This window comes from Streptomyces sp. NPDC041784 (assembly GCF_055591025.1).
The window spans coordinates 121,399-178,906 of the sequence record NZ_JBVJAB010000016.1 but is presented as its reverse complement, the minus strand read 5'-3'; the positions used below and the strand labels follow the sequence as shown (position 1 = coordinate 178,906).

Sequence of the window (57,508 nt, the reverse complement as noted above, 5' to 3'; positions counted from 1 at the left end):
CAGGGAGAAGCATGGCCACAAGAAAAAGGCAAAGGCATAGGCTAGTGGCCGGCCAATCTTTATGGGGCCTTGGAACGCCGGTGGGGCGCGTCTCCCCCCCCCCCCCCCCCCCCCCCCCCACGGCCCTTGACTTCCCAAGACCCCCGCGCGACATTCCGGTCCCCGTCGGACGAAGGGGAACGGACATGGACACGAGCGCGGACCGGGCTGGACGACACCCCGCCCGCAGAACCGTCCTCGGAGCCGGCGCCGGCGCCGGTGCGGGGCTCGCGCTGGCCGCCGCCCCGCTGACCGGGGCGAGCGCCGCCGACCTCCCGCTCCTCGGCACCTACGACGTCGTCGTGATCGGCTCGGGTGCCGCCGGGATGACCGCCGCGCTGACGGCGGCGAAACGCGGCCTGAGCTGCGTGGTCGTGGAGAAGGCGGCCACCTTCGGGGGCTCCGCCGCCCGCTCCGGGGCCGGGATCTGGATCCCGAACAACTCGGTGATCCTCGCGGCCGGTGTGCCGGACACGCCCGCCAAGGCCGCCACGTATCTCGCGGCCGTCGTCGGCCCGGACGTGCCCGCCGACCGCCAGGCCGCGTTCCTCGCGCACGGGCCCGCCATGCTCTCCTTGGTCATGGCCCACAGCCCGCTGCGGTTCCGCTGGATGGAGGGGTACAGCGACTACTACCCCGAGCTGCCGGGCGGCCTGCCGAACGGACGGTCCGTCGAACCCGACCAGCTCGACGGGAACGTCCTCGGCGCCGAACTCGCCCGCCTCAACCCGCCGTACATGGCGGTCCCGGCGGGGATGGTCGTCTTCAGCGCGGACTACAAGTGGCTGGCGCTGGCCGCCGTCACCGTGAAGGGCGCTGCCGTCGCCGCCGAATGCCTGGCGCGCGGCACGAAGGCCGCCCTGCTCGGGCAGAAGCCGCTCACCATGGGGCAGTCGCTGGCCGCCGGGCTGCGTGCCGGGCTGCTGGCCGCCCAGGTGCCGGTGTGGCTGAACACCCCGCTCACCGACCTGCACGTCGAAGGGGGAGTGGTCACGGGGGCCGTCGTCACCCGGGACGGCGCCGCCGGTCTTCTGCGGGCCCGGCGCGGGGTCGTCGTCGGCTCCGGCGGGTTCGAGCACAACGCGGCGATGCGGGCGCAGTACCAGCGGCAGCCGATCGGGACGGAGTGGACGGTCGGGGCGCGGGAGAACACCGGGGACGGGATCCGGGCCGGGCAGCGGGCGGGCGGATCGGTCGCGCTGATGGACGACGCCTGGTGGGGCCCGGCGATCCCGCTGCCCGGCCAGCCGTACTTCTGCCTCGCCGAACGCACCCTGCCCGGCGGGCTGCTGGTCAACCAGGCCGGCGCGCGGTTCGTCAACGAGGCCGCCCCCTACAGCGACGTCGTGCACACGATGTACGACCGGAACCCCGCCGACCCGGACATCCCGGCCTGGCTGATCGTCGACCAGAACTACCGCAACCGGTACCTCTTCAAGGACGTCGCCCCGACCTTCGTCCTCCCGGCCGACTGGTACTCCTCGGGCGCCGCCCACAAGGCGTGGAACCTGGACGCCCTCGCCACCGCCGTAGGCGTCCCGGCGGCCGCCCTGCGTACCACCGTCGACCGCTTCAACTCCCTCGCCCTGCGCGGCAGGGACACCGATTTCCGGCGCGGCGACAGCGCGTACGACCACTACTACACGGACCCGACGGTCCTGCCGAACTCCTGCCTGGCCCCGCTGTGGCTGCCGCCCTACTACGCCTTCCGGATCGTCCCCGGCGACCTCGGCACCAAGGGCGGGCTGCGCACGGACGCGCGGGCGCGGGTGCTGCGGGCCGACGGCTCGGTGATCCCGGGGCTGTACGCCGCCGGCAACGCCAGCGCCGCCGTGATGGGGCACAGCTACGCCGGCGCGGGCTCGACGATCGGGCCCGCGATGACCTTCGGGTACATCGCGGCCCTCGACCTCGCCGGGGCTCTGTAGGGCTGTGGGCCCGTGGGCTCAGCTCACCCCGCCGATCATGCCCGTGCCCTCGGCGGCGGCCTTCGCGTAGTACGGGCCCAGCTCCAGGAAGCGGGCCCAGCCCTCCCGTTCCAGCCCGTCGGCGACCTGGCGGACCTCGTCGGGGGTGAGGAGGAACGCGGGGCCTTGACGCCCTCACCTGCGTGAACGCAGGTGATTCCGGTCAGCACCGCTACGCGGTGCTCCCTCGGGTTCCTGCTTCACGGGCCCCTGCCACCCGGGGGTGGTCTTACAAGGCCTCCACAGGCCTGACTTCCCGCCCGTCCGGCGGTAGGTCCGCCAACTACGTTGTCGGACAAGGCGACTTTAGCAGTGGTGCTGCGCCCCTATGGGCCGCCGGGGCGAGGATGCCCTACACCTCCACCCTGAAGGGTGGAGCACTGGGCAAGTGTCCGGTAGCCGCAGTCGTACTCAGGGCCTGCGGGCGATCAGGAAGGCGTGCGGGGTGGACTCCCCGTGCTCGGGTACGGCCTCCCGCACGGTGCACGACAGCGGCGCGAAGCCGGCCGCCGCGAGCAGCGCGGTCATCCGCTCCGGGCGGCGGCGCTGGAAGTCGAGGGTGACCGAGTGGCCCCAGGGCCGGTCGTGGCGGCGGGGCTCGTCCCCGGCCTGGAAGGCGAGCAGCAGCGTGCCGCCGGGCGCGAGCACCCGGTGGAACTCGGCGAACAGGGCGGGCAGTTCCTCCACAGGGGTGTGGATGGAGGAGTACCAGGAGACGGCCCCGGCGAGGGTGCCGTCCGGGTGCCCGTCGAGGCTGAGCATCGAGCCCCGCTCGAACCGTATCCCCGGGTTCTCCCGGCGCGCGATCGCCAGCATCGACTCCGACAGGTCCAGCCCGGACACGTCCAGCCCCAACGACCCCAGGAACCCCGTGACCCGCCCGGGCCCGCACCCGAGATCGGCCACCCGGCCGCCCGCCCCGACGAGTTCGGCGTAGGCGACGAGCAGGCCGCGGTCCAGCGGCGAGGCCACCAGCACGTCCCGGAAGTGCTCGGCGTAGTCCTCGGCGACGGCGTCGTAGAAGGTGCGGGTGGCGGTGAGGAAGTCGGATGCGGTCATGGGCCCGGAGCCTAGAGGCCCGCACCGACAACGCCGGGCCGCGGCGGGCCGGGAGGCCCCGCGCCGGGAGGCCCCGGGCGATACGCCTAGCCCACGCCCAGCGCCCGCAGGGCCGCCGTCACCCCGGCCGCGCCCAGGACCACCACCGGGAACGGGGCGCCGCGCCACGCCAGGAGCGCGGCCGCCAGCACCCCGGCCGGGCGGGCCCAGCCGGCGAAGCTGCCCGCCTCGGTGAGGGCGCCCGTCGCGAGGAGGGCGACCAGGAGGATCACCGCGCCCGCCGCCAGGAGGTCCCGGACCCGGTCCGGGAGGGTCACGCGGCCGTGCAGGGCGGGGCCGACCAGGCGGAAGGCGTACGTGCCCACCGCCAGCACCAGGATCGCGGCGACCGTCGCGCTCATCGGACGGCCCCGCCACGGCCGTACAGCAGGAGCCCGGCGAGGGCGAGCAGGACGGGGATGCCGGCCGGGACGAAGGGGGTGGCCGCCAACGCCGGCAGGGCGCCGAGGGCCGCCGGGCGGCGCAGGCGGGCGTCCTCGCGGAGGGAGGGCAGGACCAGGGCGACGAGGACGGCGGGGAAGGCCGCGTCGAGCCCGTACACGGCGGTGTCGCCGAGCGCGGTGCCGGCGAGCGCGCCGGCCAGGACGCCCGCGTTCCACACGGCGAACAGGCCGAGGCCCGAGATCCAGAAGGCGGCCCGGCGGCGCGCCGGGTCGGGCTGGGCCAGGGCGAAGGCGACCGTCTCGTCCGTCACCAGGTGCGCGCCGAGGAGCCGGGTCGCCCGCCCGGGGCCGAGCAGGTCGGCGACCGCGAGGCTGAAGGCGGCCGTACGGGTGTTGAGCAGCAGCCCGGTGGCCGCCGCGGCGAACGGCCCGCCCCCGGCCAGCAGCACCCCCACCGCGCTGAACTGGGCGGATCCCGCATACACCACCAGCGACATCACCACCGGCACCCATACCGGAAGCCCGCCCGCCACGGAGATCGCGCCGAAGGAGAGACCCACCACCCCACTGGCCACCCAGACGAGTGAACTGTCCCGGACGAGCGGCCTCAGGGAGGGAGGTTCGGAGGCCGCGGGTGTTCGTTGTGGCGAACGCATGTTTTCTACAATGGACAGACTGGCCACTGTTCGTCAAGGCGAACGACCGTACCGATGGAGCGAACGACATGCCCGAAACCCCCTCCCGTCTCCCGCTCGACTGGATCGCCGCCTCCCTGCGGCGCGAGCGCGCCAGGGCCGGTCTCTCCCTCTCCGAGCTGGCCAAACGCGCCGGTATCGCGAAGTCCACGCTCTCCCAGCTGGAGGCGGCGAGCGGGAACCCGAGCATGGAGACGATCTGGGCGCTGGGTGTCGCGCTCGGCGTGCCGTTCAGCGCGCTGGTCGAACCGCCGGCCGCCGCCGTCCGGGTGATTCGGGCGGGCCAGGGACCGACGGTGGCCTCGGAGCAGGCGCCGTACGCCGCGACCCTGCTGTCGGCCAGCCCGCCGGGCGCCCGCCGGGACATCTACCACCTGCGGGCCGAGCCGGGAGCCGTACGGACCTCGGAGCCGCATATTCCGGGCACGGTGGAGCATCTGATCGTGAGCACCGGGCGGGTCAAGGCGGGGCCGGCCGGGGAACTGGTCGAGCTGGAGCCCGGGGATTACCTGACCTATCGGGGGGACGTACCCCATTCGTACGAGGCGCTGCTGCCCGGGACGACGTTCGTGCTGGTGATGCAGCACGTGTGAGACGCGGGGGAATTCACGGAGAATTCACCGGACGGGTGACGGTCGGGGGGCGGGTCGGTCAAGGGACGGGGGAGGAGAGGGGGGCGGTCAGGTGACAGGTGACAGGTGACCGGAAAAGGCAGGAGCCCCGTGCCTTACGGCATGGGGCTCCTTGGGTACTGCACTCAGGCTGCGATCACACGAGGTGTGACGATCACACGGGGGTGACGTTCTCCGCCTGCGGACCCTTCGGGCCCTGCGTGACGTCGAAGGAGACCTGCTGGTTCTCCTCGAGGGAACGGAAACCCTGTGCGTTGATCGCGGAGTAGTGGACGAAGACGTCGGGGCCGCCGCCTTCCTGGGCGATGAAGCCAAAGCCCTTTTCGGCGTTGAACCACTTCACGGTTCCGGTAGCCATAAGCCCTCCTTGGGCCCAAAGGGTTGCCCTGCTCCAGAACCTGCAAGTGTGAAAAGCGAGTGCCGCACAACTGCATACGTCTGAAAACGTCAAGAGCCCGCGGTCACATGCTCCGCAGGCTCTGTACTGCAAGGGAAACCAAACTGCAACTTGCGGGCGAGCCTAGCACGCGGGCAGCCGAAAGCAATAGAGGTCAAGATCACGTCACCCGGACGTTTGAACATCCGGTGAAGGGGTTGACTCAGGGGGTCGGAGTCCGCAGGTTACCCGACGAGGTCTAGCCTCGCGATGTGGACAATTCTCGCACCCGGCCGCGCGTCGGCCACATCCAGTTCCTGAACTGCCTGCCCCTGTACTGGGGGCTCGCGAGAACGGGCACGCTCCTCGACTTCGAGCTGACGAAGGACACCCCGGAGAAGCTCAGCGAGCGGCTGCTGCGGGGGGACCTCGACATCGGGCCCATCACCCTGGTCGAGTTCCTCAGGAACGCCGACGACCTGATCGCCTTCCCCGACATCGCGGTCGGCTGCGACGGCCCGGTCATGTCCTGCGTGATCGTCTCGCAGGTCCCGCTGGAGGAGCTGGACGGTGCCCGCGTCGCCCTCGGCTCCACCTCCCGCACCTCCGTGCGCCTGGCCCAATTGCTGCTGGCGGATCGTTTCGGCGTCCGGCCCGACTACTACACCTGCCCGCCCGACCTCAGCCTGATGATGCAGGAGGCCGAGGCCGCCGTCCTCATCGGTGACGCGGCGCTGCGGGCCAACCTGCTCGACGGGCCGCGCTACGGGCTCCAGGTGCACGACCTCGGCGCGCTCTGGAAGGAGTGGACCGGGCTGCCGTTCGTCTTCGCCGTCTGGGCCGCCCGCCGCGACTACCTGGAGCGCGAGCCGGACCTCACCCGTGAGGTCCACCAGGCGTTCCTCGCCTCCCGCAACCTCTCCCTGGACGAGGTCGGCAAGGTCGCCGAACAGGCGGCCCGCTGGGAGGCGTTCGACGAGCGCGTCCTGGAGCGGTACTTCACCACCCTCGACTTCCGCTTCGGCGCACCCCAGCTGGCGGCGGTCGCCGAGTTCGCCCGCCGCGTCGGCCCGACGACCGGCTTCCCGGCCGACGTGAACGTGGAACTGCTCCGGCCCCGATCTGCGTAACCTGCATCAGAGCCCTACAACAGGGCCCAGGGGGAGGGGTGGACGTCCATGCAGCCGCTCGGAGCCGACGAACCCACGGCCGTCGGGCCCTACCGGCTGCTCGGCCGGCTGGGCTCCGGCGGGATGGGCCGGGTCTACCTGGGCCGCAGCGCCGGGGGCCGCACGGTCGCCGTGAAGATCGTGCACCCGCATCTCGCGCTCGACGAGGAGTTCCGCGCCCGCTTCCGGCGTGAGGTCGAGGCCGCGCGCCGGGTCGGCGGCGCCTGGACCGCGTCGGTGCTGGACGCCGACCCGGAGGCCGCCGTGCCCTGGGTCGCCACGGCCTACGCGGCCGGCCCCTCGCTCGCCGCCGCCGTCGCCTCCGGCGCGGAGCCACTGCCCGAGCACACCGTCCGGGTGCTCGGCGCCGGACTCGCGGAGGCGCTGGCGGCCGTGCACGGGCTCGGTCTGGTGCACCGGGACGTGAAGCCGTCCAACGTGCTCCTCACCGTCGACGGCCCGCTCCTCATCGACTTCGGCATCGCCCGCGCCACCGACGGCACCGCGTCCCTCACCTCGACCGGCGTCTCCGTCGGCTCTCCCGGCTACATGGCCCCCGAGCAGATCCTCGGCCAGGGCGTCACCGGCGCGGCCGACGTCTTCTCCCTCGGCGCGGTCCTGGCCTACGCGGCGACCGGCCGGCCGCCCTTCGCCGGGGACTCGTCGGCCGCGCTGCTCTACAAGGTCGTCCACGAGGAGCCGGTGCTCGGTGACGCGGTCGTCGGCGAACTGCGCGAGGTCGTCGAGGCGTGCCTCGCCAAGGACCCGGCGACCCGCCCGGCCCCCGGGGAGCTCGCCCGCCGGCTCGCTCCCGAGGGCGCGGCCCGGCTGGTCGCGGGCGGCTGGCTGCCGGGGGCGCTGGTCGCACAGGTGGGGCGCAGCGCCGTACAACTGCTCAACCTGGAGGCGGCGGGGACGGGGGCGGAGGCAGTCCCCTCGGGCCCGGTCGGCTTCAGCAGCCCTTCGGTGGGGGAGGCCCAGGGGGTGTTCGGGCCGCCGCCGGTGATGGTGGCCGGGACCGGCGGCTCCACGGACGCACCCGCCGCGTCCGGGCCGTCGGTGCCCACAGGGTCCGTTCCTGCCGGATCGTTTCCTGCCGGATCGCCGCCTGCGGGGGCCGGGCCTGTCGGGTCGGTATCCGCCGGGGCCGTGCCCAGGCCGCGGGACGCCGTGCCCGGGACGGTGACGCCGGCCGGCGGGGCGCGGCCGCCCGGGAAGGTGTCCGTGACCGTGGCGGCCGGGGCGACTCCCGGGGAGGGCGGGCGCGGGCGGCGGCTGAGTTGCAGCGTGGTGCTGGCGGTCGCCGGGGCGCTCGCCGTGGCCACGGTCGGATCGACGTTCCTGTTCCGGCTCCTGCCGGACGGCGCCGACGACTCCGGCGCCGCTTCCGGTTCCGACGCGTACTCGGCGGCTCCGTCGGCCAGTTCGAGCGAGGCCGGCGAAGGGGGCACCGCGCTGCCCGCCCGCTACGTCGGCACCTGGGAGGGCCAGGGCAGCGGCCTCGGTGGCACCCTCCCCATGGGCACCTTCCGGGTCACCCTCAAGAAGGCGGACGTCGGCGGGAAGCTGGGCCAGCTGCGCCAGACCGACGTGCTCGGCGGCGTCTGCGTCGACGTCCTGACGCTGAAGAAGGTGACGAAGAAGGAGGTCGTGGCCACCTCCGTCGGCGCCACGTCCAACCACGCGGGATGCAACCCCGAGCCCCACACCATCCGCTTCACCCCGACCGGCGACGACCTGACCTACCGTTCGGACAGCGCCAACGAGGGCAACCCGACGGCCCGTATGTCCAGGGTCGGGTCGTGACCACGCCCCCGAGCGACTCGCTGCTGATCGCCCTCGCCGCCCTGTGGGGCGCGCTGGCGGGCGCGTTGCTGCCGCGCGCCGCCTACCGCTTCGCCGTGCCGTCCGAGGAGGCCGACGGCGGCTGGCGCGAGGCCTGCCCGGTCGGGCATCCGGTGCGCGGCTGGCTCGGACGGGCCCGCTGCGCGCCGTGCGCCGAACCGGCGGCCACCGGACGCATCGCCCGCACGGCCGAACCGGCGGCCACCGAGCAGGTAGCCCGCACGGCCGAACCGGCGGCCACCGGACAGGTCGCGCTCACGACCGCGTCGTACGGCCCCGGCGCGCTCCGTCTCCCCACCGTCACCGCGCTGGTGTGCGCGGCGCTCGCCGCCGCCACCGGTATCCGGCCCGAACTCGCCGTCTGGCTGCTGCTCGCCCCGGCCGGCGTGCTGCTTGCCGTCGTCGACCTGCGGGTACGACGGCTGCCCGATCCGCTGACCCTGCCGCTGCCGGCCGCGGCCCTCGCCCTGCTGGCCCCGGCCGCGCTGCTCCCCGAACACGCCGGCCACTGGACGACGGCCCTGTCGGCCACCCTGGCCCTCGGCGTCGGCTACTACCTGCTGCACCGCCTCAACCCCGCCGGAATGGCCTTCGGAGACGTGAAACTCGCCCTCGGCACCGGTGCCGTCCTCGGCTGGTACGGCTGGCCCACCGTCATGCTGGGCACCCTCGCCGGCTTCGTGTACGGCGCGCTGTACGGAGGCGCGCTCGTCGTCGCCGGACGCGCGGGACGCCGTACGACGATCGCGTTCGGGCCGTTCATGCTCGCGGGCGCGTTCACCGGTTTGTTGATCGGCGCGTACACGGCCTGAGGTGGGGACGGCGAAAGCGCTGGCGTAGGCTGGCTTGGTCCGTCCACAACCCTTGACGAAAGGGACGCTCCCGGTGACCGAGAAGGCCGATCTCCAGTCCGTTCTCGACCGTGCCGCAGCAGGCGGGCGGATCACCCCGGAGGAGGCGCTCGACCTCTACCGCGACGCGCCCCTGCACGCGCTGGGCGCCGCCGCCGACGCCGTGCGCCGCCGCAGGTACGCCGGGACCGAGCACATCGCGACGTACATCATCGAGCGGAACATCAACTACACGAACGTGTGCGTCACGGCGTGCAAGTTCTGCGCCTTCTACGCGGCCCCCAAGGACAAGGCCAAGGGGTGGACCCGCGACCTCGACGACATCCTGCGCCGCTGCGCCGAGACCGTCGAACTCGGCGGCACCCAGATCATGTTCCAGGGCGGCCACCACCCTGACTTCGGCGTCGAGTACTACGAGAAGCACTTCGCCGCGATCAAGGAAGCCTTCCCGCAGCTGGTCATCCACTCCCTCGGCGCGTCCGAGGTCGAGCACATGGCCCGGATCTCCAAGGTGAGCGTGGAGGAGGCCATCCAGCGGATCCACACCGCGGGCCTCGACTCCTTCGCCGGCGCAGGCGCGGAACTGCTGCCCGCGCGCCCCCGCAAGGCGATCGCGCCTCTCAAGGAGTCCGGCGAGCGCTGGCTGGAGATCATGGAGGCCGCGCACCGGCTGGGCGTCGAGTCGACGTCCACCATGCTGATGGGCACCGGCGAGACCAACGCCGAGCGCATCGAGCACCTGCGGATGATCCGTGACGTGCAGGACCGCACCGGCGGCTTCCGCGCGTTCATCCCGTACACCTACCAGCCCGAGAACAACCACCTGAAGGGCCGCACCCAGGCGACGCTCTTCGAGTACCTGCGGATGATCGCCATCGCGCGGCTGTTCATGGACAACATCCAGCACATCCAGGGCTCCTGGCTCACCACCGGCAAGGAGGTCGGCCAGCTCTCCCTGCACTACGGCGCGGACGACCTCGGCTCGATCATGCTGGAGGAGAACGTCGTCTCGTCGGCCGGCGCCAAGCACCGCTCCAACCGCCTCGAGATCATCGACCTCATCCGCAAGGCGGGCCGCGTCCCCGCCCAGCGCTCGACGACCTACGAGCACCTCGTCGTCCACGACGACCCGGCGAACGACCCGGTCGACGAGCGGGTCATGTCCCACATCTCCTCGACCGCGATCGAGGGCGGCACGGCCCACCCGGAACTGAAGCTCCTCACCTCCAACTAGCCGACGCATGCTGACGATCCATACGGCGGACGAGGTCCGCCCGACCTGGGACGCCGAGCCGCTGAAGGGCGGCGCCGTCGCCGTCGAGGGCGACCGGGTGGCAGCCGTCGGCCCGCTGGAGGAGATCCGGGAGCGCTTCCCGGGCGCACGGGTACGGAGCTGGCCGGGCGTGCTCGGTCCGGCCCGGGTGCACGAGGGGCCGCTGCCGGACGCCCCGTCCCCGCGTGAACGCGTTCACGCGGTGCTGAAGTCGGGCGCGGTGGCCGTCCTCGCGCGGTACGCCGACTCGCCGGAACTGCGGGCGGCGGCCGAACGCAACCACGTCGTGGTCCTGCCCGAGGCCCGCCGCCCCGCCGTCGTCGGCCTCGGCCGCGCCGACCTCGCCGTGTTCGACGAGACCGGCGCGTGCATCGCGACGGTGTGCGCGGGGCGCCTGGTGCACAGGCGGCGCTGAGTCCACGCCCTGAAGGGGCCCTTCGCTAGCCGGTGAACGCCTTGGCGAACGCGCCCGAACTCTGCTTCACCCCGCTGCAATTGGTCAGCGCGTCGTCGGTCGAGGTGCCGTCCGCGCACTGCTGGTCGCGGAAGGTCGACCACATCGACACCCAGGCGATCCCCTTCCCCTCGGCGAACGTCCGTACCTCCGCCGCGTCGGCCAGCGTGAACGTCTCGTTGGCGACGTCGTTCGTGCCGATCATGGACGTGAGCGCGAGAGCCCGCCACGCCGTGGCGTCCGTCGTGCCGAAGACCTCCTTCAGCTGTGTGTGCGCCGCCGTCGCCGACGTGATCGCGTACTCGCCCATGTCCCCGTCGTACGACTCGCCGTAGTTCATCGTCATCAGGTTGACCGTGGAGACCTGCACGTCGTACTTGTTCGCGGACTCCAGCAGGGCGAGCCCGTCCTCGTCCAGCCCGGACGGCATCACCGGGAGCGTGAACGAGACCTCCAGGTCCGGCCGTTCCTCCTGGAGCAGGGCGATCGCCCGCGAGCGCAGGGCGACCGAGTCGGCGTCGGTCAGCTCGTCGCCCTCGATGTCGAAGTCGGCCTGTGTGGAACCCGCCGCGTCGAGCGCCTCGCCGTACGCCTTCGCCAGCGCGGACGCGCTGCCGCAGGTGGCCCCCAGCTCCTCGCCGGACGCCCCGCCGAAGGAAACCCGGACCGTGGCGCCCGACTTCGTCAGCGCGGAGATCCGGGAGGTCACCGCCGAGTCGTCGACCGCGTTCGTCCCGTTCCACTCCGGCGTACAGCCGCTGCCGTCGGAGATGACGAAGGCGAGGTTGTACGTCGTCGGCGAGCCGGCGGAGTCGTTGTCGGAGGCCTCGACGGCGCTGACGTACGGGGCGTACCCCGTTTCGGCGGTCGTGGACTCCGACGGTGATGGACTCGCCGCCTCCCGCGTCTGTTGCGCCTGTTCGGTGGCCGCGGGTGCCGCGTCCGACGTGCCGTCGGACCCCGCGGAGCATCCCACCGTGGCCAGGGCGAACAGGCAGGTGAGCCCGGCCATTGGCACCAGGAAACTCCTCATTTGCAAGCACCCGCTCTCGTGATCTGGTGATTTCTGTCTCAGGACCGAAACAAAGGGCCTTACCGGATTGGCTACCGGATTGGAAATGTCTCACATGGGGGCTGATCGCACGGGAACAGAGGACACATAGACACGTCATGGACACACTCGCGCAAAAAGGCGTAATCGCTCGCCCAATTGGGACAATCGACCCTCGCATGTCACGGGTATGTCTCGCAGCCAATTCATGAATCTCTCAGGAGGGAGACAGGTTCACCCGTTTCTCATGGGTCTCTCACATGCAGATCAGAGTTTCTGCCACATAAAGGCTCCCTAATATCCGGGGATATGCAATCCGAGCCTGCCTTCGACAGTCGTGAAGCCGTTCGCGGTCGCCGTCGCAAACGCGGCGGCGGCAACGCCGACGGACCCGTGTTCGTGGACAACTCCGGTCGCAGGTCCAAGCTGCTGCGCCGGATCGGCATCCTCCTCGGCGTCGGCTGCCTCGCCTACGCCGTGGTCCTCGGCGCCGCCTTCATGGGCTGGGGCACCACCCTCACCCCGTCGTCACTGCTGCCGTTCGGCGGGTACGGCCAGAACGGCCGGCGGCCCGGCGGCTTCGGCCCCAACGGCGGCGTCGGCGACGAGGTCGGCACACCCGGTGGCACCGCGCCGACCGGCACGCCGCCGACCGGCACGCCGCCCACCGGCACGCCGCCCACCGGCGCGGTCTCGCCGACCGCGACCGCGACCGCGACCACGTCCGCCTCCGCCTCCGCCTCCGCGTCCGCCGTCGCCGGCTGACGCCCACCGGACCACCGACCTCCTCCGACAGAACGCAGCCACACACCTATGACGACGACTTCCTCGCGCGGCCGCCGCCGCGCCCCCTCCCGCATCGGCCGGGCTGCGGGCAAGGCCGCCGCGTTGCAGAAACCGCGTGTCATCCTCGCCCTGCTGCTTCTGCTGGCCCTGACCAGCGTGATGCTCCTCGACGGCTATCTGCGTGCCGAGGTCGGAGGCGACCAGCGCGTCCGCACCGGCGCCAGCGCCGGCAAGGTGCCCGACAAGGTCCTCGACGGCGGCCCGATCCTCACTTTCCGGGGCGGCCAGGCCACGACGATCTCCGTCCCGGACAAGACGATCGCGCTCACCTTCGACGACGGCCCGAACCCCACCTGGACACCCCAGGTCCTGGAGATCCTCCAGGAGTACGACGTACCGGGCACGTTCTTCGTGGTGGGCTCGATGGTCTCGCGCTACCCGAGCATCGTGAAGGACATGGTCGACCAGGGCAACGAGGTGGGCATCCACACCTTCACCCACGTCGACCTCTCCTACCAGAGCGACGCCCGCGTCACGCGGGAGATGACGCAGACCCAGCTCGCGCTCGCCGGTGCGGCCGGCATCACCACCACGCTCTTCCGCGCGCCGTACTCCTCCGAGACGGACGCCATCGACAACTACAGCTGGCCCGTCTACCAGGAGCTGGGCGAGGACGGCTACACCAGCGTCTTCGTCGACACCGACAGTGACGACTGGAAGCGGCCCGGCGTCTCGAAGATCATCAAGTGGGCCACGCCGGAGGACGACAAGGGCGCGTCGGTGCTCTTCCACGACGCGGGCGGGGAGCGTTCGCAGAGCATCAAGGCGCTGCCGAAGTACATCGAGAAGATGAAGGCGGCGGGGTACACGTTCACCACGATCAGCGGGGTGATCGAGGAGCAGAACGGGGCCGGGAACGCGAGTGCGAGCGGGACCGGCAGCGGTGCCGTCGGCCAGCAGGGGGCTTCCGGGGAGGCGGCCGGTGCCCAGCCCGGTGGGACCGCGCCGACCGGTGAGGCTCCGGGCGGTGCCGGCGGGAACGGCGCCGGGACCGGTGCCGGGACCGGTGCCGTCGCGGGCGGGGCGGCCGGTACCGCCTCCCGGCTCCAGGCCGCCCACCGCGAGGCCACCGGCGTCACCCTCTACGAGGGCAAGGCCCTCATCGCGGCGGTCACCCTCGCCGAGTGGACCGTCCCGACGCTCTCCGTGGGGCTGATGGTCGTCGGCGTGGCGGTCATGGGCCGCTTCGGGATGATGCTGATCCTCGCCCGCCGCCACTACCGGCTGCGCAACAGGCGCCGCTTCAGCTGGGGACCGACCGTCATCGGCCCGGTGAGCGTGATCGTCCCGGCGTACAACGAGAAGGAGTGCATCGCCAACACGCTGGAGTCCCTGGCGAAGAGCACCCATCCGATCGAGATCCTCGTCGTCGACGACGGCTCGACGGACGGCACGTCGGAGATCGCGCGCGGCGCGGCCGAGAAGCTCGGCATGTCGAACGTCCGGGTCATCCGGCAGGAGAACGCCGGCAAGCCCGCCGCCCTCAACAACGGCGTCCGCAGCGCCAGTTACAACATCGTCGTGATGATGGACGGCGACACCGTCTTCGAGCCGGACGCCGTGCACCAGCTGGTGCAGCCCTTCGCCGACCCGAAGGTCGGCGCCGTCGCCGGCAACGCCAAGGTCGGCAACCGCGACACGATCATCGGCGCCTGGCAGCACATCGAGTACGTGATGGGCTTCAACCTCGACCGCCGCATGTACGACCTGCTGCGCTGCATGCCGACGATCCCCGGTGCGATCGGCGCGTTCCGCCGGGACGCCGTGCTGGAGGTCGGCGGCATGAGCGAGGACACCCTCGCCGAGGACACCGACATCACCATCGCCATGCACCGCGCGGGCTGGCAGGTCGTCTACCAGGAGCACGCCAAGGCCTGGACGGAGGCGCCGGGGTCGCTGAAGCAGCTGTGGTCCCAGCGCTACCGCTGGTCCTACGGCACCATGCAAGCGCTGTGGAAGCACCGCAAGTCCCTGACGGACAAGGGTCCTTCGGGGCGCTTCGGCCGCGTCGGCATGCCGCTGGTGGTGCTCTTCCAGATCATCACGCCGGTCTTCGCCCCGCTCATCGACGTCTTCACGATCTACTCGATGATCTTCATCGACTTCCAGGCGGCCCTGCTGGCCTGGCTGGCCGTCCTCGGCGTCCAACTGGGCTGTGCGGCCTACGCCTTCCGCCTCGACCGTGAGAAGTACCGCTACCTGCTGATGATGCCCCTCCAGCAGCTGGCCTACCGCCAGATGATGTACCTCGTCCTCATCCACTCCTGCATCACGGCCCTCACGGGCGGCCGCCTCCGCTGGCAGAAGCTGAAGCGGACCGGCGAGGTCGGCACCCCGGCCGGGGTGAGCTGAGATGAGCTGGGACCAGCAGCCGGGACAGCCGGTGCAGCAGCCCGGGTACGGGTACCAGGGGCCGCCGTACCCGCAGACGTACGGCTACGACCAGGGATACGGCCAGAGCTACGGCCAGGGATATGACCAGGGCTACGACCAGGGCTACGGGTACGGGCAGCCGCTGGGGCAGCGGCCGCACGGGCAGGAGTACACGGATTACGGCCGGCAGTACGCGGATTACGGCCAGGGCGTCGCCGTCGACGAGACGGCGCCGCTGCCGGCGGTGGAGCCGGAACCGGACCTGGAACCGGACCTGGAACCGGAACCGGCCCTGGAACCGGACCTGGAACCGGCCCTGGAGCCGGAGGCTTCTGCCGTCGCTGCGGAGGAGTCTGCCGAGAAGTCTGTGGAGAAGTCCGCCGAGGAGCCCGCGCCCCCGGCCGGACCCGCGGGCCCCCAGCGGGACCGCTACTTCGACACCCTGCGCGCCCTCGCCCTGATCAGGGTCGTCGCGTACCACACCTTCGGCTGGGCCTGGGCCGGCATGGTCTTCCCCTCCATGGGGATCATGTTCGGCCTGGCCGGCACCCTGATGGCCAAGTCCCTCGAACGCCCCGCGCTCAAGGTCGTCAAGAGCCGCCTGCGCCGCCTGCTGCCCCCCTTCTGGTTCTGGGGCGTCTTCGTCGTCCTCGCCATGCTCATCCACGACTGGATGCCGAACTGGGAGATCGTCTACTGGATCGTTCCGCTGGGCGACCCTCCGGGCAACGCCTGGGGCGAGCAGGCCTGGGTCATCCTCTGGTACCTGCGCACGTACCTCTGGTTCGTCCTGCTCTCCCCGCTCCTGCTTCGCCTCTTCCGTCTTGCCCCGCTCCCCGTCCCCGTCCTCGTCCTCTCCCTCGCCCCGATCCTGGTGCTGAACTTCGTCTGGGCGGGCCCGGACAACCGGGTCGGCAGCGCCCTGTGGGACCTGTCGACGTACCTCTTCTGCTGGATGCTCGGCTTCGCGCACCGCGACGGCGTGCTCGAACGGATGAAACCGGCGGCGGTCGGCGTCCTCTCCCTCGCGGCGATCGGCTTCGGCGGCTGGTACGCCTTCTCCCACCAGGCCGACTTCGGTACGTACGACCTGGACGAGAACCCCCTCGCCCAGGCCTTCTGGTCGGCCGGCTTCGTGCTGCTGCTGATGTGGGCGAAGTCGTACTTCGGGATCGACTTCGCCTGGCTGACCCACTTCCGCCGCACCAATCGGCTTGTCACCGTCTTCAACGCGCGCGCGGTCACGATCTACCTCTGGCACGAGATCGCCCTGATCCTCGCCGTCCCGCTGATCGACCGGTTCTGGGACATCCCGGCGTTCGAGACGTACCTGCCGCTGGAGAGCCAGTGGTTCATGTTCGGCATCGGCTGGCTGCTGATCGGGGTGTTCGTCCTGGTGTGCGGCTGGGTGGAGGACGTGGCGGCGAAGAAGAAGCCGAGGCTTCTGCCCTGAGGGCGTGCTGTAAGAATGGCGAGGTGACCCGTGCTTCCCTGAACAAGCAGCCCCACGAAGTCGCCTCGATGTTCGACCGCGTGGCGGAACGGTACGACCTGACGAACGACGTGCTGTCGCTCGGCCAGGACCGCAGGTGGCGCAAGGAGGTGGCGACGGCGGTCGACGCCCGGCCGGCGCAGAAGATCCTCGACCTCGCCGCGGGCACAGCCACCTCCTCCCTCCCGTTCGCGCGGACCGGCGCGTACGTCGTCCCCTGCGACTTCTCCCTCGGCATGCTCCAGGTCGGCAAGAAGAAGCACGGCTGGCTGCCGTTCACCGCCGGGGACGCCACCCGTCTGCCGTTCCGGGACGACACCTTCGACGCCGTCACGATCTCTTTCGGCCTGCGCAACGTGCAGGACTTCGACGCGGCCCTGCGCGAGATGTACCGCGTGACCCGGCCCGGCGGACGGGTCGTGATCTGCGAGTTCTCCCACCCGACCTGGGCACCCTTCCGGACCGTCTACACCGAGTACCTGATGCGCGCCCTGCCGCCGGTCGCCCGCGCGGTCTCCTCCAACCCGGACGCGTACGTCTACCTCGCCGAGTCCATCCGCGCCTGGCCCGACCAGCCCGCGCTGGCCGAGCGCCTGCGGAAGGCAGGCTGGTCCAAGGTCGCCTGGCGCAACCTCACCGGCGGCGTGGTGACCCTGCACCGAGGCTTCAAGGAGGCCTGAGTCCGCTCTGGTTGAGCGCCCATGGTTGAGGGCCCATGGTTGAGCGCCCATGGTTCAGCGTTCCCGGTTCAGCGGGTGATCGCCTCGAAGGGGTCCCCCGGCCGGTCCAGCTCGCGTTCCAGTCCGCCGCCGCCCGGTCTCGGGACACGCGGCTCCCGTACCCCGGCACCTCCTCCGCCCTCACCCTCGGCGAAGTCGAACCACACGGAGACGACGGCCCCGCGCGGCACCTCCACTCCGGGCGGTGGGTACTGGCGTACGACGTAGTCGACGACGGCGCGGTGGAAGTCGGGCCGGTCGGGCGCGGCCAGCAGCACGCCTCGCGCCGCGGCCGCCTCGCGCGCGTCCACGGCCATCAAGCCGACGAATCGCGGCACGCGCACGTCGGGTGTTTTGGGTGGTATGAGCACAGATGTCACCCCCAGCGGTACTGGAAGGGTAACCGCCCGGGGGTGCCGTCCGGAAGCGCTGAGTGGCCATCTGTAGCATTTTATTACTCAGCGTGACATTTTCTGGTGCGGGTGGGGCTGCCGGTGTCAGCCGGACTGGAGGTCGAGCCGGTAGCAGTGCCCCTCGCGCCGGGACTCGGGCGCCGTGAAGACCTCGGCGAGCCGCATGCCCAGCCGCTGGGTCACCGCGATCGACCGCGCGTTGCCGGCGTCGACCATCGCCACCACTTCCGCCACCCCGGCCGCCCGCACCCGCTCCACCGCCGTCCGTGCGGCCGCCGTGACATACCCCTGGCCCCAGTGGTCCCGCCCGAGCCGCCACCCGATCTCGATCTCGCCCCGCGGCCCCCACTCCGCCGGCCACGGCTGCGCCCCGGTGAACCCGATGACCCGGTCGTCCTCGTCCAGCAGCGTCCACAGGCAGAAGCCGCGCTCGGCGTCGTGCCGGCGCTGTCGGGCGGTCAGCTCCTCGTAGACGGACAGCTCCGCGGGTCGGCCGCCCTGGAACTCCATGACCTCCGGGTGAGCGAAGACCCGGTGCCAGGCGACCGCGTCCTCGTCCGTGGGGACACGCAGCCGTACGACGGGGAGAGCACGTTTCACAGGGCAGCCCTTCAGCCGGGTGATCAATTCTGCTGAATAGACTGCCCATGTCCAGTGCCGGTCGGCACGCAGATTCCGAACTTGGGGAGATCCCGCCGTGACCGTCGTGACCGAGCCCCACTCGAAGCCCCTCTCCGAGCATTCCGCCGATGTCATCGTCGTCGGCGCGGGGCCGGCCGGCTCCACGACCGCCTACTACCTCGCCAAGGCCGGACTCGACGTACTCCTGCTGGAGAAGACCGAGTTCCCGCGCGAGAAGGTCTGCGGCGACGGCCTCACCCCGCGCGCCACGAAACAGCTCGTGGCCATGGGCATCGACATCTCCGAGGAGGCCGGCTGGCTGCGCAACAAGGGGCTGCGCATCATCGGTGGCGGGGTCCGCCTCCAGCTGGACTGGCCGGATCTCGCCTCCTTCCCGGACTACGGCCTCGTCCGCAAGCGGGACGACTTCGACGAGCAGCTCGCCCGCCAGGCCCAGAAGGCCGGCGCCCGCCTCTACGAGCGCTGCAACGTCGGTGCCCCGATCGTCGACGACCGCACCGGGCGGATCACCGGCGTCCACGCCAAGCTGGGCGACGAGAAGCGCGAAGTCACCTTCCACGCCCCGCTGGTGGTCGCCGCCGACGGCAACTCCACCCGGCTCTCCCTGGCGATGGGCCTGCACCGCCGCGAGGACCGCCCGATGGGCGTCGCCGTCCGCACGTACTTCACCTCCCCGCGCCACGACGACGACTACCTGGAGTCCTGGCTGGAGCTGTGGGACCGCCGGGGGCCGGGCGAGGACCGGCTGCTGCCCGGCTACGGCTGGATCTTCGGCATGGGCGACGGCACGTCGAACGTCGGCCTGGGTGTGCTGAACACCTCCGACTCCTTCAAGGAACTCGACTGGCGCGAGGTCCTCAAGGCGTGGTGCGCGTCCATGCCGGAGGACTGGGGCTACACCCCCGAAAACATGACCGGCCCGATCCGGGGCGCCGCCCTCCCCATGGCCTTCAACCGCAAGCCCCACTACACCAAGGGCCTGCTGCTCGTCGGCGACGCCGGCGGCCTGGTGAACCCCTTCAACGGCGAGGGCATCGCCTACGCCATGGAGTCCGGCCAGATCGCCGCCGACGTCATCGTCCAGGCCCACGCCCGCGCCACCCCCGCCCAGCGCGAACTGGCCCTGCTCCGCTACCCGCAGATCCTCGCCGACACCTACGGCGGCTACTACACGCTCGGCCGCGCCTTCGTGAAGCTCATCGGCAACCCGAAGGTCATGAAGATCGCGACCCAGCGCGGCCTGACCCACCCCCTGCTCATGAAGTTCACCCTGAAAATGCTCGCGAACCTGACGGACCCGACGGGCGGCGACGCGATGGACCGCATCATCAACGGCCTGAGCAAGGTAGCCCCGAAGGCCTGAACCGGGGGAACGATCGCCAGGGGCCCCTTGAACGGGAGGGGCGCCCTGACGAGGGGTGCTCTGACGGGGCCCTGACGGGGCCCTGACGGGAGGGGCCCTGCCCGAGACCGACGCCCCGGTGGGACGTACGGCCCGGTGAGGCATGCGCCTCGGTGACGGGGCGCGCTCTGGTGGGGGGGCGTGCGCGTGCCGCGCCGCGCCGTCGAGCGGTGAGTGCCGGGCGGTGGGGGCGGGGGCGGGGCGAGCGCCGGGTGCCCCCGTGCGGTGAGGCGGTGCGTGCCGGGCGGTGAGGGGCGCCCAGCGGCAGGCGCTCGGTGCGCTCAGTGCCGGGTGGTGAGGGGGCGCGCTCTGCGTGCCGGCAGGGGGTTGCTGTGCCCAGTGCACAGACGGCCGTCGATCCATGACCAGCGCGCGGTCGGCCCCGGCGCGCGCCAAGCGGTGAGTGCCGGGCGGATGTGAGGCGGAGGCGGGCGGCGGGCGGCCAGTGCTCTGCGGCCGGCCTGGGGTGGCCAGGGGGCGTGCCCCACGTGTCGGCAGGGGGTTGCTGTGCCCGGTGCACAGACGGCCGTCGATCCATGACCAGCGCGCGGTCGGCCCCGGCGCGCGCCAAGCGGTGAGTGCCGGGCGGATGTGAGGCGGAGGCGGGCGGCGGGCGGCCAGTGCTCTGCGGCCGGCCTGGGGTGGCCAGGGGGCGTGCCCCACATCCGGGCAGGGGTTGCTGTGCCCGGTGCTGCGGACGGCCGCCGCCCTGAGCCTCTCGCGCGGTCAAGCCGTGAGTGCCGGGTAGCGAGAGACGCGGCGAGGCGCAGGCCCCCAGTGCGAGGTGGCTACGAGGCGTGTCCCACGTGCGGACGGCCGCGGCCCTGCCCGGGCCATGCGGTGAGGGGCAGGTGCTGAGCGCCGGGCGCCCGGCGGAGACGAGACGCATCCCGCGTTTCGGCGGCAGCCGTTGGCTCGCCCGTTGGGCGGACGGCCGTCGCCCCGTGCCTCTCTCGCGCGGTCGGCCGCGGGCGCTCGCCAGGCGGTGAGTGCCGGGTGACGACAGGCGGGGGGCGACGCCCGGCACCACGCCTTGCGCCGTCGGCCGCCGCGCCCCCGCCCTCAAGCCGTGAGTGCCGCCGCCTCGGCGGTGCGGTGCGGCGGGCGATGATCAAGTCCCGTCGCTCGGCGACCTGCCGCGGGATTGACGATGTGTCCGACATGTCGGTCATCTTCGTCGTGTCGGCAGTCATGGACGAACAGCCGCGGATCCACACCGACCCGGTTCGCCGCGACGCAGGCCCCGTCGGCGGCGTCCATCGCGAGGACATGTCGTCGATGAGCGCGGCGAGATCGGCACCGAACTCGGTGACGCCCCGGCAGCGCTTGTGAAGAAAAGGGCAGCCCGAAGGGCCGCTGCCCCCGAGCGGCTGCGGCCCTTCCGTATGTGGGGTGCCCGCACGGCACCCGTTGGGTCAGAGCACCCGCACCGCACCGCTCGCCGGGTAACCCGACAGGTCCTGGATGACGACGCCCTTGGAGGGGTTGGCCGCGTCCAGGTACTGGCCGTTACCGATGTAGACGCCCACGTGGTACGCCGAACCCTTGCCACCCCAGTACAGGATGTCGCCGACCTGGATCTGCGACAGTGGGATGTCGGTGCCGGACATCGACTGGTCCTGCGACACCCGCGGCAGGTCGACACCGACCTGCTTGAACGCCGCCTGCACCAGCGACGAGCAGTCCCACGCGTTGGGCCCGGTGGCGCCCATGACGTAGGCGTCGCCCACCTGTGCCTTGAGGAACGAGATGACGGTCGCCACGCTGCCGCTGGCGGGCGCGGAGGCGGTCGTCGAGGTGGTGGAGAGGGTGGTGCGTCCCGCGGAGCGGGTGGCGGCCTCCGCGGCGGCCTTGCGGGCCTCCTCCGCCTTCTTCTTGGCCTCGGCCTTCTTGGCGGCGGCGAGGTCCTTCTTGGCCTCGGCGGCCGCTGCGGCGGCTGCCGCGTCACGCTCGGCCTCGAGCTGGTAGTTCGCCGCGGCCTGCTGCGTGACTTCGGCGGACTGCGCGACCTGGGCCGCCAGGTCGCCGGTGAGCACGGGCAGTTCGAGCGTCTGCGTCACCGGCTCGGCGGCGTTGGCCGAACCGGCCGCCGTGGCGACGGCCAGCGTGCCGAGGACACCACTGGCGACTCCGGCCCGCATCGCGATCGTCGACGCGCTGCGGCGGGGCTTCCGGTGGCTGCGTATGTGAGCGGTGTGGGACATGAGTCCTACCGGTATCAGGGGCTCCTCCATACCTTCAAGAAACGTGTGCTGCGCCACAATTGTTCAATGGAGTCCCCGAATACCTCGCGCGTGGCTCTTTATTGACGCCGTAACGGACATTGCGGACTCCGCCCATCAAGCCTGTGATCATGGGCTTTCGTCGTTACGTCCTAATTGCCCAGCTCCTACCATCGGTTGGGATCGTTGGCCAAGCCCGGTTCTCAGCCGCCTCTACGGATGTGGCGGAGGTCACGGAACGATTACCGGAGGGGGCGCGCCTCGCGCCCGGATCGCGGCCGGCTCCGCTCGTGAACGCGTGCACGCGTCCACACCCCGCTCCGGCGCTCCCTCTGATGTGTGAACGCGGCCCTCTATCAGGACTCCGGGTCCATCTCCAATTTGCATGCAAGGGAAGTCTCTTGATATTGAGACGACCCTCGCCGCCCGGGGTGACGAGCGCAAATGTCACCTCTTGTGATCACTCTGACGCTTCGAGTGCGAAGATCACTGCTGATATGACTTCATGATCCTTCATCAGGTGGTGGAGATCACAAAGCTTGTGCAATACCCCGTGTCGCAGATCACAGAGCGGCGGGCATAAGATGCGAGGCAGTTGGGCTTGTGACCTGCTTCACATGTTCGCGATCTTCGCCGGGACGGGCGGGACTTGTGTGACGCGTGGGGCGGCTGTGAGTCCGATGCCATCGCCAGCAGTCAGTGCCGACTGAGAGGAGCGAGGAGCGGTGAACGCGTATGCGCCCATCCTCGTACTGGGAGCCCTCGGGGCAGGCTTTGCGATCTTCTCCGTGGTCATGGCCACGCTGATCGGGCCGAAGCGGTACAACCGCGCCAAGCTCGAGGCCTACGAGTGCGGTATCGAGCCGACCCCCACGCCGGCCGGCGGCGGGCGCTTCCCCATCAAGTACTACCTGACGGCGATGCTCTTCATCGTCTTCGACATCGAGATCGTCTTCCTCTACCCCTGGGCCGTCACCTTCGACGCCCTGGGTGTTTTCGGGCTCGTGGAGATGCTGCTCTTCGTGCTCACCGTCTTCGTCGCCTACGCGTACGTCTGGCGGCGCGGCGGCCTGGAATGGGACTGAGGGGCCTTTAGCCATGGGACTCGAAGAAAAGCTGCCGAGCGGTTTCCTGCTGACCACCGTCGAGCAGGCCGCGGGCTGGGTGCGCAAGGCGTCCGTCTTCCCCGCCACGTTCGGCCTCGCCTGCTGTGCCATCGAGATGATGACCACCGGCGCCGGCCGCTACGACCTGGCGCGCTTCGGCATGGAGGTCTTCCGCGGCTCACCGCGCCAGGCCGACCTCATGATCGTCGCCGGCCGGGTGAGCCAGAAGATGGCCCCGGTGCTGAGGCAGGTCTACGACCAGATGCCCAGCCCGAAGTGGGTGATCTCGATGGGCGTGTGCGCCTCCTCGGGCGGCATGTTCAACAACTACGCGATCGTCCAGGGCGTCGACCACATCGTCCCCGTCGACATCTACCTGCCCGGCTGCCCGCCGCGCCCCGAGATGCTGATGGACGCGATCCTCAAGCTCCACCACAAGATCCAGAACTCCAAGCTGGGCGTGAACGCCGAGGAAGCGGCCCGCGAGGCGGAGGAAGCGGCGCTGAAGGCCCTGCCCTTGATCGAGATGAAGGGGCTGCTGCGGTGAGCGACACGAACGGCACCCAGGGTGCGAACGGCTCCTCGAACGGGGTGAACGGTTCCGCGAACGGCGTGAACCCCGAGAAGGACCTCTCCGCCTCCAACCTCCCCGGCCAGCGCGGCCAGGGCGGCGAGGAGGTACGCGTCCAGCGCGGCATGTTCGGCGCCAACAACGGCGGCGACACCTCCGGCTACGGCGGCCTGGTCCGCTCCGTCCGGCTCCCCGGCCCCGCCGCCCGGCCCTACGGCGGCTGGTTCGACGAGGTCGCCGACGAGCTGGAGGGAGCGCTGGAGGAACAGGGACTGCTCCCCGAGAACGCGATCGAGAAGACGGTCGTCGACCGCGGTGAGCTGACCTTCCACATCGAGCGCGAGCACCTGCTGCGCGTCGCCCGCACCCTGCGCGACGACCCGGCCCTGCGCTTCGAGCTGTGCACCGGCGTCAGCGGCGTCCACTACCCGAACGACAAGGGCCGCGAGCTGCACGCCGTCTACCACCTGCGCTCGATCACCCACAACCGGCTGATCCGCCTGGAGGTCAGCGCCCCCGACGCCGAGCCGCACATCCCGTCCCTGGTCTCCGTCTATCCGACCAACGACTGGCACGAGCGTGAGACCTACGACTTCTTCGGAATCGTCTTCGACGGTCACCCGGCCCTGACGCGGATCATGATGCCGGACGACTGGCAGGGCCATCCGCAGCGCAAGGACTACCCCCTCGGCGGCATCCCCGTCGAGTACAAGGGCGCCCAGATCCCGGCTCCGGACCAGCGGAGGTCGTACTCGTGAGCACACAGTCAGCATCCGCCGCCTCGGCGCGCGAGACCACGGAAGGCACCGTATATACGGTCACCGGTGGCGACTGGGACGAGGTCGTCCAGTCCGCGGCCCGCGCCGACGACGAACGCATCGTCGTCAACATGGGCCCCCAGCACCCCTCCACCCACGGGGTGCTCCGCCTGATCCTGGAGATCGAGGGCGAGACGGTCACCGAGGCCCGCTGCGGCATCGGCTACCTCCACACCGGCATCGAGAAGAACCTCGAGTTCCGCACGTGGACGCAGGGCACCACGTTCGTGACGCGCATGGATTACCTGACGTCCTTCTTCAACGAGACGGCCTACTGTCTCGCCGTCGAGAAGCTCCTCGGCATCGAGGACCAGATCACCGAGCGGGCCCAGATCATCCGGGTGCTCCTGATGGAGCTGAACCGGATCTCCTCCCACCTGGTGTGCATCGCCACCGGTGGCATGGAACTGGGCGCCACCACGATCATGATCTACGGCTTCCGTGACCGGGAGATGATCCTCGACATCTACGAGTTGATCACGGGCCTGCGGATGAACCACGCTTACATCCGCCCCGGCGGACTCGCCCAGGATCTGCCGCCCGGCGCGGTGGACCACATCCGCGAGTTCGTGAAGAAGATGAAGAAGAACCTCCCCGAGTACGACAAGCTCGCCTCCGGGAACCCCATCTTCAAGGCCCGCCTCCAGGACATCGGCTACCTCGACCTGGCCGGCTGCATGGCCCTCGGCGTCACCGGCCCCACCCTGCGCTCCGCCGGCCTCCCGCACGACCTGCGCAAGACCCAGCCGTACAGCGGCTACGAGACGTACGACTTCGACGTCCCGACCACCGACAGCTGTGACGCCTACGGCCGCTTCCTCATCCGCGTCGCGGAGATGCACCAGTCCCTGCGGATCGTCGAGCAGTGCCTGGACCGGCTCCAGCCCGGCCCCGTCATGGTCGGCGACAAGAAGATCGCCTGGCCCGCCCAGCTCGCCCTGGGCCCGGACGGCCTCGGCAACTCCCTCGACCACATCAAGAAGATCATGGGCACCTCCATGGAGGCCCTGATCCACCACTTCAAGCTGGTCACCGAGGGCTTCCGGGTCCCGCCGGGACAGGCGTACGCGGCCGTCGAATCGTCCAAGGGCGAACTCGGGGTGCACGCCGTGTCCGACGGAGGCACCCGCCCCTACCGGGTCCACTTCCGCGACCCGTCCTTCACCAACCTTCAGGCGATGGCGGCGATGTGCGAGGGCGGCCAGGTCGCCGACGTCATCGTCGCCGTAGCGTCCCTCGACCCCGTGATGGGAGGCGTCGACCGGTGACCACCTCTTCTTCCGAGCGGGGCGTCAGCCTGGGCATGCCCGAACTGCCCGCGCCCGCCTACCCGGACGACGTCCGGGCCCGGCTGGAGGCGGACGCGCGCGAGATCATCGCCCGCTACCCCGACTCCCGGTCCGCGCTCCTGCCGTTGCTGCATCTCGTGCAGTCGGAGGAGGGACACGTCACGCGCACCGGGATGCGGTTCTGCGCGGACGTGCTGGACCTGACCACGGCCGAGGTCACCGCGGTCGCCACCTTCTACACCATGTACCGGCGCCGGCCGAGCGGTGACTACCAGGTGGGCGTCTGCACCAACACCCTCTGCGCGGTGATGGGCGGCGACGCGATCTTCGAGTCGCTCCAGGAGTACCTCGGCGTCGGCAACGGCGAGACCACCGACGACGGAAAGATCACCCTGGAGCACATCGAGTGCAACGCGGCCTGCGACTTCGCGCCGGTCGTGATGGTCAACTGGGAGTTCTTCGACAACCAGACCGTGCAGAGCGCGAAGCGCCTGGTGGACGACCTGCGGATCGGACGCACGGTCTCGCCCACGCGCGGGGCGCCGCTGTGCACCTTCAAGGAGACCGCCCGGATCCTGGCGGGCTTCCCCGACGAGCGGGACGGAGCCGTCGAGGCGAGCGGCAGCGCGGGACCGGCGTCGCTGGTGGGCCTTCGCCTGGCAAGGGGAGAGACCGCACCCGCGCGCGTGGTGCATCCGCGCGAGGAACCCGAGGACGCACGGCCCACCGGCCAGGCCACCGAGGAGGGGGAGTGATGACCTTGGCACCCGAGCTGAAAGGCAGCAGCCCCGAGAAGCTGCTCGCACCCGTGCTGTCGGCCTTCTGGGACGAGGACAGGTCCTGGTCGCTGGACGTCTACCGGAGGCACGAGGGGTACGAGGGACTTCGCAAGGCGCTCGCCATGTCCCCGGACGACCTGATCGCCTACGTCAAGGACTCCGGTCTGCGCGGGCGCGGTGGCGCCGGGTTCCCGACGGGAATGAAATGGCAGTTCATTCCCCAGGGTGATGGAAAACCGCACTATCTAGTTGTCAACGCCGACGAATCGGAGCCGGGAACCTGCAAGGACATCCCGCTCCTCTTCGCGAACCCGCACAGCCTCATCGAGGGCATTGTGATCGCGTGTTATGCCATCAGGTCTTCGCATGCCTTCATCTATCTGCGTGGTGAGGTCGTTCCCGTTCTGCGGCGGCTGCACGAGGCCGTGCGCGAGGCCTATGCGGCGGGCTACCTCGGCGAGAACATCCTGGGCAGCGGACTCGACCTCCAGCTCACCGTGCACGCGGGCGCGGGCGCGTACATCTGCGGTGAGGAGACCGCGCTCCTGGACTCGCTCGAAGGCCGCCGTGGTCAACCGCGGCTGCGTCCCCCTTTCCCTGCCGTCGCGGGCCTCTATGCGTGCCCGACTGTGGTGAATAACGTCGAGTCGATCGCGTCGGTTCCCGCGATCCTGAACAACGGCAAAGAATGGTTCAGGTCGATGGGAAGCGAGAAGTCCCCGGGCTTCACGCTCTACTCGCTCAGCGGCCATGTCGCCAGCCCCGGCCAGTACGAGGCCCCGCTCGGCATCACCCTCCGCCAGCTCCTGGAGATGAGCGGCGGAATGCGACCCGGGCACCGGCTCAAGTTCTGGACACCGGGCGGCTCCTCGACGCCGATGTTCACCGACGAGCACCTCGACGTCCCTCTTGACTACGAAGGAGTGGGTGCCGCGGGTTCCATGCTCGGCACGAAAGCACTCCAGTGCTTCGACGAGACGACGTGCGTGGTGCGCGCCGTCACCCGCTGGACCGAGTTCTACGCCCACGAGTCCTGCGGCAAGTGCACACCGTGCCGCGAAGGCACGTACTGGCTCGTGCAGTTGCTGCGCGACATCGAGGCCGGCAAGGGCGTGCTGTCCGACCTCGACAAGCTGAACGACATCGCCGACAACATCAACGGCAAGTCCTTCTGCGCCCTCGGCGACGGCGCCGCCTCGCCGATCTTCTCGTCGCTCAAGTACTTCCGCGCGGAGTACGAGGAGCACATCACGGGCCGCGGCTGCCCCTTCGACCCGGCCAGGTCGACGGCCTGGGCCGACCGCACGGAGGTGAACGCATGACCGTGACCACCAGCGCTCCCTCAGGAGGGGGAGAGGCGGCGGTCCCGCCGGAAGATCTCGTGACGCTGACCATCGACGGCGCCGAGATCAGCGTGCCCAAGGGCACCCTGGTCATCCGGGCCGCCGAACAGCTCGGCATCGAGATCCCCCGCTTCTGCGACCACCCCCTCCTCGACCCGGTCGGCGCCTGCCGCCAGTGCATCGTCGAGGTCGAGGGCCAGCGCAAGCCCATGGCGTCCTGCACGATCACGTGTACGGACGGCATGGTGGTGAAGACTCACCTCACCTCGCCCGTCGCCGAGAAGGCGCAGCACGGCGTGATGGAGCTGCTCCTCATCAACCACCCGCTGGACTGCCCCGTCTGCGACAAGGGCGGCGAGTGCCCGCTCCAGAACCAGGCCATGTCGCACGGCCAGGCCGAGTCCCGCTTCGAGGGCCGCAAGCGGACCTACGAGAAGCCCGTCCCGATCTCCACACAGGTGCTGCTCGACCGCGAGCGGTGCGTGCTGTGCGCCCGCTGCACCCGGTTCTCCAACCAGGTCGCGGGCGACCCGATGATCGAGCTGGTCGAGCGGGGCGCGCTCCAGCAGGTCGGCACCGGCGAGGGCGACCCGTTCGAGTCGTACTTCTCCGGCAACACCATCCAGATCTGCCCGGTCGGCGCGCTGACCTCGGCGGCGTACCGATTCCGCTCCCGCCCCTTCGACCTCGTCTCCTCGCACTCGGTGTGCGAGCACTGCTCCGGCGGCTGCGCCACCCGCACCGACCACCGGCGCGGCAAGGTCATGCGGCGCCTCGCGTCCCCGGACCCCGAGGTCAACGAGGAGTGGATCTGCGACAAGGGGCGGTTCGCGTTCCGGTACGCGCAGCAGCGCGACCGGCTCCAGACGCCCCTGGTGCGCAACGCCGAGGGCGATCTCGAACCGGCGTCCTGGCCGGAGGCGCTCCAGATCGCCGCACAGGGCCTGCTCGCCTCGCGCGGCCGGACCGGCGTGCTGACCGGCGGCCGGCTCACCATCGAGGACGCCTACGCGTACAGCAAGTTCGCGCGCGTGGCGCTCGACACCAACGACATCGACTTCCGCGCGCGCGTGCACAGCGGCGAGGAGGCCGACTTCCTGGCGGCGAGGGTCGCCGGACACGGCCGCGACCTAGACGGTACGGGCGTCACGTACACCACGCTGGAGCAGGCGCCCGCCGTCCTGCTGATCGGGTTCGAGTCCGAGGAGGAGGCGCCCGGCGTCTTCCTGCGGCTGCGCAAGGCCTGGCGCAAGCACGGGCAGAAGGTGTTCTCCCTCGCCACGCACGCCACGCGCGGACTGGAGAAGGCGGGCGGCACGCTGTTGCCGGCCGCTCCGGGCACCGAGACCGCCTGGCTGGACGCTCTGACCAGCGGTTTCGGTCTGGACGAGGACGGCACCAAGGCCGCGGAGGCGCTGCGCGCCGAGGGCGCGGTGATCATCGTGGGTGAACGGCTGGCCGCGGTGGCCGGTGGCCTGACCGCCGTCGCCCGGGCCGCCGACGCGACCGGGGCCCGGCTGGTGTGGATCCCGCGCCGGGCCGGGGAGCGCGGCGCCGTCGAGGCGGGCGCGCTGCCGTCGCTGCTGCCGGGCGGACGCCCGGCCACCGACCCGCGCGCGCGGGAGGAGGTCGCCGCCGCCTGGGGGCTCGCCGAACTCCCGCACCGCTACGGCCGTGACACCGGGCAGATCGTCGAGGCCGCCGCGGCCGGCGCACTCCAGGCGCTGCTCGTCGCCGGCGTCGAGGTCGCCGACCTGCCCGACCCGGCACGCGCGCGTGCCGCGCTCGCCGAAGCCGGGTTCGTGGTGTCGCTGGAGCTGCGGCCCGGCGAGGTCACCCGGCACGCCGACGTCGTCCTGCCGGTCGCGGCGGTCGCCGAGAAGCCGGGCGCCTTCCTCAACTGGGAGGGCCGGGTGCGCTTCTTCGACGCGGCCCTCAAGCCCGACCAGATGATCCGCCGCCTGGCGCCGTCCGACGCGCGTGTGCTCCAGATGCTGGCCGACGCCATGGACGTCCACCTGGGTCTGCCGGACCTGCGCACCACGCGCGCGGAACTGGACCGGCTCGGTGCCTGGGACGGGGCGCGGGCCGGTGAACCCACCGAGGCCGCCGCCCAGTTGCCGCGCCCCGCCGCCGGTGAGGCCGTCCTGGCCGGGCACCGGCTGCTGCTCGACCAGGGTGCCCTTCAGGAGGGTGACGAGGCGCTCGCCGGGACCCGGCACGCCGCCCACGCGCGCGTGTCCGCCGCCACGGCAGCCGAGGCCGGCGTCAAGGACGGCGATGTCCTCGCCGTGACCGGGGCCACGGGATCGGTCGAACTGCCCGTCGAGGTCACCGAGATGCCCGACCGGGTGGTGTGGCTTCCGCTGAACTCCGTGGGCGGGGGCGTCGCCTCCGACACCGGGGCCACCCCCGGCGCCCTCGTCCGCATCGGCCCGGCGACCGCCGCCGCCGAGGCCCCCAAGGAGGTGGAGGCATGAGCCCGTACCTCGCCGCTGAAGACCTCTCGATGTTCGGCAGCGACCCCTGGTGGCTGGTCGTCGTCAAGGCGGTGTTCTGCTTCGCCTTCCTGATGGTGACCGTGCTGTTCTCCATCGTCTGGGAGCGCAAGGTCGTCGCCTGGATGCAGCTGCGCATCGGTCCCAACCGGCACGGCCCCTGGGGCATGCTCCAGTCGCTCGCCGACGGCGTGAAGCTGATGCTGAAGGAAGACCTCATCGTCAAGCGCGCCGACAAGGTGGTGTACGTCCTCGCGCCGATCGTGGCGGCCATCCCGGCCTTCATGGCGATCGCGGTGATCCCCTTCGGCCCGGCCGGCAACGAGATCTCGATCTTCGGCCAGCGCACCACGATGCAGCTGACGGACCTGCCGATCGCGGTGCTCTACATCCTCGCCGTCGCCTCGGTCGGCATCTACGGCATCGTCCTGGCGGGCTGGAGCTCCGGTTCGACCTACCCGCTGCTCGGCGGATTGCGCTCCTGCGCGCAGATGATCTCGTACGAGATCGCCATGGGTGCCGCGTTCGCCTCGGTGTTCCTCTACTCCGGGTCGATGTCGACGTCGACGATCGTCGAACAGCAGCAGGACCGCTGGTACATCATCCTGCTGCCGGTCTCGTTCCTCATCTACATCGTCACGATGGTCGGCGAGACCAACCGCGCTCCCTTCGACATGCCGGAGTCCGAGGGCGACCTGGTCGGCGGCTTCAACACCGAGTACTCGTCGATCAAGTTCGCGATGTTCATGCTCGCCGAGTACGTGAACATGGTGACGGTCTCGGCCGTCGCGACCACGCTGTTCCTCGGCGGCTGGCGGGCACCCTGGCCGATCAGCTCCTTCTGGGAGGGTGCGAACCACGGCTGGTGGCCGATGCTCTGGTTCGTCGTCAAGGTGCAGCTGCTGCTGTTCTTCTTCATCTGGCTGCGCGCCACGCTCCCGCGCGTCCGCTACGACCAGCTGATGAAGCTCGGCTGGAAGGTCCTCATCCCGGTCTCGGTGACCTGGCTGATGCTCGTCGCGACCGTACGGACCCTGCGCAACGAGAACTACGACTTCGCCGACATCGCCCTCTACGTCGGCGGTGGCGTGCTGGTCCTGCTGCTGCTCTCCTTCGTCGCCGACATGTTCCGCGGCGGCGAGAAGCAGACCCGGGCCGACGCTGCCGCGCCCGCCGAGTTCGATCCGATGGCGGGCGGCTTCCCCGTGCCGCCGCTGCCCGGACAGGAGCTTCCGCCGGTACCCAGGCGCCGTCCGCGCCGGGAGCGGGAGCTGATTGTCAGTGGTGGGCCCGATACTCAGAGTGACGGATCTCTGGATGGAAAGGAGGCGTCCGATGGCTGAGGAGCCCCAGGAGACCAATCCCGGTTTCCAGAACCCCGTGGCCGGCTTCGGCGTGACCTTCAAGGCCATGTTCAAGAAGCGGCTGACCGAGCAGTACCCGGAACAGAAGAAGACCACGGCTCCGCGGTTCCACGGACGGCACCAGCTCAACCGCCATCCGGACGGCCTGGAGAAGTGCGTCGGCTGCGAGCTGTGCGCCTGGGCCTGCCCCGCCGACGCCATCTACGTCGAGGGCGCGGACAACACCGACGAGGAACGCTACTCGCCGGGCGAGCGGTACGGCCGCGTCTACCAGATCAACTACGCCCGCTGCATCCTGTGCGGTCTGTGCATCGAGGCGTGCCCCACGCGCGCGTTGACGATGACCAACGAGTTCGAACTGGCCGACACCAGCCGCGCCAACCTGATCTACACCAAGGAGCAGCTGCTGGCCGGGCTCGACGAGGGCATGGTCGACACCCCGCACGCGATCTACCCGGGCACGGACGAGCAGGACTACTACCGCGGGCTGGTCACCGAGGCCGCGCCCGGCACCGAGCGCCAGGTCGCCGTCTCCAAGGGCGAGAAGCCGGAAGACCAGCCGGAGGAACAGGGGGTGCAGGCATGACCGCGCAGCTCGCCGCCTACTCCACCTCCACCGGCGAGGCGTTCCAGTTCTGGGTGCTCGGCACCGTCGCGGTGATCGGCGCCCTGTGCACCGTCTTCATGAAGAGGGCTGTGCACAGCGCGCTCTGTCTCGCCGGCACCATGATCGTCCTGGCGGTGTTCTACCTCGCCAACGGCGCCTACTTCCTGGGCATCGTGCAGATCGTCGTCTACACCGGCGCGATCATGATGCTCTTCCTGTTCGTGGTGATGCTCGTCGGCGTCACCGCGGCGGACTCCCTGAAGGAGACCATCAAGGGCCAGCGCTGGCTGGCCCTGGTGTGCGGCCTCGGCTTCGGCATCCTGCTGTTCGCCGGCATCGCCAATGCCTCCCTGACGGAGTTCAACGGCCTCGCCGAGGCGAACGCGAACGGCAACGTGGAGGGCCTCGCGGCCCTCATCTTCACCAAGTACGTCTTCGCGTTCGAGATCACCGGCGCCCTGCTCATCACCGCCGCGGTCGGCGCCATGGTGCTCACCCACCGGGAGCGCACCGAGCGCGCGAAGACCCAGCGCGAGCTGGCCGAGGAGCGGGTGCGCGAGGGCAAGCACCTCCCGCCGCTGCCGGCCCCCGGCGTGTACGCGCGGCACAACGCGGTGGACATCGCGGGCCTGCTGCCCGACGGCACGCCGTCCGAGCTGACGGTCAGCAGCACGCTGCGCGAGCGCGGTCAGATCCGTGACGTGTCCACCGAGGCGATGGCCGACCTCAAGGCCCTGGAACAGCGCTCCGAGGAGCGGCTGGAGCGGGCCGGGACCGAGCCACCGCACGAGCGCAACTCCCGGCGGACCGAGGAGGCGTCGAAGTGAACCCCGTCAACTACCTCTACCTCGCCGCCCTGTTGTTCACGATCGGCGCGACGGGCGTGCTGATCAGGCGCAACGCGATCGTCGTGTTCATGTGCATCGAGCTGATGCTCAACGCCTGCAACCTCTCGCTCGTCGCCTTCTCCCGGATGCACGGCAATCTCGACGGCCAGATCATCGCCTTCTTCACGATGGTCGTCGCCGCAGCGGAGGTCGTGGTGGGACTCGCGATCATCGTGTCGCTGTTCCGTTCCCGCCACTCGGCCTCGGTCGACGACGCCAGCCTGATGAAGCTGTAAGGGGTCGGAAGAATCGTGGAGAACCTGATTGCGCTGCTGATCGCGGCGCCCCTGCTCGGAGCGGCCGTCCTTCTGGTCGGCGGCCGTCGGCTCGACGCCGTCGGCCACTGGATCGGCACGCTCCTGTCGACCGTCTCCTTCGTGTTCGGCGTGGTCCTCTTCGGCGACCTGCTGAGCCGGAGCGCCGACGACCGGACGCTGACCCAGCACCTGTTCACCTGGATCCCGGTCGAGGGCTTCCAGGCGGACGTCGCCTTCCGCCTGGACCAGCTGTCGATGACGTTCGTGCTGCTGATCACGGGCGTCGGCTCGCTGATCCACCTGTACTCGGTCGGGTACATGGAGCACGACGAGCGGCGCCGCCGCTTCTTCGGCTACCTCAACCTGTTCCTCGCGGCGATGCTGATCCTCGTTCTCGCCGACAACTACCTGCTGCTGTACGTCGGCTGGGAGGGCGTCGGTCTCGCCTCCTACCTGCTGATCGGCTTCTGGCAGCACAAGCCCAGCGCCGCCACCGCCGCGAAGAAGGCCTTCCTGGTCAACCGCGTCGGAGACATGGGCCTGTCGATCGCCATCATGCTGATGTTCACCACCTTCGGGACCTTCGCCTTCGGCCCGCTGCTCGGGTCGGAGGGGGAGCCCGGCATCGCCGGTGACGCGTCCGAGGGCACGCTCACCGCGATCGCCCTGATGCTGCTGCTCGCCGCGTGCGGCAAGTCGGCCCAGGTGCCGCTCCAGTCCTGGCTCGGGGACGCGATGGAGGGCCCGACCCCGGTCTCGGCCCTCATCCACGCGGCCACGATGGTGACCGCCGGCGTGTATCTGATCGTCCGCTCCGCCAACATCTTCAACGCGGCCCCGGACGCCCAGCTCGTCGTCACCATCGTCGGCGCCGTCACACTCCTCTTCGGTGCGATCGTCGGTTGTGCGAAGGACGACATCAAGAAGGCGCTGGCCGGCTCGACGATGTCGCAGATCGGCTACATGGTGCTCGCCGCGGGCCTCGGCCCGATCGGCTACGTCTTCGCGATCATGCACCTGGTGACGCACGGCTTCTTCAAGGCCGGCCTGTTCCTCGGCGCCGGCTCGGTCATGCACGGCATGAACGACGAGGTCGACATGCGTCGCTACGGCGGCCTCAGGAAGTACATGCCGGTCACCTTCATCACCTTCGGCCTCGGCTACCTCGCGATCATCGGCTTCCCGGGCCTGTCCGGCTTCTTCTCCAAGGACAAGATCATCGAGGCGGCGTTCGCCAAGGGCGGCACCGAGGGCTGGATCCTCGGCGGATGCGCCCTGCTGGGCGCGGCCATCACCGCGTTCTACATGACCCGCGTGATGCTGATGACCTTCTTCGGCGAGAAGCGCTGGCAGCCCGACGAGCACGGGCACGAGCCGCACCCGCACGAGTCGCCGTCGTCCATGACGATCCCGATGATCGTGCTGGCGTTCGGCTCGGTCTTCGCTGGCGCGTTCTTCAGCATCGGCGACCGTTTCGTGCACTGGCTGGAGCCGGTCACCGGCCACTCACACGGCGACTCACCGGTCAGCGCCCTCACCGTCACCCTCGCCACGATGGTGGTCCTGGTGATCGGCGTGGCGATCGCCTACGCCCAGTACGGTCGCCGCCCGGTGCCGGTCGTCGCCCCGCGCGGCTCGCTGCTCACCCGGGCCGCCCGCCGCGACCTGCTCCAGGACGACTTCAACCATGTGGTCCTGGTCCGCGGCGGTGAGCACCTCACGCGCTCCCTGGTGTACGTCGACCACACCCTGGTCGACGGTGTCGTCAACGGCACGGCGGCCTCGGTCGGCGGCCTCTCCGGGCGGCTGCGCCGGCTGCAGAACGGCTTCGCGCGGTCGTACGCGGTCTCGATGTTCGGCGGTGCGGCGGTCCTCGTCGCCGCGACCCTGCTGATGAGGGCGGTCTGATACCGATGTCCTTTCCTCTGCTGACAGCGACGGCGGTCCTGCCGGCGATCGGGGCGGTCGCCACGGCCGCCGTCCCGGCCGCCCGGCGCAACGCCGCCAAGTCGCTGGCCCTGCTCGTCTCGCTCGGCACCCTCGCCCTGGCGATCGTGATCCTGGTCCGCTTCGACCCGGACGGCGACCGCTACCAGCTCACCGAGTCCCACTCCTGGATCAAGGCCTTCGGGGTCAGGTACGAACTGGGCGTGGACGGCATCGCGGTCGCGCTGATCGCGCTCACCGCCCTGCTGATCCCGTTCATCATCCTGGCGGGCTGGCACGACGCGGACCCGCTGGAGACCGGCAGCAAGCGCTGGCGGCCGACCCAGGGCTTCTTCGCGCTGATCCTGGCCGTCGAGGCGATGGTGATCATCTCCTTCGAGGCCACCGACGTCTTCCTCTTCTACATCTTCTTCGAAGCCATGCTCATCCCGATGTACTTCCTCATCGGCGGCTTCGGGGACCGGGCCCACGAGCACGGCGAGGCGGCGGCGTCCACGCAGCGGTCGTACGCCGCGGTGAAGTTCCTGCTCTACAACCTGGCCGGCGGTCTGATCATGCTCGCCGCGGTGATCGGGCTCTACGTGGTCGCCGGGAACTTCTCCCTCACGGAGATCGCCGAGGCCCGCGCCAACGGCACGCTCGACATGGCGACGAACACCGAACGCTGGCTGTTCCTCGGCTTCTTCTTCGCCTTCGCGGTGAAGGCGCCGCTGTGGCCGCTGCACACCTGGCTGCCCAACGCCATGGGGGAGGCCACCGCCCCGGTCGCCGTCCTCATCACCGCGGTCGTCGACAAGGTCGGCACCTTCGCGATGCTCCGCTTCTGCCTCCAGCTGTTCCCGGAGGCCAGCAAGTGGGCGACGCCCGCCATCCTCGTCCTCGCCCTGATCAGCATCATCTACGGGGCGCTGCTCGCGGTCGGCCAGCGCGACATCAAGCGGCTGGTGGCCTACGCGTCGATCTCGCACTTCGGCTTCATCATCATGGGCATCTTCGCGATGACCAGCCAGGGCCAGTCCGGGGCGACGCTCTACATGGTCAACCACGGCATCTCGACGGCCGCTCTGATGCTGGTCGCCGGCTTCCTGATCTCCCGGCGCGGCTCGCGGCTCATCGCCGACTACGGCGGAGTGCAGAAGGTCGCCCCGGTGCTCGCCGGCACCTTCCTGATCGGCGGCCTGGCCACGCTCTCGCTGCCCGGACTCGCCCCGTTCGTGAGCGAGTTCCTCGTCCTGGTCGGCACGTTCGCGCGCTACCCGGCGATCGGCATCATCGCCACCTTCGGCATCGTGCTCGCCGCGCTCTACACCCTCGTCCTCTACCAGCGGACGATGACCGGCCCGGTGAAGCCCGAGGTCTCGGCGATGCCCGATCTCCGCGCGCGTGAGCTGGCGGTCGTCGCCCCGCTGATCGTGCTGCTGATCTTCCTGGGCGTCTATCCGAAGCCGGTCACGGACATCGTCAACCCGGCGGTCCAGCAGACCCTGTCCGACGTACACGAGAAGGACCCCAAGCCCGAGGTGGAGGCGGCCAAGTGAGCGCATCAGCCGTCCACAGCCTGTGGACAACGGCGGCAACCGCGGCCGATCCAATCGCCAAGATCGACGCGCCGAAGATCGAATACGGTCAATTGTCGCCCACTCTGATCGTGGTCGGCGCGGCGATCATCGGGGTGCTGGTCGAGGCCTTCGTGCCGCGCAAGCACCGCTACTACGCGCAACTGTTCGTATCCGTCGTCGCCCTGGCCGCCGCGTTCGCCGCGGTCGTCGCCCTGGCGGCGGACGGGTACGGCACCACGAAGGCGGGCATCGCCGCCATGGGCGCGATCGCCGTCGACGGACCGGCCCTGTTCCTCCAGGGCACGATCCTGCTGGCCGCCCTGGTCGGCCTGTTCACCTTCGCCGAACGGCGCCTCGACCCCGAGGCGCACGGCAACCGGGTCGACTCCTTCGCCGCCCAGGCGGCCTCCGTGCCCGGCAGCGACAGCGAGAAGGCCGCCGTCAAGGCGGGCTTCACCACCACCGAGGTCTTCCCGCTGCTGCTGTTCGCCGTCGCCGGCATGCTGATCTTCCCGTCGGCCAACGACCTGCTGACCCTCTTCATCGCCCTGGAAGTCCTCTCGCTCCCGCTGTACCTCCTGTGCGCCCTGGCCCGCCGCAAGCGGCTCATGTCGCAGGAGGCCGCGGTCAAGTACTTCCTGCTCGGTGCGTTCGCCTCCGCGTTCACCCTGTTCGGCATCGCCCTGCTCTACGGCTACGCGGGCTCGGTGTCCTACAGCACGATCGCCCAGGTCGTCGACGGCACCGTCAAGAACGTCAACCCGGCCCTCGCCGACACCATGGGCAACGATGCGCTGCTGCTCATCGGGACCGCGTTGATCGTCATGGGCCTGCTGTTCAAGGTCGGCGCGGTGCCCTTCCACATGTGGACGCCCGACGTCTACCAGGGCGCCCCCACCCCGGTCACCGGCTTCATGGCCGCCGCGACCAAGGTGGCCGCGTTCGGCGCGCTGCTGCGCATCCTGTACGTCGTCCTGCCCGGCCTGCGCTGGGACTGGCGGCCGGTCATGTGGGGCGTCGCGGTCGTCACCATGCTGGGCGGCGCGATCGTCGCCATCACACAGACCGACATCAAGCGGCTGCTGGCGTACTCGTCGATCGCGCACGCCGGATTCATCCTCGCGGGTGTCATCGCGACCACCCCGAAGGGTGTCTCGTCCGTGCTCTTCTACCTGGCCGCGTACTCCTTCGTGACGATCGGCGCCTTCGCGGTCGTCACGCTGGTGCGCGACGCCGGCGGCGAGGCGACCCACCTGTCCAAGTGGGCGGGGCTCGGCCGCCGCTCGCCGCTGGTCGCGGCCGTGTTCGCGGTGTTCCTGCTGGCCTTCGCCGGTATCCCGCTGACCTCCGGGTTCACCGGGAAGTTCGCCGTGTTCAGCGCCGCGGCCGAGGGCGGCGCGGCGCCGCTGGTCGTGGTCGGTGTGATCTCGTCGGCGATCGCCGCGTTCTTCTACATCCGGGTGATCGTGCTGATGTTCTTCAGCGAGCCGCGGCCCGAGGGTCCGACGGTCGCCGTTCCATCACCGCTGACGATGGCGGCGATCGGCGTGGGCGTCGCGGTCACCCTGGTGCTCGGTGTCGCACCGCAGTACTTCCTGGACCTGGCGAACCAGGCCGGGGTGTTCGTGCGCTGACCCGCGCGGTGCCCGAGTGGCGCCCGGCGCGCCTGCGGTGCCCGTACGGTGGGCCCGGTTCCTGGGAGGGAGCCGGGCCCGTCGTCGTCTCCCGGTGACGCGATGTGTGCACAGGGTGACCGGATCGGGTCTGTGGATAACTCCGGCGCTGTCAGTCCGGACCCCTATCGTTGAGGCAGTGGTCGAGGGACGACGTACGGGGGACGAGACGATGCGCGGGACGGGCGGGATCGACGAGATGGCAGGGACCACCGGAATCACCGGAGGCACCGGGACACCGGGACACATGGAGAGCGAGGCGCTGGCCACGCTGCACCGGGTCTTCGGATACGACGCCTTCCGCGGCGAGCAGCAGGCGGTCATCGAGCACGTGGTGGCCGGCGGCGACGCGGTCGTCCTGATGCCGACCGGCGGCGGCAAGTCGCTCTGCTACCAGATCCCGGCCCTGGTCAGACCCGGTACGGGCATCGTCGTCTCCCCGCTGATCGCCCTGATGCAGGACCAGGTGGACGCCCTGCGCGCGCTCGGTGTGCGCGCCGGGTTCGTCAACTCCACGCAGGACTTCGACGAGCGGCGCGTCGTCGAGGCCGAGTTCCTCTCCGGCGAGCTGGACCTGCTGTACCTGGCACCGGAGCGGCTGCGCCTGGACTCCACGCTGGATCTGCTCTCCCGCGGCAAGATCTCGGTCTTCGCGATCGACGAGGCGCACTGCGTGTCCCAGTGGGGCCACGACTTCCGCCCCGACTACCTGACCCTCTCCCTGCTCGGCGACCGCTGGCCCGACGTTCCGCGGATCGCCCTCACGGCGACGGCCACGCGCGCGACGCACGAGGAGATCACCCAGCGGCTGAACATGCCGGCCGCCCGGCACTTCGTGGCGAGCTTCGACCGGCCCAACATCCAGTACCGGGTCGTGCCCAAGGCCGACCCCAAGAAGCAGCTGCTGAGCTTCCTGCGCGAGGAGCACGCGGGCGACGCGGGCATCGTGTACTGCCTCTCACGCAACTCCGTCGACAAGACCGCCGAGTTCCTGTCCAGGAACGGCGTCGAGGCCGTGCCCTACCACGCGGGCCTGGACGCGGGCACCCGCGCGGCCCACCAGTCCCGCTTCCTGCGCGAGGAGGGCCTGGTCGTCTGCGCGACCATCGCCTTCGGCATGGGCATCGACAAGCCCGACGTACGGTTCGTCGCCCACCTCGACCTGCCGAAGTCGATCGAGGGCTACTACCAGGAGACCGGCCGCGCGGGCCGCGACGGACTGCCGTCCACGGCCTGGATGGCCTACGGCCTCAACGACGTCATCCAGCAGCGCAAGCTGATCCAGTCCGGCGAGGGCGACGAGGCCTTCCGGCGGCGGGCCGCCGCCCACCTGGACTCGATGCTCGCGCTGTGCGAGACCGCCCAGTGCCGCCGGGGCCAGCTGCTCGCCTACTTCGGCCAGGAGCCCGCCCCGGCGGGCTGCGGCAACTGCGACACCTGCCTCACACCCCCGCAGACGTGGGACGGCACCGTCGCCGCCCAGAAGGTGCTCTCGACGGTGGTGCGGCTCCAGCGGGAGCGCGGGCAGAAGTTCGGCGCCGTGCAGATCGTCGACATCCTGCTCGGCCGGCGCACGGCCAAGGTGATCCAGTTCGACCACGACCAGCTGTCCGTGTTCGGCATCGGCGAGGAGCTCGAAGAGGGCGAGTGGCGCGGCGTCGTACGGCAGCTGCTGGCCCAGGGGCTGCTCGCGGTCGAGGGCGAGTACGGCACGCTGGTGCTGACCGAGGCCAGCGGGGAGGTGCTGAGGCGCGAGCGGGACGTCCCGCTGCGCAAGGAGCCGAAGAAGCCGGCGGGGTCGAAGGCGTCCGGTTCCTCGTCCTCCGGCCGGGGCAAGGCCAAGGCCGCCGCTGCCGAGCTGCCCGAGGAACTGCTCCCGGCCTTCGAGGCCCTGCGCGCCTGGCGTGCCGAACAGGCCCGAGAGCAGGGCGTCCCGGCGTACGTCATCTTCCACGACGCCACGCTCCGGGAGATCGCCACGGCCTGGCCCACGTCGGTGGCCCAGCTCGGCGGGATCAGCGGGGTCGGCGAGAAGAAGCGGGCGACCTACGGGGAGGGTGTCCTGGCGGTCCTGGCCACGCTGGGCGGCGCGCCCGACGCGCCCGGCTCGGCCACGGCGCCCGGCTCGGCTCCGGCGGCTGGCTCGGCCTCGGCGCTCGGCACCGACGCGGGAGCGGACGACCACTGGCCGGAGATGGACGCCGAGCCGGAACCGGAGGACTGGATATAGCGGACTGGGTACAGCGGACTGGGTACAGCGGACTGAGCGGAGCGCGGGACTCCCTCACAGTGCCCGTGTCGCGTACGCCCTGACGTCCGCGTCCGAGTCCGTCGTCGCCGTGGCCAGGGCCGCACGGGCGTCCTCGGTGTCGTGGTGCCGGATCAGGGCCAGGACGGCGGCCTTGCGGACGTCGGCGTTCGGGTCGGCCAGGGCCTTGGCGAGGACCGGGACGGCCGTGTCGGGGTCCGCGACGGACAGCGCGGTGGCGGCGCCGACGCGGACCTGCCACGCCGGGTCGGCGAGCGCGGCGACGGCCCGCAGGGCGAGCGGCGGCGTGCAGCCGGCCGAGGCCAGCGCGCCCAGGGCGGCACCGCGGACCAGGGCGTCCGAGTCCCGGCCGAGCCGGGCCAGGGTGCCCGTGAGCAGGTCCGCGGCGCCCGGGGCGAGGGGCGCCGAGGCGACCCCGGCGAGTGCCTTGGCCACGGTCACCCGGACCTCCCGGGAGGTGTCGTCCGCCGCCCGGGCCAGGGGTTCGACCGCGTCGACCGAGACCAGCGCGCGGACGGCCTCGATCCGGACGGCGACATCGGGGTCGTCCAGCGGGCCGGCGAACAGCTCGGCGTCGCCCAGGCGCAGCGCGCGCAGCACGTCGAGGGCGGCGGCGCGGACGACCGGGTCGGTCTCGGCGAGCGCGGCGGCCAGGGCGTCGCGCAGCGCGGGCTCCGGCGGGAGCGTCTCGACCAGCTCGCGCAGTGAGGCGGCCGCCGTCGCGCGTACTTCGCCGTCGGGGTCGGTGAGGGCACCGGCCAGCGCCTGCCCGGTGCCGGGCGGCAGGGTCTCGGTCAGGACGGCGACCGCGGTCCGGCGCACAGCCGGGTCGAGGTCGGTCAAGTAGGGCTCGACGAGGGTGAGTTCGGGTTCCCCCTCGGCGAGCGCCAGCAGTTCGAGGAGGCGGGGCGAGGCGCCCGCCCGAAGGCCGACGGGGTCGACGGCGTCGGTGGGCCCGGTGGATCCGGTGGGTCCGGTGGGTCCGGTGGGTCCGGTGGCGCCGGTGGTCCCGGTGGCTCGCGCGGACGTCGGTCCGGAGGCCACCGGCGCCACGTCCCGGGACCCGGCGGTCGCCACGTTCTCGGGGTGGACCTCACCGAGCCGCCGGGACGGGCCGCCCAGGGGGGTGAACTCGTCGACCGGAACCAGATACGGAGCCACGGGACGGGCCGTGAACTCCATCGCACCGGAGGGGGACTTGTGCAGATCGAGGTGGTGGAACCAGGACGTGTCGTCGCGCGCGGGGTGGTCGAGACGGTCGTGATAGAGGCCCCAGCGGGACTCCGTGCGGGCCAGGGAGGCCCGGGCGGCCATCTCCGCGCAGTCGCGGATGAAAGTGACCTCGGCGCACCGCATCAGCTCGTGCGGGGTGCGGGCACCCATAGCGGCGATGTCGTCGTGCATCCGCTCGAAGGCCTCCAGGGCCAGGGACAGCCGCGCACCGGACTTCGGCGGGGCCACGTAGTCGTTCACGAAGCGGCGCAGCTTGTACTCGACCTGGGGCTGCGGCGGGCCCTGAGGGTTGCGCAGCGGGCGGTAGACCAGCTCGTGCGCCTCCCGCAGCTGCTCGGCCGGCAACTCCCCGCCGTACGGCGCGTACCGGGCGGCGTCGGCGCCCGCCAGCTCGCCGAAGACGAACGCGCCGATCATGTAGTTGTGCGGGACGCACGCCAGATCACCGGCGGCGTACAGCCGCGGGACGGTCGTACGGGCGTGGTCGTCGACCCGTACGCCCGAGGCCGAATGGCCGCCGCACAGGCCTATCTCGGAGATGTGCATCTCGATGTCGTGGGTGCGGTAGTCGTGCCCCCGGCCCGCGTGGAAGGTGCCGCGCGTCGGGCGCTCGGTGGAGTGCAGGATCGACTCCAGGGCGGAGACCGACTCCTCCGGGAGATGGCTCAGCTTCAGGTACACCGGACCGCGGTCGGAGGCGACCTCCGCGGCGAACTCGGCCATCATCTGGCCCGACCAGTAGTCGGAGTCGACGAAACGTTCGCCGTGCCGGTTGACCTGGTAGCCACCGAAGGGGTTGGCGACATAGGCGCAGGCGGGGCCGTTGTAGTCCTTGATCAGCGGGTTGATCTGGAAGCACTCGATGCCGGTCAGCTCGGCGCCCGCGTGGTAGGCCATCGCGTAGCCGTCCCCGGCGTTGGTGGGGTTCTCGTACGTGCCGTACAGGTAGCCGGAGGCGGGCAGACCGAGGCGGCCGCAGGCACCGGTCGCGAGGATCACGGCACCCGCGCGGACGGTGACGAACGCGCCCGTACGCGTGTTGAAGCCCGCCGCGCCCACGGCACGCCCTTCGGCGGTCAGCACACGCACCGGCATCACCCGGTTCTCGATGCGGATCCGCTCCCGCATCTCGCGCCGCCGCAGCTGCCGGTACAGGACCTTCTTGACGTCCTTGCCCTCCGGCATCGGCAGCACGTACGAGCCGGAGCGGTGTACCTGACGGACCGCGTACTCGCCGTGCTCGTCCTTCTCGAACTTCACGCCGTACGACTCCAGCCGCCGCACCATGGCGAAGCCCCGGGTCGCGGTCTGGCGGACGGTGGACTGGTCGACGATGCCGTCGTTGGCGCGGGTGATCTCGGCGACGTAGTCGTCGGGCTCGGCGCGGCCGGGGACGACCGCGTTGTTGACGCCGTCCATGCCCATGGCGAGCGCGCCCGAGTGCCGGACGTGGGCCTTCTCCAGGAGCAGGACGTCGGCGCCGTGCTCAGCGGCGGTCAGGGCCGCCATCGTGCCGGCGGTGCCGCCGCCGATGACGAGGACGTCGCAGGTCAGCTCCTCGGCGTCGCCGAGCGCGGGGATCTGGAGGGGGGTGTCCACCGGGGTGCCTTTCAGATGCTCGGTGCGGTCAGGACGTCGCGTCGCAGGGCCACGCGCGCGGGGTCGTCGTGGGCGGCCCGGTCGCGCGGGCGCGGTACGTCCCGTACGACGGTGAGGCGGCCCGCGCCGAGGAGGGCCACGCGGTCGCCGAGGAACAGGGCCTCGTCCATGTCGTGGGTGACGAAGACGACGGTCGCGCCCGTGCCGCGCAGGACATCGACCAGCAAGTCCTGCATACCGGCCCGGGTCCGGGCGTCGAGGGCGCCGAAGGGTTCGTCCATGAGGACGGCGCGGGGCGCTCCCGCCAGGGCGCGGGCGAGCTGGGCGCGCTGGCGCTGGCCGCCGGAGACGCGGTGCGGCAACTGCCGGGCGTGCTCGGCGAGTCCGACCCTGGCCAGCCACGACTCGGCCTGGGCGCGGCGCTCGGGGCGCGGCAGCCCGCGGACGGCCAGGGGGAGTTCGACGTTCGCCCGCAGGGTGCGCCAGGGGAGAAGGGCGTCCTCCTGGAAGACCAGGGCGCGGTCGGCACCGGGGCCGGTCAGCGGGTGTGCGTCCTGGGTGACCTCCCCGTCGAGCGGGGACAGCAGTCCGGCCAGGGTGCGCAGCAGCGTGGACTTGCCACAGCCGGATGGGCCGACGACGGTGAGGATCTCGCCGGGGGCCACATCGAGGTCGACGCCGTGCAGCACGGGCGTACCCGGGCGGCCGAGGGTGGCACCCCGCAGGGCGAGCCCCGCACCGGCCCGGGACGGCGAGCGGCCGTCGGACGAGCCACCGTCGGACGAGGGTACATCGGTGGAAGGGATGTCCCTTGAGCGGACATCGGTCGAGGGGATGTCGGACGAACGGACGTCAGACGAGCTGGTCATGGGGCACGCCCTTCTCCGGCCTGGGAGCGGCCGGTACGGGGGTGGCGGCGCCGCGCGCCCGGCGCGGGGCCCGCGCTCCGGGGACGTAGGAGGTGCGCGGCAGCCAGTGGGTCAGACGGCGGCCGAGGAGTTCCACGGCCGTGGAGGTGGCCCAGCCGAGGACGCCGATGGTGACCATGCCGACGAACACGCCCGGGTAGTCGACGACCGTGTAGTCCTGCCAGGTGCGGTAGCCGACGCCGTACTGGCCGGAGATCATCTCGGCGGAGATCACGCAGATCCACGACACGCCGATGCCTACCGACAGGCCGCCGAAGATGCCGGGCAGCGCGCCCGGCAGGACGACCGAGCCGAGGATCCGCCACCGGCCGCCGCCCAGGGTGCTGACCGCCTCCTCCCAGACCGGGTTCAGCGCGCGGACCGCGTGCCGGGTGGAGACCAGCACGGGAAAGAAGGCGGCGGTGAAGGTGATGAAGACGATGCCCTGCTCGTTGGAGGGGAAGAGGAGGATCGCGACGGGGACGAGCGCGATGGCGGGGATGGGCCGGACGATCTCCAGGAGCGGGCCGAGCAGGTCCTCGGCGAGCCGCGAGCGCGCCACGAGCACGCCGGTGGCCACACCGAGGACAGCGGCAAGCAGGAAGCCGGAGAGGATCCGGGTGAGGCTGTCGGTGAGGTCGGTCCAGTAGTCGTCACCGGTCAGCCGGTCGGCGAAGGCGCGGGCCACGTCGGCGACCGTGGGGAACTGCGAGAAACGCAGCCAGATGTCGATGTTCCGGCTGGTCAGCAGCTGCCACAGGCCGAGGGCGGCCGCCACGGAGCCCACCCGCAGCGCGTACCGGGTCATGACGCCCGCCTCAGTGCGTCGGCGTACGTGATGACGCGCGCCCCGCCGTGGGCGTCGACGTACGCCCGCGCGGTCGCCGGCGCGACGAACGGCAGCAGGTCGGTGCCGTCGGCCACCCACACCGCCTTGTCGGCGAACCACAGGGTGCCGGTGGTGGCGTCGGGGACGTACGCGGCGCGGATGCCGTCCTGGTGCCGGGCGACGTGGCCGAGCAGTTCGGCGGGCGTGGTGAAAGTACGAGTCTCGGTGGCGCCCTTGGGCCACACCTCGCTCGCGGCCGGTGCGGGCGCGGCGGCGAGCTGCTCGGCGTACGACGAGCCGAGCGCCTTCTTCACGTACTGGTCGTCGACGAAGGCGTCCACGTCGACGTCGCCGGTCAGCTTTGCCGCCTTGAGGACGGACACGTCCTCCTTCAGGGCGGAGACGAGCTGCGGCTTGACGGTCGGGTCGAAGGTGGAGATGCCGTGGGCGCCGTTGTAGAGGTAGACGACCTCGGCGGGCAGACCGGTGGCCTTCGCGACGCTCTCGGCGGCGGCCACGGGGTGCGCGGCCAGGTACGTGGTGGCTTCCGCCTGGGCCTTCAGGAACGCCTCCAGGACGGCCGGGCGCTTCTTCGCGAAGTCCTCGCGGGCGGTGACGCCGTGGAAGGTGGGCAGGTTCAGCTGGGCGCCGTCGTACAGGGCCTTCGCCTTGCCCTGGAAGGCGAGCAGGCCGGGCCAGGCGACGAACTGCGAGAGCGCGTCGGCGCTTCCGGCGGAGAGTGCGGAGGCGCCCACGGACGGCTGCTGGTTGAGCTTCTCGATGCCCTCGGCCGGGTCGATGCCTGCGCGCTGAAGGGCGCGGACGAGCGTGCCGTCGGCTGCGGAGCCGACGCTCGTGGAGACCTTCTTGCCCTTGAGGTCGTCGAGGGAGGTGAGCTCGGAGTCGGGTGGGGTGACGATGGTGTTGAGGCCGCCGCGGAGGTTGTAGCCGGTGACCGAGACCAGGTGGGTGGGCTTGCCGAGCTGCTTGCCGCGGGCCGCGTTGATGAGGAGCGGGAAGTCGCCCATCGAGCCGATGTCGATCTTCCCGGCGGTCATCTGTGCGGTGATCGGGGCGCCGGTGGCGTAGTCCTGCCAGTCCACCTTGTACGTGGTGCCGTCGCCCAGGGCGTCGAGCTGCTTCTCGAAGTAGCCGAGGGAGCGCAGGAGGGTGCCGGCCGTGACCGTGTTGATGGTCTTGGACTGGTAGCCGACGGTGACGGTGACCGTGGAGCCGTCACCGGCCTCGGCGCTGCCGCCGCAGGCGGTGAGCGACAGGAGGAGGAGAACGGCTGTGGAGGTGGCGATCGCGGGGGATTTCATGGGGTTCGGGCCTTTCACCGGAGCAGGTAGGGCATGTTGACCGTGACGGCTCCGGTGGGACAGCGGGCCGCGCACGGGCCGCAGTACCAGCACTCGTCGACGTGCATGTACGCCTTGCCGTTGCTCTCGTCGATGGCGAGGGAGTCCAGCGGGCACATGTCCACGCAGAGGGTGCAGCCGTCGATGCACTTCGACTCGTCGATGGTCACGGGCACGTCGGCCCGCTGGGGCACCAAGGCCATGGCTGTCTCCAGAAAAGTCCCGAGAAATTCTGAGAAATCCGGCGGAGCGGTGAACCGGTTGGGCCCCGCCGAACGATGAAGGGGTGAAGGGCGCGGTGAAGGCGCGGAGGGGAAGGGAGCGGTGTGGAAGGGGAGCGGGGTCAGCGCGGGTCAGAGGGAGCGGTGCAGGAGGCCGCTCATCGAGATGCGGTCGCCGCGGAAGCGGATGAACTCGAGGTCGACCGGTCGGCCGTCGGCGAGATGGGTCAGGCGCTCCAGCATGAGGACGGCGGCGCCGCGCGGCGCTTCGAGTACGGCGGCGGAGTTGGCGTCCGCGTTCACCGCCTCGAGGGTGATCTCGGCGTGGCCGAGCCTTCGGCCGGTGATGGCTTCCAGGAGGCGGAAGACGTCGTTGTTCTCCAGGTCGGCGCCGAGCAGGTCGGCACCGATGTCGAGCGGGATGTAGGTGAGGTCGAGTGAGAGGGGCAGGCCGTTGAGGCGGCGCAGACGTTCGATGTAGAGGACGTCGGAGCCCGCGGGTACCCGGAGGCGTTCGGCGACCGGGGCGGGCGCGGCGACGGGGCCCATGGTGCGGACCTCGTTGGTGACGCGTCCGTGTTCGCGCAGGGTTTCCGCGAGTCCCATCAGCCGGTCCAGGCCGTGCGGGTACTTCTCGGCGACGACGACGGTGCCCACGCCGGGCAGGCGTTCCACCAGCCCTTCGGCGCGCAGCAGGTCGAGGGCCTGGCGCACGGTGTTGCGGGACGCCCGGTACTCCGCGCAGAGGGTCGACTCGTGGGGGAGCGTGCCGTCCGGGAAGCCGCCGGTGAGCAGCTGACGGCGGAGCAGATCGGCGAGCTGGCGGGCCGCGTCGGCGCGCAGTCGGCGCCGCGCGCGGTGGGCGGCGACGGTGGTCGCACCTTGTCCGGCGTGGTCTCGGATGCGGTCGGGGGGCGGCATGGTCGGACCATATCTACCCGATAGGAATAGTGGTGTTGCGGAAGTGTTGCGCCAGTCTCCGGACCGTCAGATGGGTCGCTGACCTGGTGTTTCTCTGTGGCGAGGGCAAGATCTTCCACCGTCGCGCCACCGTTCCGCCGCCGCGCCAGCCGTTCCACTGCCGCGCCCACCGTTCCGCCGCCGGGCGGATCGGCCGGATCCCTACCGGGTCCTTAGGCGAGCGCCGTCAGGCCCGGCGCGAAGGTGATCAGCAGGGGCAGCAGAGGGACCAGCGCGGCCACGGTCGTCGTCAGCGCCCGGTGGCGGCGCGGCAGACGCGGGGGCGGCTGGAGGAGACGGTCGACCCGTTCGCCGAGGAGCCGGTGGCTGGAGGCGCAGGACAGGACGCCCCGGTGCTGGTTCAGCTCGATCAGGGCGAGCGCGGTGGTCAGGTGACCGCAGCGTCGGGACGCGGTGTCGTCCGCGGCGAGTTCGACCAGCCGATGGGTCTGGTCGCAGAAATGAGCGAAGAGAGGGATACGGGGGAAGCCGGTGGCAAGGGCGGTCGACAGGTGGAGCAGCCAGTCGTGGTGGGCGCGGGCGTGGCCGCGCTCATGGGTGAGGACGGCGTCCAGCTGGTGGGAGGTGAGGCGGTGCAGGGCGCCGGTGGTCACGATCAGCTGGGGCGGGTTGCCGGGCATCCACCAGGCGTCGGGGTACTCGTCCTCCAGCACGAGCAGCGGGCCCCGGGCGGACGGCAGTCCGGCGGGCAGGTCGGGGGCGCGTTCCCGCAGGTGGGCGCGGGCCTGGCCGCGCCGTCGGCGGGCCTCGACCAGCTCCCGGGCCAGCATCGCGGTCGTCCAGGCCGCCCCGCAGGCCAGCAGCAGGGTGAGTGCCGCGGTCCAGGGCGAGCCGGTGGAGAGGGCGTACGCCTCCGTCACGGCGGGCGGCGCGGGGGCGAACACCTGGGCGCGGACGGTGTGGAAGACGGCGGCGGCGCCCAGCACCAGGGCGGTCAGGCAGCACAGCAGGACCGTCGCGACCAGGCACTGCCACACCCACAGCCCGACCACCGGCTCCCGTTCGGGCCACTCGGCCCGGGTCAGCGCACGCGGGGCCGGCACGGCGGCCGTCAGGGCGACGACGCACAGCAGGAGCAGGCAGACGGTCATGCCAGGGGCTCCGGATCCTGATCGGCGGGCGTGGCGGGAGGGCGGTGCCGTACGGCGGGGACGCGTGCTGGTGCCCACGGGCGGCGGGCCCGGTGCGAGGACCGCGCCCGCCGCCAGTATGACGGCGGGGGCCGCCGGAGTCAGCCCGCCGGCAGTAGGCCGTCGTCCACCGTCGGCACGCCGTCGCCCGGCGGTGCCGCCCCGGGGCTCACCCGGCCACGATCCGTCCGCTCACCTCGCCCAGGCCCACGCGCAGTCCGCCCCGCCCCGGGGCCCAGGCCGACAGGGTGACCAGGTCGCCGTCCTCCAGGAACGTGCGCTTGCCGTCCGGGAGTTCGAGGGGGTCGCGGCCGTTCCAGGTCAGTTCCAGGAAGGAGCCGCGCTCGTGCTCGTGCGGGCCGCTCACCGTGCCCGAGCCGTACAGGTCGCCGGTGCGCAGGGAGGCGCCGTTGACCGTCATGTGGGCGAGCTGCTGGGCGGCCGTCCAGTACATGGAGGAGAAGGGCGGCTCGGAGAGGACGTGACCGTTGAGCGCGACGGAGATGCGCAGGTCGTAGCCGGCGGGCTCGGTGGCCGCGTCGTCCAGGTACGGCAGCAGCGGGTGGGTGCGCTCCGGGGGCGCCACACGGGCCTCCTCCAGGGCCTCCAGCGGGGTGATCCACGCCGAGACGGAGGTGGCGAAGGACTTGGCGAGGAACGGGCCGAGGGGGACGTACTCCCAGGCCTGGATGTCGCGGGCCGACCAGTCGTTGAGCAGGCAGAGCCCGAAGACGTGTTCGCGGAAGTCGGCCAGCGCGACCGGCGTGCCGTGCGGCGAGGGCACGCCGACGACGAAGCCGACCTCGGCCTCGATGTCGAGCCGCGCGGTCGGGCCGAAGACGGGGGCCGGGTCGGTGGGCGCCTTTCGCTGGCCCGAGGGGCGGGCGACGTCCGTACCGGAGACGACGACCGTCCCGGCGCGGCCGTGGTAGCCGATGGGCAGGTGCTTCCAGTTGGGCAGCAGGTTGTCGCCGCCGTCCGGGCGGAAGATCGCGCCCGCGTTCCTGGCGTGGTGCTCGGAGGAGTAGAAGTCGACGTAGTCGGCGACTTCGAAGGGCAGGTGCAGGGTCACCGCGGACAGGGGGTGGAGGAGCGGCTCGACGGTGGCGCGGTGGGCGGGGTCCGTCACCCACTCCGTGAGGGACCGCCGTACGTCCGACCAGGTGGTGCGGCCCGCCGCCAGCAGGGGGTTGAGGGTGGGGCGCGCGAGGAGCGCGGCGTGCGGCGAGCCGAGGGCGCGGGCCGCCGCGGCCGCGTCGAGGACATGGTCGCCGAGCCGGACGCCGACGGTCCGCTCCGTTTCGCTGGGGAGGGAGAAGACGCCGTACGGAAGGTTGTGCGGGCCGAAGGGGTCGCCCTCGGGGAGGTCGAAGGGGGGCATGGAGTGCTGCCTCTCTTTCGTGCGCCGGTACGTGCGCTCGTTCGTGCGGTGTTTCGGTCGGTCTTTCGTTCGGTCGGTCGCGCGGACCTTCCCTCGGTCGTTCCCGCGGTTGTTCGGCGGGTGTGCCGGGTCGCGGCACACGTTACGTCCGACCTCGGCGGAGTGACACGGGGCGGACCGCGCGCGGCGGGTTTCCGGTCCCGCCCGGGACCCGCCGGTGCTGGCTCTCCGCTTCCGCTTGCCTACCGGAAGTCGCCCTCGAAATGGACCGCAATCTTGACGGAGCGGTGCGAACAGGGACACTCTGAGCGGGTGCTGGAAGGCCTCGGGGAGGGGGCTTTCCCGCGGCACACCTGGGGGGCGGATGGCCATAGGGGAGGCCGGCCTCGGGTCGGCGCGGCATGGTTCACGGCCGAAGCGGCTGGAAGAGACCATGCGCGGCAGACTCGGCCGGGAATGCGTGTACGTACCGTCGTGCAGATTCGGGCTGTTCGTGGCCTTGCGCCACTGGTGCCCGCCCGGCGGACACGTGCTGATGTCGCCGGTCAACGACGACGTGATCTTCTTCGTGGTGCTCGCGGCGGGCCTGAGGCCCGTGCAGGCGCCGCTGAACCCGCTGGACGCGTCGATCGACGTCGACGCCGTCCCCGACGAGGTCTGGGGCTCGCTGTCCGCGGTCCTCACGACGAATCTGTACGGCAATCCGGACGACGCGCCGCGCCTGCGGCAGAAGTGCGACGCGCTGGGCATCCCGTTGTTCGAGGACGGCGCTCATGCGATCGGCAGCGAAGTCGGCGGCCGTCCGGTCGGAGCCTGGGGCGACGCCTCCGTTTTCAGCCTGTCCAAGCATGTCGGTGCCAAGGCGGGCGGCTTCCTGTCCTTCGCCGACCCGGGGCTGCGCGAGGCCCTGGAGAAGACCTGCGAGGACCTGCTGCTGCCGGGCCGGCTCACGGCGGAACTCGCCTACACGGTCCGGCCGTACGCGGAGGCCACCGTGCGGGGGCTGCGGCTGCGGCGGGCCGCGTGGGCCACGATGCGGCTGCTCGGGCTGATGGAGCGCGAGGAGATCCGGATGCCGCTGCGCCCGGAGGAACTGGCCCGTGCCGTCGGCACGGCGCCGGACCTCACCGCGCACGACTCCTGGGTCCGGGTCGACATGCACGACTACCGGCTGCGGTCCGGGCCGCTCCGGCTCGGGCGCATCCAGCGCAGGCTCGACCGCGTGGACGGAGTGCTGACCGCCTGCCGGTCCGGTACGGAACTGCTGCTGTCGACGCCGTGGGCGAGGCCGCACAGCCGGGTCGGGCCGGTCATGGCCCAACCACTCTTCCGGGTACCCCTGTTCGTGGCCGACCGGGACGCGGCGCGCGCGGCGCTCGCACGGCGGGGCATCGTCGTCGGGTACCTCTATGACCCGCCGCTGGACGACTACGCGGGTGACGGGTTCACCGACCCGTCGCCCGATCCGGCCGGCGCCCGCTGGTTCGCGCGGCACGCCCTGCCCGTGGACCCGCTGCGGGCCCGGCAGGTCGTCGAGGCGCTGGACGAGTCCAAGGCACGGCCGGCCGAGGTACCGGGAGGGCTGGGACCGACCCGTGGCTGAGACGCAGGCCGAGATCGAGGCTCCCGAGCGCTCGGCGCCGCCCGCCGGAAAGGAGGCGACCGGCCCGCAGCCGGCCGACAGCACTCGCGGTGCGGACTCCCTGTTCAGGAACGCCTACTTCCTGATGCTCAGCACCGGCGTCTCCGCCGTGCTGGGCCTCGGGTTCTGGCTGGTGGCCGCCCGCTACTACACGGAGGAGGCCGTCGGCCAGGGGTCCGCCGCGATCGCCGCGATGCGGCTGCTCGCCAGCATCACGGCGACGACGATGATCGGCGCGGTGGTCCGCTTCGTGCCGCGCGCGGGACGGCAGACGGGCTCGCTGGTGTGGCGGGCGTACGCGGCGAGTTCGGTGGTCGTGGCCATCGCCGCGTTCGTCTTCCTGCTCACCCTCGACCTGTGGGGCGCGTCGTACGCGCCGCTGGGCACGCCGGCCGCGGGCGCGGCGTTCGTCGTCGCCTGTGTGGCCTGGGCGCTGCTCACCCTCCAGGACGGCGTGCTGACCGGGCTGCGCAGATCGGGCTGGGTGCCCATCGGCAACGCGGTGTTCTCGATCGGCAAGCTGATCCTGCTGGTCGTCTTCGCCACCGCGCTGCCGGTGCTCGGCATCTTCGTGTCCTGGGCCGCCGCGATCGCGCTCTCGACCGTGCCGCTCGGCTGGCTGATCTTCCGCAGACTGATCCCGCGCCAGGCCGCCGCCGACCGCGACCTGGAGCCGCCGAGGCTGCGCGAGATGGGCCGCTTCCTGGCCGGGGACTCGCTGGGCGCGCTGTTCAGCCTGGCCATGATCAACCTGCTGCCGGTGATGGTCGCCGTCCGCTTCAGCGCCGCCGAGAACGGCTACTTCTACGTGGCGTACACGGTCGGCGGAACGATGGAGTTCATGGCCATCAACATGGCCTCCTCGCTCACCGCGCACGCCTCGCACGACCCGCGCCACCTCGCCGACGGGGTGCGCGGCGCGCTGCGCCGGATGACACTGCTGCTGGTGCCGGTGGTACTGGTACTGGTGCTGTTCGCCCCGCAGATCCTGACGCCTTTCCACGAGGACTACGCCGAGCACGGCACCACCGTGCTGCGACTGCTGGCCGCCGGAGCGCTGCCCCGGGTCGTGGTCGAGCTGTACATCGGGGTGCTGCGCGTGCAGGGCCGCACCGGGGTGCTCGCCGCGCTCCAGGGCGCCATGTGCACGCTGGTGCTGGGCAGCGCGGCCCTGCTGTTCGGGTCGGCCGGCATCGCGGGCGCGGGCTGGGCGGTGCTGCTGAGCATGACGCTGATCGCCGCCGTCTCGGTCGTGGGGCTGCGAAGAGCGCTGCGCGGGACCGACGGGGTGCCCGCGGTTCCGGCCGACAGGGTGCCCGTTCCCGCCGACGGCGACACCGACCCGGCGTACGGCACCCGCTGGGCCCGGCTCAACTCCACCGCCGGGTACGGCACGAGCTGGGCGCGCCGGACCGCGCACGAGCACGGGGCGTCCGACGAGGACACGGTCGCGCTGTTCATAGGGCGTCCGGGCTATGAGCGGGAGGCGCTGGAGGCGGACACCCTCATGGTGATCGTCCGGCCGCAGAAGCAGGGCGCGCCGGCCGAGGAGGCCGCGCGGCCGACGGAACCGGTGCCCGCGTACGAGGGGCGCGGTGTCTGGTCCGAGCGGTGGCAGCGGCTGCTGCGGGCCGGGCTCTGGGTCCTGATCGGCGCGGCCACGGCGGTCTTCGGGTGGGCGCTGCGGGACCTGCCGTGGCTCGGCGGTGTCACGGGCGCCCTCGCCGCGCCGCTGGACGGGCGGGAGTTGCTCGAACTGCTGCCCGGCCCGGCCGTCGCCGCCGGGGCGGCGCTGCTCGTGCTGTTCGTCGCCGCGGTGACGCTGTCCGTGCGCCGGGAGCCGTGCCTTCCCGGCACCGCGCTGATGGCCGTCGCCCTCGCGCTGTATTCCGTACCGGTGGCGTTCGGGCGGGAACCAACGGCACTCGGCGGGACGTTCTATACGGAAACGGCCGGTTTCTTCGCCGAGACTCTGGGCCTGTCCGGGCCCGAGCCGCTGCTGCGCTGGGTGCCGCCCGTCTGTCTGCTGCTGTCGCTCGTCCCGTTGTGGCGGCTGCTCACCCGGCTGGGCGGGCGGCTGCCGTGGGCGGCACGCTGGGGGGTCGTCTTCCTCGCCGCCGTGGGGGGCTGGGCGGGGCGCGAGGCGCTCGCCCCGGTCGCGCTGCCCGTGCTCGTCCTGCTGTTCCTGCTTGTCCTGCTCCTGTCGCTCCACCGTGCCGAGCCGTCGGCGGAGCCCGGCCGGGATCCGCACCGTTCACCCGAGGCACTCGCCTCATCGAAGGCACGGGCCTCCGCCGAGGCACTCGCCTCGCCCGAGGCACCTGCCTCACCCGTGAACGGCAGATCCGGCACCCGCACCAGCGACTGATCACGCTTCAGAGCCGAACCGCCAGGGGGGAACCGTCGTGCGTCCGCCAGCCACACCGAGGGAGAGATCCGAACCGGAGCCCGTACCGGGCCCGGGCGCCGACCTGGCGACCGCGCGCGGTACGGCGAGCGCGCCCCGCCGGGCTCCCGTGCCACCGCCCGGCACCACGGCCACCCAGGAGTCCCACGGCCCGGCAGGCGGTGAGTCGGTGACGGATCTTTCCGACCTGCCGCCCGCCCGCCCCTGGCGCGGCTCCGCACTGTGGCCGGCCGCCGCGCTGCTCGCCTCGCTCGCCCTGTGGGGCTACGCGGTGACCCACACCGACGTCTCCGACCTCGGCGACTTCGGCCTGGTCGGCGCGGTGCACCCCACGTTCTGGGCCGGGCTGGCGCTGCTCACGGCCGGCTTCTGGTTCACCCTGCGCGGGCCGCACCGCCACCCCGTCTGGGCGCCGGCGTACGTCGTCGGGCTGCTGGTGATGGAGCGCGCCACGCAGGCCGTGGTCTATCCGACCCCGCTGTACGCGTGGGCGTGGAAGCACGACGCGGTCATCGACCACCTGCTGACGGCCGGCCGGCTCCAGAACGAGGACGTCGTCGGCGACATGGCCGTCTACGACCAGTGGCCCGGCTTCTTCGCCGCGCAGGCCGCGCTGGTGAAGCTGCTCGGGGTCGACTCCGCCGCCCAGTTCATGGCCTGGTGGCCGCTGGTCTCCAGCCTGATGCTGCTGCTCCCGCTGCTGCTGATCTACCGCACCTTCACCGAGGACCGGCGCCTGGTCTGGCTGGCGGTCTGGCTGTTCTGCGTCGCCAACTGGGTGGGCCAGGACTACTTCTCGCCGCAGTCCGTGGCCTTCGCCCTGCACCTCGGCGTCCTCGCGGTCGTCCTGCGCCGGTACGCGCGCGGGGGCACAGGCGGCACGGGCGCGACGGGCGGCGCGGGCGACGGTCAGCGGCAGGCGGTGTGGACGGTCCTGCTCACCCTCCTGGTCGTGGCCATCGTCATCTCGCACCAGCTCACCCCGGGCATGCTCGTGGCATCCCTGGCCGTCCTGTTCCTCGCGCGCCACTACCGCGACAAGGTCCCGCTGATCACCACCGCCGTGATCTTCCTGGCCTGGTGTCTCACGGCCGCGCTGCCCTTCCTGTCCGCCACGATGCCGGACATGCTCCGCTCCATCGGCGACATCGGGGGCAACGTCGCCACCGGGTACGGCGCGACCCCGACCGGCACCGGCGCGGTGACCACGTCCTGGGTGGCCCGGCTGCTGTCGGGCTCGGTGCTGCTGCTCGCGGCGGTGGGCGCACTGCGCCAGCCGGTGCTGCGCCACCGTGCCCTGCCGCTGCTCCTGCTCGCCCTGGCTCCGCTGCCGATGTTCGCGGCGAGCAGCTACGGCAGCGAGATGATCTTCCGGGTGCTGATGTTCATGCTGCCGGGCGCCGCCTTCTTCGCCGCGGCGGCCCTGCTGCCCCAGGTGCGCACCCTGGCCGCCGTCGAGGCGCAGGGGGCCCGGCCCGAACGCCGCCGGTTCGTCTGGCTGCCGCTGGTCGCGCTCCTCACCGGCACGCTCGCGTTCGTGCCGAGCTACTCCGGCAAGGACCGCATCAGCTACTTCCCGCCGGTCGAGGTCGATCTGGTGCGGCAGGTGATCGACAAGGCGCCCGACGGCTCCCTGGTCGTCGCCGCCGACCGCAACTACCCGCTCGCCTTCGCCGACTACTGGCGGGTGGACCACTACTGGTTCCTCGACGACGCCCGGCAGCACGTCGACCTGATCGTCAGGGAACCGGCCACGACCCTCGCCCGCGACATGGCCTCCGTCGAGTCGCCGGGCCGCGCCTATCTCCTCTTCACCCGGGGCCAGTTCGCCGACACCGAGATGAACGGGCTGCTGACCCGGGCCCAGTTGGAGCGCATCGAGAAGTCCGTCGCCGCCTCCCCGCTGTTCGAGCGGGTGGCGGGCAACAGCGCCGGATCGGCCTACGCGCTGAAGGACGGGGAGGGCGAGAAGGGCGCGAAGGAAGAGAAGGGCGCGGAGAGCGCGAAGGACCAGAAGGACGAGAAGGACGAGACGGACACACCGGAGCCGAAGGAGGCGGGCCGATGACCCCACAGGAACTCGTGGTGCGGATGGTGCCCCCGTTCGGCGGCTGGCTGGCCCTCTCCGCGCTCGCGCTGCCCGCCGGCTCCGGGCTGCGGGGCGTGGCGATGATCGTGTTCCTCGCGGCGGGGCCGGGCGCCGCCCTCGTCAGAATCTGCGGGCCCGCGCTCGCCGCGCGCCCCGCCGAGGGGCCCGTCGAGCGCAGGGACCCGGCCTTCGAACGCCACTCCGACCTGCTGGAGCGGCTGATGCTGATCGTCTTCCTGAGCGTGGCCGCCGTCCTGATCGTCTCGACGGTGTTCATCGCCACGCACGCCTTCAGCGCGCAGCGTGTCCTGCTGACACTGACGCTGCTCACCACCGTCGCCGCGTTCTGCCCGCGGCTGCGCGCCTCCCCGCCGAGGACTGCGAAGGGTACTGCTCTGTGAGGTTGCCCCACCCTTTTGGCCACCGGAAACGCGCCCACCGCCACCGACGACCCGCCCGCCCGCGCACGTTCCCCCCCGCCCGCCCCCGCACCGACCGCCCCACCCACGCGCAGTCCGCCCGACCCACCGGCCCGCACACCGACCCGCACGCCGGCCGGCTTCCGCGCTGGTACGCCGACCGGCGTCTGCAGCTGACGGTCGCCGCACTGCTCTGCGCGGTCCTGACCGCCGTACTCATCATCCGTGACGAGTTGTCGGACGGCCCCGGCGCCGGGCAGGCCATCGGGTCGGGGGGGGGGGGGGGGGGGGGGGGGGGGGGGGGGGGGGGGGGGGGTGGGGGGGGGGGGGGGGCACCGCTTCGGGTTTTTGTTTTTTCCCCCACCCAAAACCCCCCCC

Annotated in this window: 47 protein-coding genes and 1 pseudogene; 31 read left to right on the top strand and 17 right to left on the bottom strand. The window is 71.4% G+C overall.

Features of this window, described 5'->3' with window-relative positions:
- Positions 1-185: 185 nt before the first annotated feature.
- Positions 186-1,967, top strand: coding sequence for a 3-oxosteroid 1-dehydrogenase (gene kstD / locus ACZ6D7_RS31065; RefSeq protein ID WP_469497817.1), 1,782 nt, complete (start codon positions 186-188; stop codon positions 1,965-1,967).
- 450 nt (positions 1,968-2,417) lie between these two features.
- Here the strand turns inward: kstD and ACZ6D7_RS31060 are convergent, their stop codons facing one another.
- From ACZ6D7_RS31060 to ACZ6D7_RS31050, 3 genes are all read right to left on the bottom strand, one after another.
- Positions 2,418-3,065, bottom strand: a complete 648-nt coding sequence (locus ACZ6D7_RS31060) for a class I SAM-dependent DNA methyltransferase (RefSeq protein ID WP_469497814.1) — start codon at positions 3,063-3,065, stop codon at positions 2,418-2,420.
- An 86-nt stretch (positions 3,066-3,151) separates the two neighbouring features.
- Complete coding sequence (locus ACZ6D7_RS31055) at positions 3,152-3,466, bottom strand: AzlD domain-containing protein (protein WP_469497812.1); 315 nt, start codon at positions 3,464-3,466, stop codon at positions 3,152-3,154.
- Positions 3,463-4,164: an AzlC family ABC transporter permease gene (locus ACZ6D7_RS31050; protein WP_469497810.1), complete on the bottom strand. Its 702-nt coding sequence runs from the start codon at positions 4,162-4,164 to the stop codon at positions 3,463-3,465. The genes ACZ6D7_RS31055 and ACZ6D7_RS31050 overlap by 4 nt, the downstream gene beginning before the upstream one ends.
- A 68-nt stretch (positions 4,165-4,232) precedes the next feature.
- Between ACZ6D7_RS31050 and ACZ6D7_RS31045 the strand changes: the two genes are divergently transcribed.
- Entirely contained in the window at positions 4,233-4,796 is a 564-nt protein-coding gene (locus ACZ6D7_RS31045; protein ID WP_469497808.1) for a helix-turn-helix domain-containing protein, read from the top strand.
- Between the two features lie 193 nt (positions 4,797-4,989).
- On the opposite strand, the gene ACZ6D7_RS31040 is transcribed toward ACZ6D7_RS31045, so the two are convergent.
- Entirely contained in the window at positions 4,990-5,193 is a 204-nt protein-coding gene (locus ACZ6D7_RS31040; RefSeq protein WP_003974443.1) for a cold-shock protein, read from the bottom strand.
- A gap of 290 nt (positions 5,194-5,483) precedes the next feature.
- On the opposite strand from ACZ6D7_RS31040, the gene ACZ6D7_RS31035 reads away from it, so the two are divergent.
- The 5 genes from ACZ6D7_RS31035 to ACZ6D7_RS31015 all read left to right on the top strand — a co-directional run bounded on the left by ACZ6D7_RS31035 (position 5,484) and on the right by ACZ6D7_RS31015 (position 10,764).
- A complete protein-coding gene (locus ACZ6D7_RS31035) occupies positions 5,484-6,341 on the top strand; it encodes a menaquinone biosynthetic enzyme MqnA/MqnD family protein (RefSeq protein WP_469497806.1) in 858 nt (285 codons plus the stop codon).
- A gap of 48 nt (positions 6,342-6,389) precedes the next feature.
- Positions 6,390-8,186: a serine/threonine-protein kinase gene (locus ACZ6D7_RS31030; RefSeq protein ID WP_469497804.1), complete on the top strand. Its 1,797-nt coding sequence runs from the start codon at positions 6,390-6,392 to the stop codon at positions 8,184-8,186.
- A complete protein-coding gene (locus ACZ6D7_RS31025; protein WP_469497803.1) occupies positions 8,183-9,037 on the top strand; it encodes a prepilin peptidase in 855 nt (284 codons plus the stop codon). Before ACZ6D7_RS31030 ends, ACZ6D7_RS31025 begins: the two co-directional genes overlap by 4 nt.
- Before the next feature lie 73 nt (positions 9,038-9,110).
- Positions 9,111-10,310, top strand: coding sequence for a cyclic dehypoxanthinyl futalosine synthase (mqnC, locus tag ACZ6D7_RS31020; protein ID WP_469497800.1), 1,200 nt, complete (start codon positions 9,111-9,113; stop codon positions 10,308-10,310).
- Positions 10,311-10,317: 7 nt separating this feature from the next.
- Positions 10,318-10,764, top strand: coding sequence for an imidazolonepropionase-like domain-containing protein (locus ACZ6D7_RS31015; protein ID WP_469497797.1), 447 nt, complete (start codon positions 10,318-10,320; stop codon positions 10,762-10,764).
- 25 nt (positions 10,765-10,789) lie between these two features.
- Here the strand turns inward: ACZ6D7_RS31015 and ACZ6D7_RS31010 are convergent, their stop codons facing one another.
- On the bottom strand, positions 10,790-11,836 hold the full coding sequence (locus ACZ6D7_RS31010; RefSeq protein ID WP_469497794.1) for a chitinase: 1,047 nt from the start codon (positions 11,834-11,836) through the stop codon (positions 10,790-10,792).
- A gap of 417 nt (positions 11,837-12,253) precedes the next feature.
- On the opposite strand from ACZ6D7_RS31010, the gene ACZ6D7_RS31005 reads away from it, so the two are divergent.
- The 4 genes from ACZ6D7_RS31005 to ACZ6D7_RS30990 are packed head-to-tail and all read left to right on the top strand — an operon-like array spanning position 12,254 to position 17,245.
- Positions 12,254-12,619, top strand: coding sequence for a hypothetical protein (locus tag ACZ6D7_RS31005; RefSeq protein WP_469497792.1), 366 nt, complete (start codon positions 12,254-12,256; stop codon positions 12,617-12,619).
- Positions 12,620-12,667: 48 nt separating this feature from the next.
- Positions 12,668-15,052, top strand: coding sequence for a bifunctional polysaccharide deacetylase/glycosyltransferase family 2 protein (locus tag ACZ6D7_RS31000; RefSeq protein ID WP_469497789.1), 2,385 nt, complete (start codon positions 12,668-12,670; stop codon positions 15,050-15,052).
- Between the two features lies 1 nt (position 15,053).
- Entirely contained in the window at positions 15,054-16,526 is a 1,473-nt protein-coding gene (locus ACZ6D7_RS30995; protein ID WP_469497786.1) for an acyltransferase family protein, read from the top strand.
- Positions 16,527-16,549: 23 nt separating this feature from the next.
- Positions 16,550-17,245, top strand: a complete 696-nt coding sequence (locus ACZ6D7_RS30990) for a demethylmenaquinone methyltransferase (RefSeq protein ID WP_469497783.1) — start codon at positions 16,550-16,552, stop codon at positions 17,243-17,245.
- A gap of 68 nt (positions 17,246-17,313) precedes the next feature.
- Here ACZ6D7_RS30990 and ACZ6D7_RS30985 read toward each other — a convergent pair whose 3' ends face one another.
- A complete protein-coding gene (locus ACZ6D7_RS30985) occupies positions 17,314-17,628 on the bottom strand; it encodes a PASTA domain-containing protein (RefSeq protein WP_469497781.1) in 315 nt (104 codons plus the stop codon).
- 153 nt (positions 17,629-17,781) lie between these two features.
- Positions 17,782-18,297 (bottom strand): GNAT family N-acetyltransferase, encoded by a 516-nt coding sequence (locus tag ACZ6D7_RS30980; RefSeq protein WP_469497778.1) that lies wholly within the window; start codon positions 18,295-18,297, stop codon positions 17,782-17,784.
- A 106-nt stretch (positions 18,298-18,403) separates the two neighbouring features.
- On the opposite strand from ACZ6D7_RS30980, the gene ACZ6D7_RS30975 reads away from it, so the two are divergent.
- A complete protein-coding gene (locus ACZ6D7_RS30975) occupies positions 18,404-19,702 on the top strand; it encodes a geranylgeranyl reductase family protein (RefSeq protein WP_469497996.1) in 1,299 nt (432 codons plus the stop codon).
- Positions 19,703-20,866: 1,164 nt separating this feature from the next.
- On the opposite strand, the pseudogene ACZ6D7_RS30970 reads toward ACZ6D7_RS30975, so the two are convergent.
- Positions 20,867-21,075, bottom strand: a pseudogene (locus tag ACZ6D7_RS30970) (peptide deformylase); the annotation flags it as partial.
- Between the two features lie 81 nt (positions 21,076-21,156).
- A complete protein-coding gene (locus ACZ6D7_RS30965) occupies positions 21,157-21,975 on the bottom strand; it encodes a C40 family peptidase (protein ID WP_469497776.1) in 819 nt (272 codons plus the stop codon).
- Positions 21,976-22,688: 713 nt separating this feature from the next.
- On the opposite strand from ACZ6D7_RS30965, the gene ACZ6D7_RS30960 reads away from it, so the two are divergent.
- The 15 genes from ACZ6D7_RS30960 to recQ all read left to right on the top strand — a co-directional run bounded on the left by ACZ6D7_RS30960 (position 22,689) and on the right by recQ (position 40,891).
- Positions 22,689-23,048, top strand: a complete 360-nt coding sequence (locus tag ACZ6D7_RS30960) for an NADH-quinone oxidoreductase subunit A (protein ID WP_007383963.1) — start codon at positions 22,689-22,691, stop codon at positions 23,046-23,048.
- Between the two features lie 13 nt (positions 23,049-23,061).
- Positions 23,062-23,616 carry a NuoB/complex I 20 kDa subunit family protein gene (locus ACZ6D7_RS30955; RefSeq protein WP_388399542.1) on the top strand — a complete coding sequence of 185 codons (555 nt, stop codon included), beginning with the start codon at positions 23,062-23,064 and terminating at the stop codon, positions 23,614-23,616.
- Positions 23,613-24,398, top strand: coding sequence for an NADH-quinone oxidoreductase subunit C (locus tag ACZ6D7_RS30950; protein ID WP_469497772.1), 786 nt, complete (start codon positions 23,613-23,615; stop codon positions 24,396-24,398). The genes ACZ6D7_RS30955 and ACZ6D7_RS30950 overlap by 4 nt, the downstream gene beginning before the upstream one ends.
- Positions 24,395-25,726 carry an NADH-quinone oxidoreductase subunit D gene (locus tag ACZ6D7_RS30945; RefSeq protein WP_469497769.1) on the top strand — a complete coding sequence of 444 codons (1,332 nt, stop codon included), beginning with the start codon at positions 24,395-24,397 and terminating at the stop codon, positions 25,724-25,726. Before ACZ6D7_RS30950 ends, ACZ6D7_RS30945 begins: the two co-directional genes overlap by 4 nt.
- Positions 25,723-26,502 (top strand): NADH-quinone oxidoreductase subunit NuoE, encoded by a 780-nt coding sequence (nuoE, locus tag ACZ6D7_RS30940; RefSeq protein WP_469497767.1) that lies wholly within the window; start codon positions 25,723-25,725, stop codon positions 26,500-26,502. Before ACZ6D7_RS30945 ends, nuoE begins: the two co-directional genes overlap by 4 nt.
- Positions 26,499-27,848 carry an NADH-quinone oxidoreductase subunit NuoF gene (gene nuoF / locus ACZ6D7_RS30935; RefSeq protein ID WP_469497764.1) on the top strand — a complete coding sequence of 450 codons (1,350 nt, stop codon included), beginning with the start codon at positions 26,499-26,501 and terminating at the stop codon, positions 27,846-27,848. The genes nuoE and nuoF overlap by 4 nt, the downstream gene beginning before the upstream one ends.
- The gene (locus ACZ6D7_RS30930) at positions 27,845-30,349 is read left to right on the top strand and encodes an NADH-quinone oxidoreductase subunit G (RefSeq protein ID WP_469497761.1); all 2,505 of its coding nucleotides are present in this window, start codon (positions 27,845-27,847) and stop codon (positions 30,347-30,349) included. The genes nuoF and ACZ6D7_RS30930 overlap by 4 nt, the downstream gene beginning before the upstream one ends.
- Positions 30,346-31,710, top strand: coding sequence for an NADH-quinone oxidoreductase subunit NuoH (gene nuoH, locus ACZ6D7_RS30925; RefSeq protein ID WP_469497759.1), 1,365 nt, complete (start codon positions 30,346-30,348; stop codon positions 31,708-31,710). Before ACZ6D7_RS30930 ends, nuoH begins: the two co-directional genes overlap by 4 nt.
- Positions 31,703-32,317, top strand: a complete 615-nt coding sequence (gene nuoI, locus ACZ6D7_RS30920) for an NADH-quinone oxidoreductase subunit NuoI (RefSeq protein ID WP_469497756.1) — start codon at positions 31,703-31,705, stop codon at positions 32,315-32,317. The genes nuoH and nuoI overlap by 8 nt, the downstream gene beginning before the upstream one ends.
- On the top strand, positions 32,314-33,165 hold the full coding sequence (locus ACZ6D7_RS30915; RefSeq protein WP_469497753.1) for an NADH-quinone oxidoreductase subunit J: 852 nt from the start codon (positions 32,314-32,316) through the stop codon (positions 33,163-33,165). Before nuoI ends, ACZ6D7_RS30915 begins: the two co-directional genes overlap by 4 nt.
- Positions 33,162-33,461, top strand: coding sequence for an NADH-quinone oxidoreductase subunit NuoK (nuoK, locus tag ACZ6D7_RS30910; RefSeq protein ID WP_015658544.1), 300 nt, complete (start codon positions 33,162-33,164; stop codon positions 33,459-33,461). Before ACZ6D7_RS30915 ends, nuoK begins: the two co-directional genes overlap by 4 nt.
- Positions 33,462-33,476: 15 nt before the next feature.
- Complete coding sequence (gene nuoL / locus ACZ6D7_RS30905; RefSeq protein ID WP_469497750.1) at positions 33,477-35,390, top strand: NADH-quinone oxidoreductase subunit L; 1,914 nt, start codon at positions 33,477-33,479, stop codon at positions 35,388-35,390.
- A 5-nt stretch (positions 35,391-35,395) separates the two neighbouring features.
- Positions 35,396-36,967, top strand: a complete 1,572-nt coding sequence (locus ACZ6D7_RS30900; protein ID WP_469497748.1) for an NADH-quinone oxidoreductase subunit M — start codon at positions 35,396-35,398, stop codon at positions 36,965-36,967.
- Positions 36,964-38,622, top strand: a complete 1,659-nt coding sequence (gene nuoN, locus ACZ6D7_RS30895; RefSeq protein ID WP_469497745.1) for an NADH-quinone oxidoreductase subunit NuoN — start codon at positions 36,964-36,966, stop codon at positions 38,620-38,622. Before ACZ6D7_RS30900 ends, nuoN begins: the two co-directional genes overlap by 4 nt.
- 211 nt (positions 38,623-38,833) lie before the next feature.
- Entirely contained in the window at positions 38,834-40,891 is a 2,058-nt protein-coding gene (recQ, locus tag ACZ6D7_RS30890) for a DNA helicase RecQ (RefSeq protein ID WP_469497994.1), read from the top strand.
- Between the two features lie 54 nt (positions 40,892-40,945).
- Here the strand turns inward: recQ and ACZ6D7_RS30885 are convergent, their stop codons facing one another.
- The 8 genes from ACZ6D7_RS30885 to fahA form a co-directional block, all read right to left on the bottom strand.
- Entirely contained in the window at positions 40,946-43,762 is a 2,817-nt protein-coding gene (locus ACZ6D7_RS30885) for a fumarate reductase/succinate dehydrogenase flavoprotein subunit (protein WP_469497743.1), read from the bottom strand.
- An 11-nt stretch (positions 43,763-43,773) separates the two neighbouring features.
- Positions 43,774-44,631: an ABC transporter ATP-binding protein gene (locus ACZ6D7_RS30880; RefSeq protein ID WP_469497740.1), complete on the bottom strand. Its 858-nt coding sequence runs from the start codon at positions 44,629-44,631 to the stop codon at positions 43,774-43,776.
- Positions 44,615-45,478 carry an ABC transporter permease gene (locus ACZ6D7_RS30875; RefSeq protein WP_469497738.1) on the bottom strand — a complete coding sequence of 288 codons (864 nt, stop codon included), beginning with the start codon at positions 45,476-45,478 and terminating at the stop codon, positions 44,615-44,617. Before ACZ6D7_RS30875 ends, ACZ6D7_RS30880 begins: the two co-directional genes overlap by 17 nt.
- Complete coding sequence (locus tag ACZ6D7_RS30870; RefSeq protein WP_469497735.1) at positions 45,475-46,821, bottom strand: ABC transporter substrate-binding protein; 1,347 nt, start codon at positions 46,819-46,821, stop codon at positions 45,475-45,477. Before ACZ6D7_RS30870 ends, ACZ6D7_RS30875 begins: the two co-directional genes overlap by 4 nt.
- 14 nt (positions 46,822-46,835) lie before the next feature.
- Entirely contained in the window at positions 46,836-47,063 is a 228-nt protein-coding gene (locus tag ACZ6D7_RS30865) for a 4Fe-4S dicluster domain-containing protein (protein ID WP_085208013.1), read from the bottom strand.
- Between the two features lie 150 nt (positions 47,064-47,213).
- The gene (locus ACZ6D7_RS30860; RefSeq protein ID WP_469497732.1) at positions 47,214-48,002 is read right to left on the bottom strand and encodes a GntR family transcriptional regulator; all 789 of its coding nucleotides are present in this window, start codon (positions 48,000-48,002) and stop codon (positions 47,214-47,216) included.
- A 212-nt stretch (positions 48,003-48,214) separates the two neighbouring features.
- Positions 48,215-49,153 (bottom strand): M56 family metallopeptidase, encoded by a 939-nt coding sequence (locus ACZ6D7_RS30855; protein ID WP_469497730.1) that lies wholly within the window; start codon positions 49,151-49,153, stop codon positions 48,215-48,217.
- Positions 49,154-49,361: 208 nt separating this feature from the next.
- Complete coding sequence (gene fahA, locus ACZ6D7_RS30850) at positions 49,362-50,573, bottom strand: fumarylacetoacetase (protein ID WP_469497727.1); 1,212 nt, start codon at positions 50,571-50,573, stop codon at positions 49,362-49,364.
- A gap of 364 nt (positions 50,574-50,937) precedes the next feature.
- Between fahA and ACZ6D7_RS30845 the strand changes: the two genes are divergently transcribed.
- The 4 genes from ACZ6D7_RS30845 (at position 50,938) to ACZ6D7_RS30830 (ending at position 57,112) form a co-directional block, all read left to right on the top strand.
- The gene (locus ACZ6D7_RS30845) at positions 50,938-52,176 is read left to right on the top strand and encodes a DegT/DnrJ/EryC1/StrS family aminotransferase (RefSeq protein WP_469497724.1); all 1,239 of its coding nucleotides are present in this window, start codon (positions 50,938-50,940) and stop codon (positions 52,174-52,176) included.
- The gene (locus tag ACZ6D7_RS30840; protein WP_469497721.1) at positions 52,169-54,583 is read left to right on the top strand and encodes a lipopolysaccharide biosynthesis protein; all 2,415 of its coding nucleotides are present in this window, start codon (positions 52,169-52,171) and stop codon (positions 54,581-54,583) included. The genes ACZ6D7_RS30845 and ACZ6D7_RS30840 overlap by 8 nt, the downstream gene beginning before the upstream one ends.
- 208 nt (positions 54,584-54,791) lie before the next feature.
- A complete protein-coding gene (locus tag ACZ6D7_RS30835) occupies positions 54,792-56,690 on the top strand; it encodes a glycosyltransferase (RefSeq protein ID WP_469497718.1) in 1,899 nt (632 codons plus the stop codon).
- Positions 56,687-57,112: a hypothetical protein gene (locus ACZ6D7_RS30830; RefSeq protein WP_469497715.1), complete on the top strand. Its 426-nt coding sequence runs from the start codon at positions 56,687-56,689 to the stop codon at positions 57,110-57,112. The genes ACZ6D7_RS30835 and ACZ6D7_RS30830 overlap by 4 nt, the downstream gene beginning before the upstream one ends.
- The last annotated feature ends 396 nt before the right edge of the window (positions 57,113-57,508 follow it).

Bases quoted from the DNA above. Each gene is read 5' to 3' on its own strand.
- kstD (WP_469497817.1), top strand. From the start codon at position 186: ATGGACACGAGCGCGGACCGGGCTGGACGACACCCCGCCCGCAGAACC.
- ACZ6D7_RS31030 (WP_469497804.1), top strand. From the start codon at position 6,390: ATGCAGCCGCTCGGAGCCGACGAACCCACGGCCGTCGGGCCCTACCGG.
- ACZ6D7_RS31055 (WP_469497812.1), bottom strand. From the start codon at position 3,466: ATGAGCGCGACGGTCGCCGCGATCCTGGTGCTGGCGGTGGGCACGTAC.
- ACZ6D7_RS30845 (WP_469497724.1), top strand. From the start codon at position 50,938: ATGGCCATAGGGGAGGCCGGCCTCGGGTCGGCGCGGCATGGTTCACGG.
- ACZ6D7_RS30900 (WP_469497748.1), top strand. From the start codon at position 35,396: ATGTCCTTTCCTCTGCTGACAGCGACGGCGGTCCTGCCGGCGATCGGG.
- ACZ6D7_RS31040 (WP_003974443.1), bottom strand. From the start codon at position 5,193: ATGGCTACCGGAACCGTGAAGTGGTTCAACGCCGAAAAGGGCTTTGGC.
- ACZ6D7_RS31045 (WP_469497808.1), top strand. From the start codon at position 4,233: ATGCCCGAAACCCCCTCCCGTCTCCCGCTCGACTGGATCGCCGCCTCC.
- ACZ6D7_RS30870 (WP_469497735.1), bottom strand. From the start codon at position 46,821: ATGAAATCCCCCGCGATCGCCACCTCCACAGCCGTTCTCCTCCTCCTG.
- nuoI (WP_469497756.1), top strand. From the start codon at position 31,703: ATGGCTGAGGAGCCCCAGGAGACCAATCCCGGTTTCCAGAACCCCGTG.
- ACZ6D7_RS30995 (WP_469497786.1), top strand. From the start codon at position 15,054: ATGAGCTGGGACCAGCAGCCGGGACAGCCGGTGCAGCAGCCCGGGTAC.
- ACZ6D7_RS30880 (WP_469497740.1), bottom strand. From the start codon at position 44,631: ATGACCAGCTCGTCTGACGTCCGTTCGTCCGACATCCCCTCGACCGAT.
- ACZ6D7_RS31010 (WP_469497794.1), bottom strand. From the start codon at position 11,836: ATGAGGAGTTTCCTGGTGCCAATGGCCGGGCTCACCTGCCTGTTCGCC.
- ACZ6D7_RS31060 (WP_469497814.1), bottom strand. From the start codon at position 3,065: ATGACCGCATCCGACTTCCTCACCGCCACCCGCACCTTCTACGACGCC.
- recQ (WP_469497994.1), top strand. From the start codon at position 38,834: ATGCGCGGGACGGGCGGGATCGACGAGATGGCAGGGACCACCGGAATC.
- ACZ6D7_RS31000 (WP_469497789.1), top strand. From the start codon at position 12,668: ATGACGACGACTTCCTCGCGCGGCCGCCGCCGCGCCCCCTCCCGCATC.
- ACZ6D7_RS30930 (WP_469497761.1), top strand. From the start codon at position 27,845: ATGACCGTGACCACCAGCGCTCCCTCAGGAGGGGGAGAGGCGGCGGTC.
- ACZ6D7_RS30965 (WP_469497776.1), bottom strand. From the start codon at position 21,975: ATGGAGGAGCCCCTGATACCGGTAGGACTCATGTCCCACACCGCTCAC.
- ACZ6D7_RS30875 (WP_469497738.1), bottom strand. From the start codon at position 45,478: ATGACCCGGTACGCGCTGCGGGTGGGCTCCGTGGCGGCCGCCCTCGGC.
- ACZ6D7_RS30830 (WP_469497715.1), top strand. From the start codon at position 56,687: ATGACCCCACAGGAACTCGTGGTGCGGATGGTGCCCCCGTTCGGCGGC.
- nuoH (WP_469497759.1), top strand. From the start codon at position 30,346: ATGAGCCCGTACCTCGCCGCTGAAGACCTCTCGATGTTCGGCAGCGAC.
- ACZ6D7_RS31050 (WP_469497810.1), bottom strand. From the start codon at position 4,164: ATGCGTTCGCCACAACGAACACCCGCGGCCTCCGAACCTCCCTCCCTG.
- ACZ6D7_RS30955 (WP_388399542.1), top strand. From the start codon at position 23,062: ATGGGACTCGAAGAAAAGCTGCCGAGCGGTTTCCTGCTGACCACCGTC.
- ACZ6D7_RS30855 (WP_469497730.1), bottom strand. From the start codon at position 49,153: ATGACCGTCTGCCTGCTCCTGCTGTGCGTCGTCGCCCTGACGGCCGCC.
- fahA (WP_469497727.1), bottom strand. From the start codon at position 50,573: ATGCCCCCCTTCGACCTCCCCGAGGGCGACCCCTTCGGCCCGCACAAC.
- ACZ6D7_RS30865 (WP_085208013.1), bottom strand. From the start codon at position 47,063: ATGGCCTTGGTGCCCCAGCGGGCCGACGTGCCCGTGACCATCGACGAG.
- ACZ6D7_RS31015 (WP_469497797.1), top strand. From the start codon at position 10,318: ATGCTGACGATCCATACGGCGGACGAGGTCCGCCCGACCTGGGACGCC.
- ACZ6D7_RS30915 (WP_469497753.1), top strand. From the start codon at position 32,314: ATGACCGCGCAGCTCGCCGCCTACTCCACCTCCACCGGCGAGGCGTTC.
- ACZ6D7_RS30860 (WP_469497732.1), bottom strand. From the start codon at position 48,002: ATGCCGCCCCCCGACCGCATCCGAGACCACGCCGGACAAGGTGCGACC.